This is a genomic window from Listeria immobilis (assembly GCF_014322845.1).
Taxonomy (GTDB): domain Bacteria; phylum Bacillota; class Bacilli; order Lactobacillales; family Listeriaceae; genus Listeria; species Listeria immobilis.
Genome location: NZ_JAASUA010000001.1, coordinates 1 through 54,557 on the forward strand (window position 1 = coordinate 1; position 54,557 = coordinate 54,557).

Annotated in this window: 78 protein-coding genes, 1 tRNA gene and 3 pseudogenes (1 of these 82 running past the window's edge); 75 read left to right on the forward strand and 7 right to left on the reverse strand. The window is 36.2% G+C overall.

Annotation, left to right across the window (positions count from 1 at the left end; genetic code table 11):
- The 14 genes from HCJ45_RS00005 to HCJ45_RS00075 all read left to right on the forward strand — a co-directional run.
- The coding region (locus tag HCJ45_RS00005) for a DUF3958 family protein (protein WP_187123653.1) at positions 1-255 on the forward strand (255 nt) is incomplete at its 5' end.
- Positions 252-1,700 carry a T7SS effector LXG polymorphic toxin gene (locus HCJ45_RS00010; protein WP_187123654.1) on the forward strand — a complete coding sequence of 483 codons (1,449 nt, stop codon included), beginning with the start codon at positions 252-254 and terminating at the stop codon, positions 1,698-1,700. The genes HCJ45_RS00005 and HCJ45_RS00010, both read left to right, overlap by 4 nt.
- A 12-nt stretch (positions 1,701-1,712) precedes the next feature.
- Complete coding sequence (locus HCJ45_RS00015; protein WP_185490018.1) at positions 1,713-2,276, forward strand: hypothetical protein; 564 nt, start codon at positions 1,713-1,715, stop codon at positions 2,274-2,276.
- A complete protein-coding gene (locus tag HCJ45_RS00020; RefSeq protein ID WP_185362952.1) occupies positions 2,277-2,585 on the forward strand; it encodes a DUF4176 domain-containing protein in 309 nt (102 codons plus the stop codon). It begins immediately after the preceding gene.
- 98 nt (positions 2,586-2,683) lie between these two features.
- Entirely contained in the window at positions 2,684-2,848 is a 165-nt protein-coding gene (locus HCJ45_RS00025) for a transposase (protein WP_185362951.1), read from the forward strand.
- Positions 2,823-3,053 (forward strand): hypothetical protein, encoded by a 231-nt coding sequence (locus HCJ45_RS00030; protein WP_187123655.1) that lies wholly within the window; start codon positions 2,823-2,825, stop codon positions 3,051-3,053. The genes HCJ45_RS00025 and HCJ45_RS00030 overlap by 26 nt, the downstream gene beginning before the upstream one ends.
- A gap of 8 nt (positions 3,054-3,061) precedes the next feature.
- A complete protein-coding gene (locus HCJ45_RS00035) occupies positions 3,062-3,256 on the forward strand; it encodes a hypothetical protein (protein WP_222717867.1) in 195 nt (64 codons plus the stop codon).
- Positions 3,257-3,271: 15 nt separating this feature from the next.
- Positions 3,272-3,682, forward strand: a complete 411-nt coding sequence (locus HCJ45_RS00040; RefSeq protein ID WP_187123656.1) for a hypothetical protein — start codon at positions 3,272-3,274, stop codon at positions 3,680-3,682.
- 292 nt (positions 3,683-3,974) lie between these two features.
- On the forward strand, positions 3,975-5,222 hold the full coding sequence (locus HCJ45_RS14895; RefSeq protein ID WP_343068865.1) for an EndoU domain-containing protein: 1,248 nt from the start codon (positions 3,975-3,977) through the stop codon (positions 5,220-5,222).
- Between the two features lie 21 nt (positions 5,223-5,243).
- Positions 5,244-5,633 (forward strand): hypothetical protein, encoded by a 390-nt coding sequence (locus HCJ45_RS00055; protein WP_187123657.1) that lies wholly within the window; start codon positions 5,244-5,246, stop codon positions 5,631-5,633.
- Positions 5,634-5,878: 245 nt separating this feature from the next.
- The gene (locus HCJ45_RS00060) at positions 5,879-6,613 is read left to right on the forward strand and encodes an EndoU domain-containing protein (RefSeq protein ID WP_281384461.1); all 735 of its coding nucleotides are present in this window, start codon (positions 5,879-5,881) and stop codon (positions 6,611-6,613) included.
- A 41-nt stretch (positions 6,614-6,654) separates the two neighbouring features.
- Positions 6,655-6,942 (forward strand): hypothetical protein, encoded by a 288-nt coding sequence (locus HCJ45_RS00065; protein WP_187123947.1) that lies wholly within the window; start codon positions 6,655-6,657, stop codon positions 6,940-6,942.
- 266 nt (positions 6,943-7,208) lie between these two features.
- Complete coding sequence (locus HCJ45_RS00070) at positions 7,209-7,550, forward strand: hypothetical protein (RefSeq protein WP_187123659.1); 342 nt, start codon at positions 7,209-7,211, stop codon at positions 7,548-7,550.
- 20 nt (positions 7,551-7,570) lie between these two features.
- The gene (locus tag HCJ45_RS00075; protein WP_187123660.1) at positions 7,571-7,972 is read left to right on the forward strand and encodes a hypothetical protein; all 402 of its coding nucleotides are present in this window, start codon (positions 7,571-7,573) and stop codon (positions 7,970-7,972) included.
- Positions 7,973-8,131: 159 nt separating this feature from the next.
- Here HCJ45_RS00075 and rnhC read toward each other — a convergent pair whose 3' ends face one another.
- The gene (gene rnhC, locus HCJ45_RS00080) at positions 8,132-9,058 is read right to left on the reverse strand and encodes a ribonuclease HIII (RefSeq protein ID WP_187123948.1); all 927 of its coding nucleotides are present in this window, start codon (positions 9,056-9,058) and stop codon (positions 8,132-8,134) included.
- A gap of 154 nt (positions 9,059-9,212) precedes the next feature.
- On the opposite strand from rnhC, the gene zapA reads away from it, so the two are divergent.
- The 7 genes from zapA (at position 9,213) to HCJ45_RS00115 (ending at position 17,847) form a co-directional block, all read left to right on the forward strand.
- Entirely contained in the window at positions 9,213-9,476 is a 264-nt protein-coding gene (gene zapA, locus HCJ45_RS00085) for a cell division protein ZapA (protein WP_187123661.1), read from the forward strand.
- On the forward strand, positions 9,476-10,018 hold the full coding sequence (locus HCJ45_RS00090; RefSeq protein WP_185349290.1) for a CvpA family protein: 543 nt from the start codon (positions 9,476-9,478) through the stop codon (positions 10,016-10,018). Before zapA ends, HCJ45_RS00090 begins: the two co-directional genes overlap by 1 nt.
- A gap of 90 nt (positions 10,019-10,108) precedes the next feature.
- On the forward strand, positions 10,109-11,821 hold the full coding sequence (gene polX / locus HCJ45_RS00095) for a DNA polymerase/3'-5' exonuclease PolX (RefSeq protein ID WP_187123662.1): 1,713 nt from the start codon (positions 10,109-10,111) through the stop codon (positions 11,819-11,821).
- 22 nt (positions 11,822-11,843) lie between these two features.
- Positions 11,844-14,201, forward strand: a complete 2,358-nt coding sequence (locus HCJ45_RS00100) for an endonuclease MutS2 (RefSeq protein ID WP_187123663.1) — start codon at positions 11,844-11,846, stop codon at positions 14,199-14,201.
- Between the two features lie 78 nt (positions 14,202-14,279).
- Positions 14,280-14,591 (forward strand): thioredoxin, encoded by a 312-nt coding sequence (trxA, locus tag HCJ45_RS00105; protein ID WP_185349296.1) that lies wholly within the window; start codon positions 14,280-14,282, stop codon positions 14,589-14,591.
- A gap of 77 nt (positions 14,592-14,668) precedes the next feature.
- On the forward strand, positions 14,669-16,480 hold the full coding sequence (gene uvrC / locus HCJ45_RS00110; protein ID WP_187123664.1) for an excinuclease ABC subunit UvrC: 1,812 nt from the start codon (positions 14,669-14,671) through the stop codon (positions 16,478-16,480).
- A gap of 152 nt (positions 16,481-16,632) precedes the next feature.
- On the forward strand, positions 16,633-17,847 hold the full coding sequence (locus HCJ45_RS00115) for an aspartate kinase (protein WP_185349300.1): 1,215 nt from the start codon (positions 16,633-16,635) through the stop codon (positions 17,845-17,847).
- A 65-nt stretch (positions 17,848-17,912) separates the two neighbouring features.
- Here HCJ45_RS00115 and HCJ45_RS00120 read toward each other — a convergent pair.
- Positions 17,913-18,408, reverse strand: a pseudogene (locus tag HCJ45_RS00120) (YslB family protein).
- 147 nt (positions 18,409-18,555) lie between these two features.
- On the opposite strand from HCJ45_RS00120, the gene racE reads away from it, so the two are divergent.
- The 5 genes from racE to HCJ45_RS00145 all read left to right on the forward strand — a co-directional run bounded on the left by racE (position 18,556) and on the right by HCJ45_RS00145 (position 21,481).
- Positions 18,556-19,356, forward strand: coding sequence for a glutamate racemase (racE, locus tag HCJ45_RS00125; RefSeq protein WP_187123666.1), 801 nt, complete (start codon positions 18,556-18,558; stop codon positions 19,354-19,356).
- A 12-nt stretch (positions 19,357-19,368) separates the two neighbouring features.
- Positions 19,369-20,115 carry a ribonuclease PH gene (rph, locus tag HCJ45_RS00130; RefSeq protein WP_187123667.1) on the forward strand — a complete coding sequence of 249 codons (747 nt, stop codon included), beginning with the start codon at positions 19,369-19,371 and terminating at the stop codon, positions 20,113-20,115.
- Positions 20,116-20,119: 4 nt separating this feature from the next.
- Positions 20,120-20,731, forward strand: coding sequence for an XTP/dITP diphosphatase (locus tag HCJ45_RS00135; RefSeq protein WP_187123668.1), 612 nt, complete (start codon positions 20,120-20,122; stop codon positions 20,729-20,731).
- A 41-nt stretch (positions 20,732-20,772) separates the two neighbouring features.
- Positions 20,773-21,297, forward strand: coding sequence for a metallophosphoesterase (locus tag HCJ45_RS00140; protein ID WP_185349309.1), 525 nt, complete (start codon positions 20,773-20,775; stop codon positions 21,295-21,297).
- Positions 21,298-21,407: 110 nt separating this feature from the next.
- Positions 21,408-21,481 (forward strand) — tRNA-Arg (locus HCJ45_RS00145).
- Positions 21,482-21,565: 84 nt separating this feature from the next.
- On the opposite strand, the gene HCJ45_RS00150 is transcribed toward HCJ45_RS00145, so the two are convergent.
- The 4 genes from HCJ45_RS00150 to HCJ45_RS00165 form a co-directional block, all read right to left on the reverse strand.
- A complete protein-coding gene (locus HCJ45_RS00150; RefSeq protein WP_187123669.1) occupies positions 21,566-22,696 on the reverse strand; it encodes a tyrosine-type recombinase/integrase in 1,131 nt (376 codons plus the stop codon).
- 63 nt (positions 22,697-22,759) lie between these two features.
- Positions 22,760-23,311: a DUF5067 domain-containing protein gene (locus HCJ45_RS00155; RefSeq protein ID WP_185332701.1), complete on the reverse strand. Its 552-nt coding sequence runs from the start codon at positions 23,309-23,311 to the stop codon at positions 22,760-22,762.
- 54 nt (positions 23,312-23,365) lie between these two features.
- A complete protein-coding gene (locus tag HCJ45_RS00160) occupies positions 23,366-23,533 on the reverse strand; it encodes a hypothetical protein (protein ID WP_014601103.1) in 168 nt (55 codons plus the stop codon).
- 155 nt (positions 23,534-23,688) lie between these two features.
- The gene (locus HCJ45_RS00165) at positions 23,689-24,165 is read right to left on the reverse strand and encodes a helix-turn-helix domain-containing protein (protein WP_187123670.1); all 477 of its coding nucleotides are present in this window, start codon (positions 24,163-24,165) and stop codon (positions 23,689-23,691) included.
- 168 nt (positions 24,166-24,333) lie between these two features.
- Between HCJ45_RS00165 and HCJ45_RS00170 the strand changes: the two genes are divergently transcribed.
- Positions 24,334-24,537, forward strand: a complete 204-nt coding sequence (locus HCJ45_RS00170) for a helix-turn-helix transcriptional regulator (protein ID WP_187123671.1) — start codon at positions 24,334-24,336, stop codon at positions 24,535-24,537.
- A gap of 32 nt (positions 24,538-24,569) precedes the next feature.
- Positions 24,570-24,764, forward strand: coding sequence for a hypothetical protein (locus tag HCJ45_RS00175; protein WP_003733687.1), 195 nt, complete (start codon positions 24,570-24,572; stop codon positions 24,762-24,764).
- On the opposite strand, the gene HCJ45_RS00180 is transcribed toward HCJ45_RS00175, so the two are convergent.
- Positions 24,723-25,082, reverse strand: a complete 360-nt coding sequence (locus HCJ45_RS00180; protein WP_068995217.1) for a DUF2513 domain-containing protein — start codon at positions 25,080-25,082, stop codon at positions 24,723-24,725. The genes HCJ45_RS00175 and HCJ45_RS00180 overlap by 42 nt on opposite strands.
- A 63-nt stretch (positions 25,083-25,145) precedes the next feature.
- Here HCJ45_RS00180 and HCJ45_RS00185 point away from each other — a divergent pair, with 63 nt between their 5' ends.
- From HCJ45_RS00185 to HCJ45_RS00405, 47 genes and pseudogenes are all read left to right on the forward strand, one after another.
- Complete coding sequence (locus HCJ45_RS00185; RefSeq protein ID WP_009924229.1) at positions 25,146-25,919, forward strand: Rha family transcriptional regulator; 774 nt, start codon at positions 25,146-25,148, stop codon at positions 25,917-25,919.
- A gap of 122 nt (positions 25,920-26,041) precedes the next feature.
- Positions 26,042-26,566 carry a hypothetical protein gene (locus tag HCJ45_RS00190; protein ID WP_068995213.1) on the forward strand — a complete coding sequence of 175 codons (525 nt, stop codon included), beginning with the start codon at positions 26,042-26,044 and terminating at the stop codon, positions 26,564-26,566.
- Positions 26,567-26,571: 5 nt separating this feature from the next.
- Complete coding sequence (locus HCJ45_RS00195; RefSeq protein ID WP_003731810.1) at positions 26,572-26,808, forward strand: DUF771 domain-containing protein; 237 nt, start codon at positions 26,572-26,574, stop codon at positions 26,806-26,808.
- A gap of 105 nt (positions 26,809-26,913) precedes the next feature.
- A complete protein-coding gene (locus HCJ45_RS00200) occupies positions 26,914-27,102 on the forward strand; it encodes a gp45 family putative tail fiber system protein (RefSeq protein WP_187123672.1) in 189 nt (62 codons plus the stop codon).
- A gap of 235 nt (positions 27,103-27,337) precedes the next feature.
- A complete protein-coding gene (locus HCJ45_RS00205; protein ID WP_187123673.1) occupies positions 27,338-28,297 on the forward strand; it encodes a YqaJ viral recombinase family nuclease in 960 nt (319 codons plus the stop codon).
- A 2-nt stretch (positions 28,298-28,299) separates the two neighbouring features.
- Positions 28,300-29,115 (forward strand): recombinase RecT, encoded by an 816-nt coding sequence (locus HCJ45_RS00210; protein ID WP_010991173.1) that lies wholly within the window; start codon positions 28,300-28,302, stop codon positions 29,113-29,115.
- A 19-nt stretch (positions 29,116-29,134) separates the two neighbouring features.
- Positions 29,135-30,067, forward strand: a complete 933-nt coding sequence (locus HCJ45_RS00215) for a DnaD domain-containing protein (protein ID WP_187123674.1) — start codon at positions 29,135-29,137, stop codon at positions 30,065-30,067.
- A gap of 94 nt (positions 30,068-30,161) precedes the next feature.
- On the forward strand, positions 30,162-30,443 hold the full coding sequence (locus HCJ45_RS00220) for a hypothetical protein (protein ID WP_041918346.1): 282 nt from the start codon (positions 30,162-30,164) through the stop codon (positions 30,441-30,443).
- A complete protein-coding gene (locus HCJ45_RS00225) occupies positions 30,440-31,252 on the forward strand; it encodes a DNA adenine methylase (protein WP_185600934.1) in 813 nt (270 codons plus the stop codon). The genes HCJ45_RS00220 and HCJ45_RS00225 overlap by 4 nt, the downstream gene beginning before the upstream one ends.
- Positions 31,249-31,812 carry a DUF1642 domain-containing protein gene (locus HCJ45_RS00230; RefSeq protein WP_187123675.1) on the forward strand — a complete coding sequence of 188 codons (564 nt, stop codon included), beginning with the start codon at positions 31,249-31,251 and terminating at the stop codon, positions 31,810-31,812. Before HCJ45_RS00225 ends, HCJ45_RS00230 begins: the two co-directional genes overlap by 4 nt.
- Complete coding sequence (locus HCJ45_RS00235; protein ID WP_185331992.1) at positions 31,805-31,993, forward strand: hypothetical protein; 189 nt, start codon at positions 31,805-31,807, stop codon at positions 31,991-31,993. Before HCJ45_RS00230 ends, HCJ45_RS00235 begins: the two co-directional genes overlap by 8 nt.
- A complete protein-coding gene (locus HCJ45_RS00240; RefSeq protein WP_031668124.1) occupies positions 31,993-32,205 on the forward strand; it encodes a hypothetical protein in 213 nt (70 codons plus the stop codon). Before HCJ45_RS00235 ends, HCJ45_RS00240 begins: the two co-directional genes overlap by 1 nt.
- A gap of 210 nt (positions 32,206-32,415) precedes the next feature.
- The gene (locus HCJ45_RS00245; protein WP_187123676.1) at positions 32,416-32,823 is read left to right on the forward strand and encodes a YopX family protein; all 408 of its coding nucleotides are present in this window, start codon (positions 32,416-32,418) and stop codon (positions 32,821-32,823) included.
- Positions 32,824-32,826: 3 nt separating this feature from the next.
- Positions 32,827-33,015, forward strand: a complete 189-nt coding sequence (locus HCJ45_RS00250) for an SAM--benzoic acid carboxyl methyltransferase (RefSeq protein WP_185352265.1) — start codon at positions 32,827-32,829, stop codon at positions 33,013-33,015.
- Positions 33,012-33,176: pseudogene (locus tag HCJ45_RS15110) on the forward strand (pentapeptide repeat-containing protein); the annotation flags it as partial. The gene HCJ45_RS00250 and the pseudogene HCJ45_RS15110, both read left to right, overlap by 4 nt.
- Before the next feature lie 12 nt (positions 33,177-33,188).
- Positions 33,189-33,617, forward strand: a pseudogene (locus HCJ45_RS00255) (pentapeptide repeat-containing protein); the annotation flags it as partial.
- Positions 33,614-33,829 (forward strand): hypothetical protein, encoded by a 216-nt coding sequence (locus HCJ45_RS00260; protein WP_187123678.1) that lies wholly within the window; start codon positions 33,614-33,616, stop codon positions 33,827-33,829. The pseudogene HCJ45_RS00255 and the gene HCJ45_RS00260, both read left to right, overlap by 4 nt.
- A gap of 202 nt (positions 33,830-34,031) precedes the next feature.
- On the forward strand, positions 34,032-34,220 hold the full coding sequence (locus HCJ45_RS00265) for a hypothetical protein (protein WP_085400849.1): 189 nt from the start codon (positions 34,032-34,034) through the stop codon (positions 34,218-34,220).
- Positions 34,220-34,555, forward strand: a complete 336-nt coding sequence (locus tag HCJ45_RS00270) for a hypothetical protein (protein ID WP_187123679.1) — start codon at positions 34,220-34,222, stop codon at positions 34,553-34,555. The genes HCJ45_RS00265 and HCJ45_RS00270 overlap by 1 nt, the downstream gene beginning before the upstream one ends.
- Positions 34,548-34,748, forward strand: a complete 201-nt coding sequence (locus tag HCJ45_RS00275) for a hypothetical protein (protein ID WP_187123680.1) — start codon at positions 34,548-34,550, stop codon at positions 34,746-34,748. Before HCJ45_RS00270 ends, HCJ45_RS00275 begins: the two co-directional genes overlap by 8 nt.
- Positions 34,745-35,146, forward strand: a complete 402-nt coding sequence (locus tag HCJ45_RS00280; RefSeq protein WP_187123681.1) for a hypothetical protein — start codon at positions 34,745-34,747, stop codon at positions 35,144-35,146. Before HCJ45_RS00275 ends, HCJ45_RS00280 begins: the two co-directional genes overlap by 4 nt.
- Complete coding sequence (gene ssb / locus HCJ45_RS00285) at positions 35,143-35,625, forward strand: single-stranded DNA-binding protein (protein ID WP_187123682.1); 483 nt, start codon at positions 35,143-35,145, stop codon at positions 35,623-35,625. The genes HCJ45_RS00280 and ssb overlap by 4 nt, the downstream gene beginning before the upstream one ends.
- A gap of 18 nt (positions 35,626-35,643) precedes the next feature.
- Complete coding sequence (locus tag HCJ45_RS00290; RefSeq protein ID WP_187123683.1) at positions 35,644-35,826, forward strand: hypothetical protein; 183 nt, start codon at positions 35,644-35,646, stop codon at positions 35,824-35,826.
- Positions 35,771-36,175, forward strand: a complete 405-nt coding sequence (locus HCJ45_RS00295) for a DUF1064 domain-containing protein (RefSeq protein WP_187123684.1) — start codon at positions 35,771-35,773, stop codon at positions 36,173-36,175. Before HCJ45_RS00290 ends, HCJ45_RS00295 begins: the two co-directional genes overlap by 56 nt.
- Positions 36,176-36,178: 3 nt before the next feature.
- Complete coding sequence (locus HCJ45_RS00300; RefSeq protein ID WP_187123685.1) at positions 36,179-36,565, forward strand: DUF2481 family protein; 387 nt, start codon at positions 36,179-36,181, stop codon at positions 36,563-36,565.
- A gap of 18 nt (positions 36,566-36,583) precedes the next feature.
- The gene (locus HCJ45_RS15040) at positions 36,584-36,709 is read left to right on the forward strand and encodes a hypothetical protein (RefSeq protein WP_256086207.1); all 126 of its coding nucleotides are present in this window, start codon (positions 36,584-36,586) and stop codon (positions 36,707-36,709) included.
- A 10-nt stretch (positions 36,710-36,719) separates the two neighbouring features.
- Complete coding sequence (locus tag HCJ45_RS00305; protein ID WP_015967177.1) at positions 36,720-36,884, forward strand: hypothetical protein; 165 nt, start codon at positions 36,720-36,722, stop codon at positions 36,882-36,884.
- 18 nt (positions 36,885-36,902) lie between these two features.
- On the forward strand, positions 36,903-37,337 hold the full coding sequence (locus HCJ45_RS00310; RefSeq protein ID WP_003735131.1) for an ArpU family phage packaging/lysis transcriptional regulator: 435 nt from the start codon (positions 36,903-36,905) through the stop codon (positions 37,335-37,337).
- Between the two features lie 260 nt (positions 37,338-37,597).
- A complete protein-coding gene (locus HCJ45_RS00315; protein ID WP_003722546.1) occupies positions 37,598-38,308 on the forward strand; it encodes a hypothetical protein in 711 nt (236 codons plus the stop codon).
- A gap of 83 nt (positions 38,309-38,391) precedes the next feature.
- Positions 38,392-39,147 (forward strand): terminase small subunit, encoded by a 756-nt coding sequence (locus tag HCJ45_RS00320; RefSeq protein ID WP_187123686.1) that lies wholly within the window; start codon positions 38,392-38,394, stop codon positions 39,145-39,147.
- Positions 39,140-40,450: a PBSX family phage terminase large subunit gene (locus tag HCJ45_RS00325; protein ID WP_176891388.1), complete on the forward strand. Its 1,311-nt coding sequence runs from the start codon at positions 39,140-39,142 to the stop codon at positions 40,448-40,450. Before HCJ45_RS00320 ends, HCJ45_RS00325 begins: the two co-directional genes overlap by 8 nt.
- A 12-nt stretch (positions 40,451-40,462) precedes the next feature.
- Positions 40,463-41,953: a phage portal protein gene (locus HCJ45_RS00330; protein ID WP_031667963.1), complete on the forward strand. Its 1,491-nt coding sequence runs from the start codon at positions 40,463-40,465 to the stop codon at positions 41,951-41,953.
- Positions 41,954-41,958: 5 nt separating this feature from the next.
- Entirely contained in the window at positions 41,959-43,098 is a 1,140-nt protein-coding gene (locus HCJ45_RS00335; RefSeq protein ID WP_031667962.1) for a phage minor capsid protein, read from the forward strand.
- Between the two features lie 78 nt (positions 43,099-43,176).
- Positions 43,177-43,746, forward strand: coding sequence for a phage scaffolding protein (locus HCJ45_RS00340; protein ID WP_031667961.1), 570 nt, complete (start codon positions 43,177-43,179; stop codon positions 43,744-43,746).
- A 23-nt stretch (positions 43,747-43,769) separates the two neighbouring features.
- Entirely contained in the window at positions 43,770-44,675 is a 906-nt protein-coding gene (locus tag HCJ45_RS00345; RefSeq protein WP_069017091.1) for a phage major capsid protein, read from the forward strand.
- A complete protein-coding gene (locus tag HCJ45_RS00350) occupies positions 44,675-44,833 on the forward strand; it encodes a HeH/LEM domain-containing protein (RefSeq protein ID WP_074046915.1) in 159 nt (52 codons plus the stop codon). Before HCJ45_RS00345 ends, HCJ45_RS00350 begins: the two co-directional genes overlap by 1 nt.
- 1 nt (position 44,834) lies before the next feature.
- Positions 44,835-45,230, forward strand: a complete 396-nt coding sequence (locus HCJ45_RS00355; RefSeq protein ID WP_069017089.1) for a head-tail connector protein — start codon at positions 44,835-44,837, stop codon at positions 45,228-45,230.
- A complete protein-coding gene (locus tag HCJ45_RS00360; protein WP_003722537.1) occupies positions 45,230-45,592 on the forward strand; it encodes a VanZ family protein in 363 nt (120 codons plus the stop codon). Before HCJ45_RS00355 ends, HCJ45_RS00360 begins: the two co-directional genes overlap by 1 nt.
- Complete coding sequence (locus HCJ45_RS00365) at positions 45,592-45,930, forward strand: minor capsid protein (protein WP_186457091.1); 339 nt, start codon at positions 45,592-45,594, stop codon at positions 45,928-45,930. Before HCJ45_RS00360 ends, HCJ45_RS00365 begins: the two co-directional genes overlap by 1 nt.
- Positions 45,930-46,337, forward strand: a complete 408-nt coding sequence (locus HCJ45_RS00370; RefSeq protein WP_185419615.1) for a minor capsid protein — start codon at positions 45,930-45,932, stop codon at positions 46,335-46,337. The genes HCJ45_RS00365 and HCJ45_RS00370 overlap by 1 nt, the downstream gene beginning before the upstream one ends.
- A gap of 2 nt (positions 46,338-46,339) precedes the next feature.
- Positions 46,340-46,777, forward strand: coding sequence for a phage tail tube protein (locus HCJ45_RS00375; RefSeq protein WP_003735046.1), 438 nt, complete (start codon positions 46,340-46,342; stop codon positions 46,775-46,777).
- On the forward strand, positions 46,746-47,039 hold the full coding sequence (locus tag HCJ45_RS00380) for an Ig-like domain-containing protein (protein ID WP_187123687.1): 294 nt from the start codon (positions 46,746-46,748) through the stop codon (positions 47,037-47,039). Before HCJ45_RS00375 ends, HCJ45_RS00380 begins: the two co-directional genes overlap by 32 nt.
- Before the next feature lie 50 nt (positions 47,040-47,089).
- Complete coding sequence (locus tag HCJ45_RS00385) at positions 47,090-47,512, forward strand: phage tail assembly chaperone (RefSeq protein WP_187123688.1); 423 nt, start codon at positions 47,090-47,092, stop codon at positions 47,510-47,512.
- A 5-nt stretch (positions 47,513-47,517) separates the two neighbouring features.
- Positions 47,518-48,117, forward strand: a complete 600-nt coding sequence (locus HCJ45_RS00390) for a Gp15 family bacteriophage protein (RefSeq protein WP_185600963.1) — start codon at positions 47,518-47,520, stop codon at positions 48,115-48,117.
- A gap of 15 nt (positions 48,118-48,132) precedes the next feature.
- A complete protein-coding gene (locus HCJ45_RS00395; protein WP_187123689.1) occupies positions 48,133-53,496 on the forward strand; it encodes a tape measure protein in 5,364 nt (1,787 codons plus the stop codon).
- A 1-nt stretch (position 53,497) separates the two neighbouring features.
- Positions 53,498-54,316, forward strand: coding sequence for a phage tail family protein (locus tag HCJ45_RS00400; protein WP_187123690.1), 819 nt, complete (start codon positions 53,498-53,500; stop codon positions 54,314-54,316).
- Positions 54,317-54,324: 8 nt separating this feature from the next.
- Positions 54,325-54,557: the start of a phage tail protein gene (locus HCJ45_RS00405; protein WP_187123691.1), read on the forward strand. It continues 793 nt past the right edge of the window; the window shows 233 of its 1,026 coding nt (coding positions 1-233); it begins with the start codon at positions 54,325-54,327; its stop codon lies off the right edge, out of view.

Genomic DNA, 54,557 nt, shown 5'->3' on the forward strand with positions numbered 1-54,557 from the left:
GCCTATGACATCCATTTGCGACAAGGACTCCGATTTGTGGAAGAAGTTAGCTGGCAGTTTCGGAAAAATGATCGAGCCTTTTTACGTGAACAAACACAAGAACGGGTTTTTTCTCTTTCACAATCGACACAAGCGCATTTTGAAACCATGGAAGAAACCTTACGACAAGAAAAAAGAGACCTAGAAGAACAACTAAATGAAGTCGCCTACGAAAAAAGAAAAGCACTCTTAGATGAACAGGAGGCGAAATCATGAGTATCGATATGTACGTATCAAAATCCAAAGCCCAAGCAACGAGTACAAGCCAAGTTTGCCAACAACACTTGGAAGGATATGAAGCACTCCAACAAGCGATTAGTCAGTTCACCCTTGAGCCTTTTTTAAAAGGAAAAGCATACGACTCGGCCAAAGCTTATTATAGCACCGTGCTTTACCCCCTCGTGCAGGGAGGGATTTTATTATCAGAAGCGACCGAAGCAGCTGTTAAAAAATTCCCAGAACGTTACCAAAGTGAAGTAGACAGTGGGGATCTCAAACAGTCCGAACTAGAAGAACAAATACGACGAGTCAATGAACTCATCCACCAAGCAAATGCCCTTGAGAATCAAGTGAGGCAATCCCCATTATCCGAAACAGATCAGCACATGCAGCTACAATTTAATCAGGCTCTAAAGGAAGCGTATCAAACGAGCAAACAAGAACTAGAAGAAAAGCTTCAAAAATTAATCGCCTTTCACGCAAGTTCGCCCAGTATTTTTTCCGAAATCGCGAGTTTGAAACAGGCGATTGATCAAGGTCTAGCCCAAACAAAAACGGCTTGGAATTCCTCGACAGGAACTTTTGATGTTCCGCCGCAGGAAAAATTAATGTGGGCTGATATGATTACTAAAAAAGTGAAACAAAGTGATGCTCAATTTTTAGAAAAAATAAGCAAAAAAGTACCAAATTTATCTGATGCTGAGCGAACAAAATTATTCACACTAGCTCAAACAAATCCTGATATGAAGCCACCACAAGAAATTATTGACTATTTTATGAAAGATGTGGATGAAATTCCAAAATCTATCATAGACAATTTGCCACAAGATTTATTTAATGCAGGCGTAGAATCAAGTGGAAAGGCAGTTCAGAGCTTTGGCTTTCTTTTGACTGCATTAACAGGGAAAATGGGGCCAGGTGGAGCAGGTAATTTTGTGATGGTTAATCCCAATACATCTTCACTCACAACTAATTTGATTAAAACAGGAAGTACCGTGGCAAAAGTAGGGAAATATGGACTTCCGATTGTTGGTGGAGTTATTGATGGGGTGACACAAATTGCGCAAGGTGAAGATGTAGGCGATGCGGTTATAAAATCTGCGGTACATGTAGGTATTGGTTTTGCTGGTGGAGAAGCAGGTGCAGCAATAGGTGCAGCAATTGGAACGGCAATTCCTATACCGATAGTTGGAACAGTAGTTGGTGGAGTTTTAGGATTTGCGGTAGGCGTTGGAATTACAGCCGTTGGCAACTATGTTTTTGACAAGATTTATGATAAAAAAGATGATATCATCAGAGGAGCAAAAAAAATTGTAGATGACATCGGTGAAAAAACAAAAGAAGTAGGAAAAAGCATAGAAAAAGGTGTTAAGAGTGTTGGAGATAAAATTGGAAATGCAGCTTCCAGTTTTATGAAAGGTTTAGGAAGCGCTTTTGGCTAAGAAAGGATAGAAATGATGAAATCACCGTGGATTCCAGTGTTTTATGATAAAAAAGAAAATAAAAATTATTTTTATAATGTAAATGAAAAAAAATTTGTTGAAGGAAAGTATTCTGCTCAAAATACTATTGTTACATTACTCTCTGGAACAGTTGGAGTTGTTTTGTATGCGCTTCTGGGATCATTTATTATAAAGATGCCAACTAATTATCTAACAGGCTTAAGTATTTTATTAGGTATCATTATCAGTGTGCTATTGATTATTGTGATTGATCATTTTAGTAAAAAAAGTGACTTTGGGACTCCTATCTCAATAGAAAAAGTATCCTTTTGCTTTGAAGAAGGTGAAAAACAATTTAAAAAAAATCTAAGAATAGGATATTGGACGTTTTTATTGGCTATAGGAAGTACCGTGGTATTATACTTTTCCAATGGAGAGGCGATTTTATTTTTTGCTACAGCTCTTTTTTGGATGTTACCTCTTCCCTTGTTTGTTTTACAGAGACCTTTCAAGAGAAAAAAAATGTATGCTCTTTATAAAAAGAATCAATTACCAATAGAGAATGGAGGATTTTAAATGGAAGAATTGTTACCACTTGGTTCTGTAGTACGTTTGAAAAACGGAGAACAGCAACTCTTAATTATCAGTCGTTTCGCGCTGTATAATAATCAAGGAGTGATAGGTTATTTTGAATACAGTGGATGTTTATATCCCAATGGGCAGACGGATCAAACTTCTTATTTTTTTAATCAAGAAGATATTGAGGAAATCTATTTTACAGGTTATCTCAATGAAGCAGAAAAAGATTTTCGTAAAAAAGTAGATGAAGAGTTAAAAAAAATAACTTATCCACGATTTGAACTCATTGTGACAGAGAATGAATAAAAATAGAGACACTTGTTTTGACGGAACTGCCGCTATAATTAGATACAATTAAAAAGAGCAACTCAAATTTAGTAAAATAAATTTGGAGGTGTTTTCTAATGACAAAACATACCTATTATCCAGTCGAACTAAAAATTCAAATTGTAGAAAGGTATCTTAAAGGGGAGAGCGCTGCTTCCCTTCGGAAAGAATTCCAAATTTCTAGTTCAGGGACTCTTTATACAACGAGGACTTTCCTTGTTATTTATCATCCCACCTATTAAAATAGGAAAATATGGGGCCAAAGGGTTTAAATTTGTAACAGAAGGCGTAGAAGACCTAAATAAACTCAATAAAAAAGCAGACAAGGTGAAAGAGGTAGAAAAGAGTACAAAGAAAGCCAGTGGACTTGATGTACCTAAAGGTGTTGGGAATCCTGTAAAGATTGAAGGAAAAGGTGTACTGGTAGAACAAAACCTAATAATCTGAATGAACAAATGGCAATGCATCAAGTACAGTCTAACCCACTGAAGGGAGCTAAAGAATTACCTATTAAAATGACTGACAAAAGATGGCCTAGTGAAGACGATTGGGTAAAAATGCAAAATGTTGTTATTTTGGAAGATGGAACAAAAGTTAATGTGCATTTTGTTTATAAAAAGATTACTGGACAATTTGATGATTTTAAATAAAGGAGAAACTAATAAATGAGTAATTTAATGATAGCAAAGAATTGGGAAGATAATGACTTAGTAGAAATAAATGTAAGTGCAGAAGCAGAGTTTGTGAAAGTTCATCAATTATGTTACGTGCAAGATATAGATTTGAAACAAATTGGAGAAAAGATTGTCGCTTATTCTTTTGATTCAAAAGAGGAGTGTTATGTAGAATTCGGGAAAAAAGCAGGAGATTTTACACCAGCATTTTCTTTGGATTTTCTAAAAGCTGATAATTCTGGACGTGTAGAAATTGAACTTGATATGGAAATTGACGATAATCCTGATAGAAAACACAGATGTAAATTTTATATTTATAGTGAGTTAGGACTAATTGAGCAATTTGGGAGAAATATTATTTTATTATCTGAAAATAAAAAAGAAGAAATGGCATTAAATTAAAAAAGGCACTTTATCAAGAAATCGATAATTAATTTTTGGAGTGAATGAAAGAACAAGTTATTAAATCGGCTTGTTCTTTTATTTAAAGTTAAAAATATTTTTAGCTTTTTGATGGAATAAATGTCCCCTATCGTATCATAATATTATAGGGTTCTTGACAAGTACACTAGCGGTTACAGTAACAACATTACCAAAGTGAAGTAGACATTGGGATCTCAAACAGTCCGAACTGGAAGAACAAATACGCCGAGTCAATGAACTCATCCACCAAGCAAATGACCTTGAGAATCAAGTGAGGCAGTCCTCATTATCCGAAACAGATCAGCACATGCAGCTACAATTTAATCAGGCTCTAAAGGAAGCGTATCAAACGAGCAAACAAGAACTAGAAGAAAAACTTCAAAAATTAATCGCCTTTCACGCAAGTTCGCCCAGTATTTTTTCCGAAATCGCAAGTTTGAAACAGGCGATTGATCAAGGCTTGGCTCAAACAAAGACCGCATGGAATCCAACATCGGGTACCTTTGTAGTGCCAAGCCAGGATAAACTAGCGTGGGCAAATACCATTCGAGCTTTTCAACAGAAAAAAGAGGCACAAGAAGAACCAGACACGACGGGCCGAACCTATACACGAATAGACTTAGGAAACGGGACGTACATATGGGCGTGGTCCAAAGATGGCCGCACACTGACCCAAGACGATATTCAATTCACCGTAAAACATGATAAATGGGCAGGAAAAGATGGTGGATTAGGGAAAATGCTAGCCCAAGCAGAAGCAATGAAAGCCGAAGCAAAAGACTTTGACCCAGTGAAAGCAATAAAAGAAATAGCCGACCTCTTTACACCGATAGGAGACGGTGTTAGAGTTATGACAGGTGAACACCCGATAACCGGAGACAAGCTATCATGGGGCGAACGAGGACTATCCTTGTTATTTATCATTCCACTTGCTAAGATAGGAAAATATGTGGCCAAAGGGTTTAAATTTGTAACAGAAGGCGTAGAAGACCTAAGTAAGCTCCATAAAAAAGCAGACAAGGGGAAAAAGGTAGAAAAAAGTACGAAGAAGGCTAGTGGGGCTAATAATTTTAAATTTGGAAGTAATTCAAGGAATCATTTGAAAAATGTAGAAGCGATTAATACTAAAAAAGGTGTTATTGGTGGTCATAATATGGATGAATTCAATAATGCATTGAAGAATCAAGGGTTTAAACCAGAAGACTTGATTGTTTCAAAAAAACCACACCCAACTATTGATGGTATTTATGAAGTAGAATATAAAATACCTAGAAAAGATATGGCAGGTAATGTTGCGGAGCCGGTATCGTATAAGAATATTGAAAAACCAAAAACAGTTTATGACCCAACAAAAATTAGTGACAATCAAATGTATGAATGGGGGCAGACTGCCCTGAATAATGGGGAAATCCAATCAGATGGTCGGACAATTATTGGCACTTCTCCAAACGGTGTAAAGTTTATAGGTTATTTAAATGATGCAGGAGAAGTAACTAACTTTTTCCCTGTATTAAACTAGAATGATTGGATTGGTGATATTATGGAAAATGAATTTCAAATTTTAAATGATAAAAAAAGTGTAGACCAACTAATGTTAACCTACTTTTCAATAGTAAATGGAAAAGATTTAAAAAAGGCTTTAGCTGCGTTTAAAGAAAAAAAAGGATATGGAATAGAAATAGTTTTTGTTTCTTTTAAAAATGACTTAGACGACTACGATATGGCTCAATTACCTAAATTGCTAGATGATAAACATGTTTTAGTTGAATTAGGCTTTCCAGCTGTCGAAATAGACCAAATAGCGTATTTAGATTTTAAAACTTTTTATAACTATTTAGAAGAAAATGTAAAAATTGAGATAGAAAAAAATTCAGGAGAAGGTGAATTAATAGAACTATTAAAACAAGTTAAGAGCAGTTTGGAAATATAGTTTTTATAAATTAAAAAAGACACTTTACTTCCTCGCTTAGCATCGAGAAAATAGAGCCTGACTAGTAAGCATAAACTCACTAATCAAGTTGCCAAAAGCTAACCAAAGCTAATTTGTATTCATTGTAAGAAAAATTTATTTTTGAGAAAGGAAGCGATTGAGTGCAATCGTTTCTTTTTCTACATCTAGAGCTAATTTATAGCTCCAAGAAAGCCAGTTAGGAAAGAATATCAAAAACACAAGCAATGAAAGCCGAAGCGAAAAACTTTGACCCAGTGAAAGCAATAAAAGAAATAGCTGACCTCTTTACACCAATAGGAGACGGTGCTAGAGTTATGACTGGAGAAGACCCGATAACCGGAGACAAGCTATCATGGGGCGAACGGGGACTGTCCTTGTTATTTATCATTCCACTTGCTAAGATAGGAAAATATGTGGCCAAAGGGTTTAAATTTGTAACAGAAGGCGTAGAAGACCTAAGTAAGCTCCATAAAAAAGCAGACAAGGGGAAAGATGCTGAAAAGAGTACGAAGAAAGCTAGTGGAGCTAAAGTGAAAATTGAAATTTCTAAAGAAAGATTAGAGCATGCTAATCTAGGTGACTTCACTAAAAATCCTAAGACCGGTGCAATTTCAAAAATGAAAGGTGGAGGGCATGGGCAAGATAATATTGACTTTTTGAGAAAAAATGGTATAGAAGTGAATATCGAAAAAACATATTCAAATGGTGTAAGAGTCGGAAATGTTCCAGAACACAAGACAAAATCTAAACAAAAAGGTTCAAATCAATCTTGGTTTCCTAAAAATTGGACAGCTGCTGATATTGAAAATGCTGGACAACAGATAGCAAGACTTCCAGAATTTGCAAAAGTAAATGATGGAGAAGTTCTTTTTGGAGAAGTTAATGGAGTGAGAGTAGGAGTAATAAAAACAAATGGTAAAATTGGTACAATTTTTCCTGATGCTACTAGACAACCATAAAAATTGAAAGGTGGAAAAATATAATGGACTTAAAAGAAAATATGAATATTGTACTTTCTAGAAGAAAAAAATTAAATATGAATGATGATTATGGTATTGAAAAATGTTGGAATAAAATGACGGAACTTTTGTCAAATGATCTGGATACTACAATAAAATATTTAGAAGATTGCAATGCTGATGACTTATATTGGGTAAGTGAGATATTTGAAGATATTTCTGCCAATTTGAAAAGTCAAAAGTTTATTGACTGTTTGAGAAAACTAGATAAGAAATTCCCGGAATTAGAAATGACACATGACATTGATATTGCTGAAAGTTATTTTTAAAGATATCATACTGTAGACAAAGTGAGGAATCATTTTATCTGCAGTTTTTTTATTTTATAATGATAGTAGAGCTTACATAAAATAATGAGATGATAAAAAATTTTTTAAAATCAACTACAAGCAGAAAATCAATTAGTAGCTATTTTTAGCTAATTTAGTCCCAGAGGGCTATTTAGTAAAAGAGGAACGAAGTATAATATGTAAAGCAAAACGGTCATATACATATGGTTTCCCACTTTAAGAAAGCCAGTGGAGCTAATAAGGTCTTGGACAAGAATTTATTAGATAAGTTGGCAGCTAGCAGAGTTAAGTATAATCCTGAAGATGTTGTTATGATAACAAAAACTCCTGATGGGAAATTATTATGGCTTAAAAAAGGCAGCGGCAAGGTAAGACTGAAACATATTGTCGATGGTTATGCTGCTGATTTTGAGACTAAAGGCATAAAAGATATACCTAGTTTTTTGAATGAGATATTGAAAACCAAGCCAATCAAAACAGGTGTTGGTAAAAATGGACCATTCGCAGATTATCTAGTTAATGGAGTTAAATATAGGGTTTTTTATCGGACAAATGGTTTTATAGTTTCATTTTATCCAATAGACTAATAAAAAGGGAGATTGTTTGCATGTATAAATTACTTTTAATAAATGAATCCACTGCAACTAGGAGACTAGTTTTGGAGAATATGAGTACCAAAACAATAGATACTTGTTTTGATGACTCAGCCTTAGTAAGCATTGACAATAACTTTGATTTTATGGAAATCGGAAAAGAATATAATTGTAAAATTAAATTATTTGGTGAAACAACAGCAACAAGAAGTGAAAAAAGTGTTGATTGTACCATTGTGGAAGATAATGTAATGATAGGTAATACATTGTTAGTTAAAATAAGTATAGATGACAATATTTATTATATTTACCAAGAAAAAGTAGTACCATATTTATCAGCAAGAAAATTTATGTTTGAGTTTACTAGAAAAGACTTAATTCAAGTAGATGACATTGTACACAAAGACTTACAATGATAATTTTTATCAGTGATTTTTTAGTTTAGTCATTCTAATACAATAAAGAAATCCAACAATTTTTTATTAATTGTTGGATTTCTTAAACTGCAGACAAAATGATTTCTCGCTTTGTCTACAGTCTAAAATACCACATTAATGACTAACGGGGTATTTTAGTTAACTTTGGGCGATTTTTAATGCTTTCTCGGTATTAGCAAAATGTTTTTTGGTATATTTTGCTAATGTTTCCATATCAAAACGCTGGATAATTTCTGCTGCAACGACATCAACATGTGGTCCAGCTCCTTTTGGTAAAAGGATACCAACTTCGCGTGACATTTCGTCAAAAGCTTGGACAAATTTATAACGTGCGATAATGGATGCAGCAGCAACTGACAGATGTAACCCTTCTGCTTTTGTTGCAAAAAAAACATTTTCACGAATTATGTTTGGTTCTTTTGCTAAATAACGGTAGTATGTAGTTTTTTCGGCAAACTGATCGATTAAAATAGCATCTGGTTTTATCGGTGCAATTTTTTTCAAAACATTTTCGAGTGCTCGGTTATGTAGAAGTGCTTTCATTTGACCTTGATTCATCCCACGACTTTGTAATTCATTGTATTTAGGATTTGGACAAAGTAATACGCTATGTGGAACGACAGGAATAATTTTTTCGGCGATGCGACAAATTTCTGGGTCTTTCATCGCTTTGGAATCTTTAACACCAAGCTCTTTTAAAAGGGGCATCATGGTTTCTTCTACATAAGCTGCACAAACAGTAATCGGACCAAAAAAGTCACCTGTTCCAACTTCATCAGATCCAATAACATTTTTACTAGCAAAATTTAGTGGGAGAACACCTTTAGATACACTAGGCGCTTTTTTGGTAGTTACCGGAAGAGAGGTAACCCATTTTTTGGCTTCTATTTCGCCATTTACTCCTTGAAACATAACTTTTAAGGATTTATAGCCAGTAATAGATACACCAGGTTTTTTAGCTGCAAAAATGGCACCTGGTGGAAGTTTTGGACTTGAAAAAGGGAGATAGGTTTGTTTCATTTTTTCCATGGTTGTTTGGTTAACTACAATGACAGTATTTGCGATAAAGCATCATCCTTTCAAAGTTCTATTGTAACATACTACGACGAAAGACTGAATATCGTCTAGTTGGGGAGTTGCCTCTTTTCTTTCCCGCTTTTTCATGATAAGATTATGACAAGTAGCGTCTTATATGAACTTGGGCGAGGAGGAATTTCACGTGGCAAATGAGAGAAATAAAGTAGTGACAACAATTTATGGCAGAGAATATACGATTGTTGGAGTTGAAACAGCAGATCACTTACGAAAAGTAGCTCGCGAGGTCGATGAAAAAATGCACGAAATCGGCTCCCAAAATCATGCGCTCGATAGTGGCAGACTCGCTGTCTTAACAGCAGTAAATGCAACTCATGATTATTTAAAACTAGAACAAAAATTCAGAGAGTTGGAAGAAGAGCTAGCTCGAATTAAAGGAAGAGGTTAATGATATTAAATGCGATTATTTTAATTATTCTTGTTTCTAGCTTTTTTGCTGGATTTCGAGCAGGTTTAATTAAACAATTTATCTTACTAGTAGGCTATATTTTGGCATTTTTTGTTTCGTACACATATTACGAAGATTTAGCGCCACACCTTACATTTATTCCTTATCCGAATGTGGATAGTGCTAGTGGATTATCAACTATACTTCAAGAACTAAGAACAGAGACGGCGTATTATAATGTTTTAGGCTTTGTGATTATTTTTATTATTGCGATTATTATCGTCCATATGTTAGCATCACTTGCCGGCGGACTTACTAAAATTCCGATTTTGCGTCAAATCAATGGCTTACTTGCGGCTGTTATTGGCGTAATTAATGCATACTTATTTATCTTTGTAGCTTTATTTATAATGGCAATTTATCCATCAACTTGGACTGAAAACGTACTTCACGGATCGAGTATAGCACAGTGGATACTTGAAAACACACCAATTCTATCTTCCCAATTTTATGATTGGATGACAGATATTCTGCCAAAATAAAAAGAAACAATCGATACCAGATGTATATTCTTAGCCAATTTTGGATAGGATTGCGCTGGTATTTTTTAATGAATGAAACGGGGGATATAAATGGCCAGCAATAAAAAAGAAATTATTCGTTTATTAGAAGAAATCGCCACTTATATGGAATTAAAAGGAGAAAATAGTTTTAAAATTGCTGCGTTTCGAAAAGCAGCTCAAGCAATAGAGCTAGATAGCCGAAGTTTGACTGAAATAGATGATTTTACCAAAATTAGTGGTATTGGTAAAACAACTGGAGAAATAATTCAACATTTTTTAACGACAGGAGAGTCACCAGAACTTGAGGAACTAAAAAAAGAAGTGCCAGTCGGATTAGTTCCATTGCTAGATGTTCCAGGACTGGGTGGTAAAAAATTGTCGCGGCTTTATCATGAACTAGGTGTGACCGATAAAACAAGTTTGCTCGAACAATTTGAAAACGGGAAAATAGAAGCATTAAAAGGTTTTGGGAAAAAATCAGCAGAAAAAATGGCGGAAGCAGTACGAGAAATGGGTGAACGACCAGACAGGTATCCTTTAAATGATGTACTACCTATTATCAGGAAAGTAGAGGGATATTTGGCTGATTTGGAAGAAATTGACACATTTGCTCAAGCAGGGAGTCTCCGAAGATTGCGAGAAACGGTCAAGGATTTAGATTACGTCATTGCCACGGAAAAACCAGCAGAAGTTCAAAAAGCATTACTAGCATTTCCTCTTATCACAGATGTGACCGGTGCAGGAGATACAAAGGTTTCAGCTGTTTTAGAAGATAAGATAACTATTTCGGTGGATTTCCGTTTAGTAGAAAACAAAGCTTTTGCTACAACGTTACATCATTTTACCGGCTCAAAAGAACATAATATCAAAATGCGTCAACTTGCCAAACAATCAGACGAAAAAATTAGCGAATACGGTGTTGAACAAGCTAACGGAACGATACGCCACTTTGATTCAGAAAAAGCTTTTTTTAATCATTTTAATATTCCCTTTTTACCACCAGAAGTTCGGCGAGATGGTTCAGAAATTGAACGCGTCACTCAAGACACTAAGTTTCTTGAGTTAGACGATATTCGCGGGGATTTGCATATGCATACAACTTGGTCAGATGGAGCTTATGCGATTCCAGAAATGATAGAGGCTTGTATTGCAAAAGGGTATGAATATATGGTGATTACCGATCATGGGAAATTTTTACGCGTTGCAAACGGACTAGATGAAAAAAGACTGCTGGAACAACAGGCTGAAATTAAAAAAGTAGCTGCTAATTATCCAGAAATTGATGTTTATTCCGGAGTTGAAATTGATATTTTACCAGATGGCTCACTTGATTTTAAAGACGAAACTTTAGAACAACTTGATTTTGTTATTGCTTCAATTCATTCGAGCTTTGGACAATCAGAACAAGACATTATGAAACGTTTAAAAACAGCTTGTGAAAATCCATATGTTAGGCTAATTGCACATCCGACAGGCAGAATTATCGTGAAAAGAAAGCCATACCATGTTAATATGGAAGCATTAATTGAACTAGCTAAAAATACTGGAACAGCATTAGAGCTTAATGCCAATCCACAAAGACTAGATTTGAACCGAGCACATTTGGAATTAGCACATAAAGCTGCTGTTCCAATTGCTATCAACACAGATGCGCATGATACAAAGCATTTAGAGTTTATGTCATTAGGCGTTCGTGCAGCCAAAAAAGCTTGGTTAGACAAGTCAGCAATACTTAATACAAAATCCGCAGCAGAGTTTAAACAATTTTTACAGAATAAATAACTAAGAAAAAGAAGGATGACAAATGGAAAAAAAAGTGGAAGCTATTTTAGAGTTTGATAAAATAAAAAAACAATTAACTGAATTTGCTTCTTCTTCATTAGGAGAGCAAGCTATTTTAGATTTATCTCCAGACACAGATTTTCAAGTAGTTCAAAAAGCACAACTTGAAACAGAAGAAGGAGCAAAAATAATTCGTTTACGAGGTAGCGCACCGATTACTGGTTTAACCGATGTAAACGCCCATTTAAAACGTCTTGAAATAGGCGGCAATTTAAATGGACTTGAAATTTACCAAATTGGCAGTAATCTTCGTGTTAGTCGTCAAATGAAGAATTTTATGGCTGATTTGCTTGAAGTAGGAGTAGAATTGCCGCTTCTTGGAGCACTTGCAGATGAACTTTTAGTATTAAAAGAAGTTGAGGATGATATTGCGATTTCAGTAGATGAAAGTGGTAAAGTCCTTGATACAGCTAGTGAAGCACTTGGTTCTATTCGACGTACACTTCGTCGAACAGAAGACCGAGTTCGTGAAAAATTAGAATCCTACTTACGAAATCGTAATGCAGCAAAAATGTTAAGTGATGCCGTGATTACAATACGAAATGATCGTTACGTTATTCCTGTGAAGCAAGAGTATAAGAGTCATTACGGCGGTATTGTTCATGATCAGTCTGCCTCTGGACAAACTCTTTTTATCGAACCACAAAGTGTAGTAGATTTAAATAATGAGCGAAAATCCCTTCAATCAAAAGAAGCCCAAGAAATTGAACGTATTTTTGCAGAAATTTCTACTTCACTAGCTGTTTGGAATAAAGAAATTCATCATAATACCTTTATTCTTGGCCGTTTTGACTTTATTCTTGCCAAAGCTCGTTTTGGTAAAGCGATGAAAGCTATCACACCACATTTAAGTGATAAAGGTATTGTTCGCCTTTTAGGAGCAAGACACCCACTACTAGAGGCAGATAAAGTTGTTGCCAATGATATTTATTTAGGAGAAGATTTCACGACAATCGTTATTACGGGACCAAATACAGGCGGAAAGACCATCACATTGAAAACATTAGGATTACTCACTTTGATGGCACAATCTGGGTTACAAATTCCGGCACAAGAAGATTCCACCATCGCCATTTTTGAACATGTTTTTGCTGATATTGGTGATGAACAATCAATTGAGCAAAGTTTAAGTACTTTCTCCTCACATATGACTAATATTGTTTCGATTTTAGCAAATGTAAATCAACAATCACTTATTTTATACGACGAGCTTGGCGCCGGAACTGATCCTCAAGAAGGAGCGGCTCTCGCGATTTCAATTTTAGATGCGAGTCATGCTAAAGGAGCTAGTGTAGTTGCGACAACCCACTATCCAGAATTAAAAGCTTATGGCTATAACCGAGTTCACGCAACCAATGCCTCGGTAGAATTTAATGTTGAAACACTAAGTCCAACCTATAAATTACTAATTGGCGTGCCAGGCAGAAGTAATGCTTTTGATATTTCACGTCGTCTAGGCTTAAGCGAAACGATTATTACCGAAGCAAGAAGTCTAGTGGATACGGAAAGCGCTGACTTAAATGATATGATTTCTAGTTTAGAAGAAAAACGAAATTTAGCAGAAGCAGAGTACGAAGAAGCACATGATCTAGCACAAGGAGCCGATGCCTTACTCAAAGACTTACAAAAAGAAATTGCCAGCTATTATCAACAAAAAGATAAATTAATCGAACAAGCGAGTAATAAAGCTGCCCTAATTGTTGAAAAAGCAGAAGCAGAAGCAGAAGAAATTATTCACGAACTCCGCACCATGCAACTAAACGGAGCGGCAGGAATTAAAGAACATGAGCTAATCGACGCCAAAACAAGATTAGGAAAAGTAAAACCGAAAACAATTAATAAAACAATTCCACAACCGCCAAAACAAAAACCTCATGTTTTCCAAGATGGCGATAATGTTCGTGTTTTATCACTCGGCCAAAAAGGTTCGCTCTTAAACAAAATAAATGACACTGAATGGAATGTTCAGATCGGTATTATCAAAATGAAAATTAAAACAAGCGATTTAGAGTTCATTCAACCAGAAAAACCAAAGAAACAACGTATTATCACATCGGTCCAAAGCAGTGATTCCCCAGCTAAAAGCGAGCTTGATTTGCGAGGAGAACGTTATGAAGATGCGCTCCAAAAAGTAGATAAATATTTAGATGAAGCTTTAATGGCTGGTTATCCACAAGTCGCAATTATTCATGGTAAAGGAACAGGTGCCCTTCGAACTGGAGTTACCGAATACTTGAAAAATCATCGTATGGTGAAATCTATTCGTTTTGGTGCAGCAGCAGAGGGTGGCAATGGTGTAACAATTGTAGAGTTTAAGTAAAATACTGAGCAAAAACATAGCTCGAAATAGGTGTAAATGCTATACTGTGATTACAAAAGTCATAAGGAGTGAATAATCATGGTAAAAGAAATTACAGATGCAACATTTGAACAAGAAACTAGTGAAGGCTTAGTATTAACAGATTTCTGGGCAACATGGTGTGGTCCTTGCCGCATGGTGGCTCCAGTTTTAGAAGAGATACAAGAAGAACGTGGCGAAACACTTAAAATCGTCAAAATGGACGTAGATGAAAATCCAGAAACACCGGGAAGCTTTGGTGTACTGAGCATTCCAACCCTTCTTATTAAAAAAGATGGAGTGGTAGTTGATACAATTATTGGTTATCGTCCAAAAGAAGAACTGGATGAAGTCATTAACAAATACATTTAAAATTATGCTAAAATAAAAGAAGCTTCAGACTAACCAAGTCGAAGCTTCTTTTTAAATGCGTAACTGGAGTTGATAAAATGTCTTCTGAACATATCCAAAATAAATTAGCGCTATTACCTGACCAACCAGGTTGTTACTTAATGAAAGATAAACAAGGAACCATCATTTATGTTGGTAAAGCAAAAATTTTAAAAAACCGTGTTCGTTCTTATTTTTCAGGAACACATGATGGCAAAACGCAACGCTTAGTTCAAGAAATAGTGGACTTTGAATACATCGTAACATCTTCCAATGTAGAAGCCTTGTTACTTGAAATTAATTTAATTAAAAAACATGACCCGCGTTTTAATATTCGACTAAAAGATGATAAAACATATCCATTTATTAAAATCACCAATGAAAGACACCCACGTTTAATTATCACCCGCCAAGTAAAGAAAGACAAAGGTAAGTATTTTGGCCCGTATCCTAATGTATATGCGGCGAATGAAGTCAAACGAATTTTAGATCGTCTATACCCACTACGGAAATGCAGCACACTACCTAATAAAGTTTGTTTATATTATCATTTAGGGCAATGTCTTGCTCCATGCGTTTTTGATGTAGAAGCAAGTAAATATAAAGAAATGCAAGATGAAATAGTTGCCTTTTTAAATGGTGGCTATAAAAATGTTAAAAATGATTTAAAACAAAAAATGCAAACAGCTGCTGAAAATATGGAATTTGAAAAAGCTGGTGAATTTCGTGACCAAATCACAGCGATAGAAACTACTATGGAAAAACAAAAAATGACGATGAATGATTTCGTTGACCGAGATGTTTTCGGATATGCTATTGATAAAGGCTGGATGTGTGTCCAAGTTTTCTTCATTCGCCAAGGAAAGTTAATTGAACGCGACGTTTCCCAATTCCCTTTTTATAATGATGCAGAAGAAGATTTCCTTACTTTTATTGGGCAATTTTATCAAAAAGCAAATCACATTCCACCAAAAGAAATCTATTTACCAGATGATGTAGATAGTGAAGCCGTACAAGCTGTTGTACCAGATACAAAAATTATCGTACCACAACGCGGCAACAAAAAAGATTTAGTCAAACTAGCCTATAAAAACGCCAAAATAGCCCTAAACGAAAAATTTATGCTGCTAGAACGAAACGAAGAGCGTACAGTCGGAGCAGTAGAGCGTCTTGGAGAAGCAATGGGAATCCCGACTCCATCTCGTGTGGAAGCCTTTGATAACTCAAATATTCATGGAACAGATCCAGTTTCCGCAATGGTGACATTCCTCGACGGAAAACCAAGCAAGAACGATTATCGTAAATATAAAATTAAAACCGTCGAAGGACCAGATGACTATGCAACAATGCGCGAAGTAATTCGCCGTCGTTACTGGCGGGTTCTTAAAGAAGGACTACCTATGCCTGACTTAATCTTAATTGATGGCGGGAAAGGGCAAATTGATAGCGCCAAAGATGTTTTAATCAATGAACTTGGTCTTGATATCCCGGTAGCTGGTCTTGCAAAAGATGATAAACACAGAACAAGTCAATTACTTTTCGGCGACCCGCTCGTTATTATTCCGTTAGAAAGAAACAGTCAAGAATTCTATCTACTACAACGGATGCAAGATGAAGTTCACCGCTTTGCCATCACATTCCATCGCCAATTACGCAGCAAAACAGGCTTTCAATCCATCCTTGACGGCATTCCAGGCGTTGGACCGGGTCGCAAGAAAAAACTACTCAAACATTTTGGCTCAATGAAAAAATTAAAAGAAGCCTCCATTGACGAGATAAAAGAAGCAGGCGTTCCACTCAATGTTGCAGAAGAAGTCCATAAACATATCACTGCTTTTAATGAAAAAGCCAAAAACACAAAACAAAAATAAATTTGCGGATTAAGAGTCAATGACATGTTAAAGTTATTGACTCTTTTTACATAAATGAATCAAAGTTGATCCAATCCCTCTTCCCTTCACTACATAAATGCGCTAAAATAAGAATATTGATGTAAAAAGATAGAAAGTCAGGAGGAACGATTGTGGGTTTAGTAGTATTAAAATTTGGCGGAACATCTGTTAGCACCGTAGATAAAATTGGAAAAACAGCTGATCAAGCCATCTATGAGAAAAAACAAGGAAATAAAGTCATTGTCGTCGTTTCTGCAATGGGGAAATCAACGGACAAATTAGTAGCAATGGCCGAAGAAATTAGCGAAGCGCCAGATAAACGCGAAATGGATATGTTACTGTCAACTGGAGAACAAATTACAATTTCACTGCTTGCAATGACACTAAAAGAAAAAGGGCATGACGCTATTTCTTATACAGGTTGGCAAGCAGGTATTGAAACCGAAGCAGTTCATAGTAACGCACGAATTGCGGACATTGATAGTGCACGTATTGAATCAGCCCTTGATGCAGGTAAAATTGTAGTTGTTGCAGGTTTTCAAGGTTTAACTGCAGACGGCGAAATTACAACACTAGGTCGTGGTGGTTCTGACACAACAGCCGTAGCAATTGCATCAGCTTTAAAAGCAGAGAAATGCGCTATTTGTACAGATGTAGTAGGTGTTTTTACAACAGATCCCCGCTACGTGAAAAAAGCCCAAAAACTAGAACAAATTACATATGATGAAATGTTAGAATTAGCTAATCTTGGTGCAGGAGTTTTACATCCGCGCTCGGTTGAATATGCAAAAAATTTCCGGATTCCATTAGAAGTAAGGGCAAGCCATGAACAAGTTCCCGGAACAATGATAGAGGAGGATTTAACTATGGAAAATACCAAAGTAGTTCGTGGTATTGCTTTTGAAGATCAACTTACACGTGTAACAATTCATTGGAAACAAAAAGAAGCAATGCGCGTTTCGAAAGTGTTCACAAAATTAGCAGATAATAATATTGATGTGGATATTATAATCCAAGGTATTACAGGATTAGGGCATGGTAATTTGTCCTTTACAATTAAAACGAGTGCACTGCTCTCCACGCTAGCTGTTTTAGAAGAAAGCAAAGAGCTTTTACAAATAGAAAAATTAGAATCTGAACAAGAACTAGCAAAGGTCTCTATAGTTGGCTCTGGAATGGTAAGCAACCCAGGAGTAGCAGCACAAATGTTTGAGGCACTTACCGAAAACAACATTCCCATCAAAATGATTAGCACCTCAGAAATCAAAGTTTCTACTGTAGTTCCAGCAAGAAAAATGGTAGAAGCCGCTCAAGTATTACATGATCAATTTGACTTAGATAAATAAAAAAAGCACTTGAAGTCGCTGATAAACTCCTTAAGCGGAAGTTTTCAGTTACCTCAAGTGTTTTTTTAATAACGTTCATCATTATCAATGGTTTCTTTGCGGTCCCATTTTACAATAATCATTACTTGTTTTTTTCGTTTATCCATTTCGTCATAACTTTCTGTATAAAACTCTTTTTGCGCCTGTAGTTGTTCGGCGATAAAACCTGCTTCTAATTTAAAGGTTGGATTTTCTTGAGAATCAAAGCGAACGGCTATCACATCACCTTCTAAAAGTAACCGTAATTCATCCTTCTTTTCTTTCACTATACTAAGTTTACCCCATGAAGCTTTTTCAAAGAAGTCGATAACTGCTTCTAGTGAATTAAGCGGGAATTTACGTGCTAAATCTTTTCCAGCCCAGTACATTATGTGAGGTGCTTCATCTCCAAGAATTTCAGGGATTAAATAATCTCGTAGTAAATCTAAACCAAAGCTAGGAATAAGGATTCTTTCTGAATGTGTATTTTGTTCATTTTCTGTCATTTTTGATAACCCCACTTTCATACACCATTATAACCAAAATCAACCTAAAATGGAAAGCACAACAAAGAAATTTCTATAAAAAACCTTTTTTCATAAAAAAGACTTGCGAAAAAGCGGAAAAAATAAGAAAATGGAAGGTATAGATAAAAAAATTGGAAACTAATAGAGAAATTGAGGCGAGACTGTGAAACAAGCTATTGGATTTATTGATTCGGGAGTTGGCGGTTTGACAGTAGTGCGAGAAGTACTAAAACAGCTACCCCATGAACAAGTATATTACCTAGGGGATACCGCCCGTTGCCCATATGGACCACGAGATAAAGAAGAAGTTCGCCAATTTACTTGGGAAATGACTAATTTTCTAGTAGAACGTGGCATCAAAATGCTCGTAATTGCATGTAATACCGCAACCGCAGCAGCTTTATATGATATTAGAGCAAAACTAGATATACCTGTAATTGGTGTAATTCAACCAGGATCTAGAGCAGCATTAAAAGCGACAAGGAATAATAAGATTGGTGTATTAGGAACAATTGGAACCGTAGAAAGTATGGCTTATCCAGCTGCACTCAAAGGTTTGAACCAACGAGTAGAAGTAGATTCACTTGCTTGTCCCAAATTTGTATCTGTCGTAGAATCAGGCGAGTACAAAAGCGCGATTGCCAAAAAAGTCGTAGCTGAATCCCTTTTACCACTTAAAAGCACAAAGATTGATACTGTGATTTTAGGCTGTACACATTATCCGTTATTAAAACCAATTATTGAAAATTTTATGGGAGATGGTGTGGCGGTGATTAATTCCGGCGAAGAAACTGCAAGTGAAGTAAGCGCGTTACTTGATTATCACAATTTATTAGATGCATCCGATAAAGAAATTAAGCATCGTTTTTTCACTACGGGCTCAACACAAATTTTTCAAGATATTGCAAAAGATTGGTTAAATATGCCAGAAATGACTGTAGAACATATAAAATTAGGAAAATAAGAGGTGCAAAAAATGAGAGTTGATGGAAGAGAAAGTAATGCACTACGAAAAATAGAAGTAATCCCAAACTATTTAATGCATCCAGAAGGTTCGGTCTTAATCGCATCAGGAAATACAAAAGTTATTTGTTCCGCAAGTGTAGAATCTAAAGTACCACCATTTATGCGCGGAGAGGGTCGTGGCTGGATTTCTGCTGAATACGCTATGTTACCAAGAGCAACCAATACGCGTAATATCCGTGAATCATCCAAAGGGAAAGTGACCGGTAGAACGATGGAAATTCAACGTTTAATCGGTCGTGCTTTGCGTGCCGTTGTTGATTTAGACGCACTTGGTGAAAGGACTATTTGGCTAGATTGTGATGTTATTCAAGCAGACGGAGGTACAAGAACCGCTTCTATCACTGGTGCATTTATCGCTATGGTGATGGCAATCGCTAAATTAGACGCAGAAGTACCATTTAGCAAATTCCCTGTAAAAGATTTTTTAGCAGCAACTAGTGTAGGTGTATTAGAAGAAGGCGGAACAGTACTTGACTTAAATTATGTAGAAGACAGCGCAGCGCAAGTTGATATGAATATTATTATGACCGGAAGCGGTGCATTTGTTGAGCTTCAAGGTACAGGGGAAGAAGCAACATTCTCTGACGCTGAACTTGCAGAGTTAATTGCACTAGGTAAAAAAGGAATTAGTGAATTAATTGAAATCCAAAAAGAAACACTTGGTGAAAATGTCATAGCAAGGATAAAAGGGGAGTAATCACATGAGTAAAATTATTATCGCGACAGCCAATAAAGGAAAAGCGAAAGAATTTGAAAAAATTTTTGCTAAATTTAATATTGAAGTAGCCACTCTTGCCGACTTTCCAGAAATCGGCGAAATCGCAGAAACAGGAACTACTTTTGCTGAGAATGCTGCTCTCAAAGCAGAAACAGTCGCTAGCTTGCTTAATCAAACAGTTATCGCTGATGATTCAGGTTTAATTGTAGATGCGCTTGACGGAGCTCCTGGTGTCTATTCAGCACGTTATGCAGGAGTAGCGCATGATGATGCTAAAAACAATGAAAAACTGCTCACTAATTTACGAGGTGTCTTACCTGAGAAAAGAACCGCCCGCTTCCACTGTACACTTGCAGTAGCAACACCTTCAGAGAAAACTCGTTTTTACACTGGTGAAGTAGAAGGAGTTATTGCGGAACAACTATGTGGAACAAATGGTTTCGGTTATGACCCATTATTTTTCTTACCTGAATTTGGCTGTACAATGGCAGAAATTCCGGCAGAAAAGAAAAACGAAATAAGCCATCGTGCAAATGCAATTAAGATGCTAGAAAAAGATTTAGCGGAAGTAGTAGAAAAAGTCAACAAAAAGTGAGAGAATAAGAAACAGTAGGAGCATTAGGGGGAGGAAATAAAATGAAATTACTAGTAGTTAGCGACAGCCACTCAGAACGTGACTGCTTAATACATTTAAAAGAAAAATACGAAAACACAGTTGATGCGATGATTCATTGTGGGGATTCAGAACTAGAGGCAGATGATCCAGCAATTCAAGGGTTCCATACTGTTCGGGGCAATTGTGATTTTGGCGGGGGATTTCCAAACGATTGGGTTGGAGAAGTAGACGGATATCGAATTTTAACGACCCATGGACACTTATATAATATCAAAATGACACTAATGAATTTAAGATACCGCGCTCGTGAATTAAATGCTGATTTTGTTTTCTTTGGTCACTCTCACGAACTTGGGGTGGATATGCTTGATGACACAATTATCTTAAACCCAGGTAGTATTTCACTACCAAGAGGACGTATTCATATAAAAACGTACGCACTCATTGATACTACACCAAATGGAATTCAAGTTCGTTTTATGGATCGCGATGATAACGAACTAACAGAACTAACACAAATTTTTCCAGTAACAAAACACAACTAGGTCAAAAGTCACTCGAAAAAGAAAAAATCCAATAACTTAAAGAAAACCATTGACAAACAAGCAATTTAAACATAAAATGGTATTTGGCTGTTGAAAAAACAGTGCCATTTGTCCTGATAGCTCAGCTGGATAGAGCAACGGCCTTCTAAGCCGTCGGTCGGGGGTTCGAATCCCTCTCAGGACGTAATTAAAAGCGCTATAAACGTTGGTAATACAATGTTTATAGCGCTTTTTTGTTTTATGAAGTTCAAATAAAGTACAAAAAATTTTAAGTTTCATTAATCTTATTCATTAACTCATTTACTTTGTAAGATTCTTTTTGCTCCATTTCATCAATTACATGCGAGTAAGTTTCTAACGTTGTTACTATAGTGTTATGCCCCAAACGTTTAGATAAATACTTTATATTACAATCATTATACAAAAGCAGTGTAGCATGTGTGTGTCGTAATCCATGCACGCTAATATCTTTATTGATACCTAATTTTGTACAGTAGCGCTTTAATGACTTGTTTATTGCGTTGTTCGAAGGAGGAACATTGTTAGTACTAATAAAAACTAATTTGTGTTTGTTGAATGTTGAGTCCTTTAATTTCTCAGCTGATTGATAGACTTTAATTTTATTTAACATAGAAAGCGTTTTGTCATCAATAGTGATGATTCTATTTGAAGAATAGTTTTTTGTGTTACTAAAAGCATTTGTGTTTTTATAGTCCCACGTCTTATTTATCTTTATAGTTTTTTGGACAAAATCAATACAATCCCATGTCAATCCAATTATTTCGGAAAACCTTGCTCCAGAGGCTATAGCAAATAGAATAACTGATATCGAAGAATGAGTAGGGTTGAAATGATTATTCAATTCTTTTACTAATTTTTTGACTTGTTCTTCAGATAAAGCTTTTAAATCTTTATATGTTGTTTCATCGTCTGGAATAATAACACGGGCAGTAGGATCTCGTAAAATCACGCCTTCATAAACCATTTCTCGAATAAATGACCTAACATAGACATGACGTTTTCTTGTAGTTTCCTTCGCATGCGTTTTCGCAAATTCATTAATAGCTTTTTGATATGTTGTTCTATTAACATCATTTATTTTTAATCCAACAAAATATTTTTCGCAAAATTTTATTGCATAATCATAATGTTTATCATTTTCAATTGATTTTTTTTGCTTTCTAAAAGTTGTATACCATTCTTTAAAAGCCTCAACGAAATTTGCTTCACCAGCGTTTATGTCTACTCCTCGATGTAATTTGTCTTCCATTTCAGAAGCTGCTAATAAAGCCTGCTTTTTTGTCGGAAATCCGCTTTTGCTCTTTACTTTATACTTCCCAGATTCTTTATATGAAACGCGATATTTCCAACCTGTTTCAGTTTTTACAATATTAGCCATGCTAGTACCTTCTTTCGCACATACGTTCTTTTTTCGATAAAAAGAAAAGCCCAGAGGCTCTCTTTATTTGATATCGTATGTTGTTTTACCATATATTTCATCTGTTCCCATATTTAAGTAAATTAATTCTACAGGAGTTTTTTTATCATCAAGATAATAAGCTACTGCACATTGAGCTGTTCCGCCTTTTTTTATATCTTCCATTTGGCTGTTCAAAAATTTATCATCTGGCAGACTAGCAACATCTATCTTATTTACTTGATTAGGATTATTATCTTGATTCGCTTCGATAAAATCTATCCAAGCAAGTGGTGTTATATCACTGCCAGACTTGTTTGTAATATCATACCAGAAAGCTATTACAGGCTTATCACCATATTCATTACCTTTTTCTCCAACAGGTATTACTTTATGACTTGTTATTGTTATTTTTACGTCTTCGTTTTCTAAGATACCATTTTTAAATGTATTTGTTTTCGTTTCTTTTTTTTCATTGCTTTCAATAGATTCATTATGCTTGCTTGCTTTTATATCGTCATTTTGTTTTCCGCAACCAACTAAAAAAATACTAAAAGCTAATAAAAACCCTGTTAATAAAACAATCCCTTTTTTCATATTACAAGCTCCCTTTTGTATGTACCAACCCGCGGCCGCGAACTGGTTACATAGTTATATTTTATTCAAAAGTCTTGCGATGTCTTCCAGTTTTTCGCTTCGACTTAATCTACTGTCAATAACTATGAAAATTTCTTTTTTTAAAGTGAATGAACAAGAAGTGAATTCGTGTTCTAGTATCACTATATCATGTTGTACGTTCAGTTCATCTAAAGTTTTCATGTATTTATACCCCGTTGGTTTTATTGCAACGTTGCACTTACATTATACATAATTTTTATAAGAAATAGCACGTCTTCACAGAAAGTTAATAATCAATAGCAATAACGAGTAAATAAATTACAAGTCAAGAGTCAAGTAAGTAAATAAATTATACTTTAATCTTTTTTCTGTTGCTCATAATATTCAATAAATGACTTAACAGCTTTGACTGCTTCTGCGTCATTCATTACTCGAGATGCAACAGCTTTAAAATCTTCGTTTTCATCAACAAATTTATTTATCTCTTTATCTTCTCTTGAAGCTACTTCTGTGATGTTTATTTCTTTTTCATTTGCATGTTCTTTTCTTTTTTCTTCTATATAAGCAAGTATTTCTTTTATATCTTCTTCTGTTGCGTTTGAATCAATGTGTGCTGCGATTGTGTCAGCGAGATTATTACCGTCTCTTCCTAATAAATAATCAGTAGATACATTAAAAAATTCAGCTATTTTCAGTAATGTTTGATAGTCTGGCTCTCTTGTTCCTTGTTCATAATTAGCTACTTGGCCTCTAGAAAATCCAAGTTCGTCGGCTAATTTGTATTGTGAAAAACCTTTTTTCTTTCGCAACTCAGATAATCTTTTACTAAACATTTCTAACACCTACGCTTTCTATATGTATATTATAAGAAACAATTGGTTTCCAGTCCATTAATTTTTCAATGCAGAAACAAAAAGTTTCTAAAAAGCTTGACAGAAACAATATGTTTCTGATATAGTATGTTTATAGAGAAACAAAACGTTTCTTTTGGGGGTGAAAAAATGAGAAACAGGCTTATTGAGCTAAGGAAATCAAAAACGAGACGGGAGGTATCGAAAGATTTAAAAATAACACCTCAAATGTTAGGGGCAATTGAAAGAGGAGACCGGACTCCATCGTTAAAACTAGCTAACAAAATCGCAAACTATTATGATGTGCCAATTGAAGATATTTTTTTTGATAATAAAGACACTATGTGTGTCTAAAATGAAAGGAAAACAAAACAGGAGGTTAGAAAATGAGGAAAATTGCATTTACAAACTCTTTCCTAACTAAGAGAAATAGAAAAGAGTCAGTACTCACCATTGAATTAAGTATAACTGGAGAAGATTTTAGCGATTTAAGTATTTTGCCGGAACTTTATTCAGAAATTAATTCATTAGTTAATAGATTATCGGAAAAAACTAACGGCGATTTGGGCAAAAGAAAATAAAGTTTGGATTGGATTATTTTTAACTTCTTCTTTTGCTTTAAACCATACAGAGTCATCTTTAACAGAATTTATGAATTGGTCTCCAGATACTGTTAGAAAACGGATAATGTAGTCGTAATTACCGTCCATGTTACCAGTTGGATAATCACCAACTGCAAGACCTTCATACAGAATTAATGATACCGCATTAGCAAGTTCATGAAAAGAGTACTTGTCACCAAGTCTTTCAGTGAAAAAGTCACTATGTAAATCGCCATATTCTTCTTGATCGCGCACTGACAACAAAACATCTCGAATACAATCATAGTTAATTTTCATAATATCACCTCCAATCAAACTAATTATAGCAGATTGGAGAGTAAGCGAAGTGGAGGAAATAAAATGACTAATTTAGTTGTACTACAAAACAATCAACCAGTTACAACTTCATTAAATGTAGCTGAGGTTTTCGAGAAGAAACATAAACATGTTTTAGAAGCTATAGACGATTTGAGAGGGGCAGCCGAAAATTCGGCAGACCTATTTCAAGAAAGTTCTTATGTACACCCGCAAAACAAACAAACGTACCGAATGATTTATATGAACCGTGATGGATTTACTTTACTGGCAATGGGATTCACCGGAAAAAGAGCAATTGAATTTAAGCTTCAATACATCAATGAATTTAACAAAATGGAAAATCACATCAAAGCTCAACTTGATACTTCGCAGTTAAGTCCGGAACTACAAATGTTTAATCAAATGTTCTTAGCAGTAGCGAACGCTGAAAAAGAAGCTAAAGAAGTAAAAGAAGAAGTTAAAAACATGAAGTTGATTTTCAGCGTTAATGCTAACGAATGGAGAGAAAAAGTAACAGTAATTTTGAGAAAAATCGCGGCAAATTTCGGAGGTGCGGAACCTTTTAGAAGCATTATTCAAATGAGCTATGAACGTTTTGAGAGTCGTGCGCATTGTGATTTAAATAGACGATTAGAGAATCGGCAAACAAAAATGGCGGCAAAAGGGATGAGTCCAACAGCTATAAAGAAATTAAATAAATTAGATTGTATTGCTGAAGAACAGCGCTTAATTGAAATTTATCTAACTGTTGTAAAAGAAATGGCTATCCAGTTTGGGATTAGATCAAATGAATTAGAAGCTTTAAAAGTAATTTAAGCGCCGCCTACCACAACGACGCTCGCAGACAACTTACAGTCACCGGGGAGCGACTAACAATAGTATATAACGATAAGTTGTTAATTAGTCGCTAAAAAATATACAAAGGGGATTGAGATATTATGTTTCAAAAATCAACATCGGCAACAAGCGCGATGCAAGTTTTAGCAGAAACTCGCACGCAAAAAGAACTAGCGATAGATAGTTATGTAACGCCAGCCTTAATAAGTAATCAGATGAAAGGAAAGAGAACTGTTTCACTTGAACAAGCAGAACAGTTAATTGATAGCTACAACGAACCAAAAAGCACATATTTATTCGCACATGAATTTTCAAATGGAATGATACCACCTTTGCTGAACGGACTAGACAGTCACCACGCGGCTTTAACTTGTCGCTTTGAACTAGAAGTAACAGAGGCAGTAAATGCATTAAAAAGCGGACTAGAAACGATGACATTCAATCTAAGAAAAGGTGACATGTTACAACGAGAAGCGGCAAAACAAGCTATTTCAGAAATAACAGATGTAATCGCAACAGCCTTAACACTTAACACAAGTATAGCGAAGGCATTCAACATTAATTTACAACAAATTTTAGAAAGTCGAGATAAATTCTATCAAAAAAACGGTTTAGTAAAGGAGTGAAAAATATGGCTTTAGTGTGGGGGTTAGACGAATTTGCAAAAGAGACAGGTTTAGAAAAATCATTTGCTAGAGATTGTATTCTTAATAATCCACGTTTTGTAGATCAATTGGATATTACGAAAGGCGGGTTTGTAGTATATGCGGACGGCAAAGGGAAGCAATGGTACATTGAGCCAGAGCGGATGCAAGAATTTGTAAAGGAAAACTGGATAGAAATTTTCAGAATGAAGGTCAAAAGATGAAGAATCCAATGTTATTCAGCATCTTAGTAATAATAGCAGCGGCGTTATTATTGCTAAACATATATTACGTGATAGCGATATTCATTTTATAAGGAGGCTACAACAATGGCAGAGCGAATTTTTCGTAAGCAAACGATTTTCGGTAATAGTGAGATTTTCATAGATGACAGAACGAAAATGATAGTTAATCCAACTTTTCGGCAAAAAATACCGCTTATTGAAACAGGCTGCGAGAAAATGACGGACTATATCGAAGAGTTAAAACTAAAGGGTTATGAGGAGGTCACACGCTGATGGAAGTATTTGTAGTAATGATTTTCGTGTCGTTTATGTCAGTGATCGCGGGATATTGGCTGAGAGGAAGTGATAAAAAACATGGTTGAGAATCCGATGGTTGTTGATGATCTTTGGGACGATGATTTTAGACATTAAAAAAGCACGCATAGCAGTGCGCGCTTTAAGGATTTGAGATATTACCTTAAGAAAATTATACCTCAGGTTCATTAAAAAATCAATGGAGGTAACATATATGGCTGTAGCAAAAGAAAAGACAATGAACATCTTAGCGAGCGTGAAAGACATGGATAGAACACAATGGTTGCTGACTCGGCGCCTAGGCATTGGCGGTAGCGATGCAGGAATTATCATGGGTTTAAATCAATACAAAACAGCATTTGAGCTGTGGCTAGATAAGACAGACCAAGTTTTACCAGATGAATCAGCGGGAGAAGCCGCATACTGGGGCAATCAAATGGAGGAAGTTGTCGCAAAAGAATTCGAAAAGCGAACTGGAAAGAAAGTAAGACGTAGCAACATGATGTATCAACATCCAGAGCATGATTTTATGTTGGCAAACGTTGATAGGTTTGTGGTTAGTGAAGACGCTATTTTGGAATGTAAAACAGCATCAGCATACTTAGCAAAAGAATGGGAAGCTGACGAAGTACCAGCGACTTATCTAGTGCAAATACAACACTATTTAGCGGTCACAGGTAAAAGTAAAGCCTATGTAGCTGTTCTAATTGGAGGAAATAAATTCATTTGGAAAGAAATTGAACGCGATGACGAGTTAATCAATCAAATAATTGCTTTTGAGTTAGATTTTTGGGAAACGAACGTAAAAGGACATGTAGCGCCGGCACTAGACGGTTCAAGTGCCGCAGAAAAATATTTAAAAGATCGTTTTGCTAAGTCAGAAGCTAAACAAGTTATTTTATCAAAAAAATACAACGAATTTTTGGCTGAAAGAGCAAATTTAGAACACGATATAAAGCTTTTAGAGACACGAAAGAAAGAAATTGATAATAATATCAAGAATGATTTAAAAGAAGCTGAAACAGGCATCGCAGACGAATTTACGATTACTTGGAAGCCTGTTATTACCTCAAGAGTAGACACTAAACGTTTAAAAGAAGAACATCCAGACATTTACAAAAAATTACGTAAAGAAACTAGTTATAGAAAATTTGCAGTGAAGGAGAATAAATAATAATGGCAACTAACGATGAATTAAAAAATCAATTAGCAAATAAACAAAATGGAGGGCAAGTAGCAAGCGCACAATCATTAGACTTAAAAGGTTTGCTAGAAGCACCGACAATGCGTAAGAAATTCGAAAAGGTACTAGATAAAAAAGCGCCTCAATTTTTAACTTCCCTTTTAAATCTTTACAATGGCGACGACTATTTACAAAAAACTGACCCTATGACAGTTGTTACTTCCGCCATGGTTGCTGCAACACTAGATTTACCAATTGACAAAAATTTAGGCTATGCGTGGATTGTTCCTTACAAAGGCAGAGCGCAGTTTCAGCTCGGTTATAAAGGATACATCCAGTTAGCATTACGCACAGGACAATATAAAAGCATTAATGTTATCGAAGTGCGCGAAGGTGAGCTACTGAAATGGAACCGACTTACGGAAGAAATCGAACTAGATTTAGACAACAATACAAGTGAAAAAGTGGTTGGCTACTGTGGCTATTTCCAGTTAATTAATGGCTTTGAAAAAACGGTCTATTGGACTCGTAAAGAAATTGAAGCACATAAACAGAAATTTAGTAAATCAGATTTTGGATGGAAAAAAGATTATGATGCGATGGCTAAAAAGACCGTTCTTAGAAACATGTTAAGTAAATGGGGGATTTTATCCATCGATATGCAAACAGCGGTTACAGAGGACGAAGCAGAGCCGAGAGAACGAAAAGACGTTACAGAAGATGAATCAATACCAGATATCATAGATGCGCCCATAACGCCGTCTGACACGTTAGAAGCTGGTTCGGAGGTTCAAGGGTCAATGATCTAAATGAAAGGAGAAAAGGAGCATGTCTAGTGGTTGGATAAAAATTTATCGTTCTCTACAAGAACATTGGATTTGGGAGAATGAAAAATATTTAAAATGGTGGTTGGATTTGCTCCTTTTAGCCAATCACCAAGATAGGGATATTTTGATAAACGGAGAGTTAATAACGATAAAAAGAGGACAAAAACATACATCTGAATTATGGCTTTCAAATCGATGGAATGCGGACAGAAAACAGGTTCGAAAGTTCTTAGAACTATTGAAAAAAAATGACATGATAACGATAACTAAAAGTAGACAAAAAGGGACAACGTATGAAATCAGTAATTACAACGACTTTCAAGGCATTTCTGAGGAAATAAGAACAACTAAAGGGACAACGATTGACACAACGGAAGATACAACGAAAGAACATCAAATGGTACAACGAAAGGGACATAAACAAGAATTAAAGAACTTAAGAATTAAAGAATTAAAGAAAGATATTAACAACAACAGCGATTTAAATTTCAAAGATTTTTGGGAACAAAATGGATTCGGAATGATGCTTCCAGTTGAAATGGAAAAACTGCTTGCTTGGGTAGATGATTTTGCAGGTAATCGAGAAATTGTCATGAAGGCTTTAGAAGTTACATCAGAGCAAGGAGCTAATAAACGAAATTACGCCTATGTTAATAAAATTCTCAAGAACTGGGAAAGCAGAGGATTTAAAACAATAGTTGATGTTGATGCAGCGGAAAAACAACGACAGATAGAGCTAGAGCAAAAATATAACAAGCCTGCTTTCAACAAATACAACAAACCAGTTAAAGAAGAAATATTGCCAGATTGGTTCGACAAAGAGCAGAAACAAACAAAAAAAGAAACTTCAACAACAGAATCAAGCGAAGACTTAGAAAAGAAAGTTGCTGAAATTAAAGCGAAATTAGCGGCTAGGAGCGAGGCGAAGGCGTGAAACGATTTTGTTTTATGCTACGCCTACGTATCAAAAGAGGACGACTGATAAGGGGTTAAGAGTAATTAGAGTGGTTTAGAAAGGATGAAATTTCTTGGGAAAATATTACTGGCACGTGTCAAGATTTGGTGGAAAGCCGACAGAAATTCGACACTATAACCACATTACAAAAATGTATAAATTTATTTTGCGAAATCCGGCAATGTTCAAAGATAAAACTTTAACGATTTATGATGACGCAAAAGCAGTTACAAACATGACGTTTAACGAAATTAAGTATAGAGCTAGTTTGAATTTATGTGAAACGGTAGAAAGAAAGTATGTGTTGTCACTTACTCAAAGGCTTAAGGAGGAACAGAAGGAGGCTAAAAAGTGAAACGAATACTTAATTATCCCGGCAGTAAATGGGGTTTGGCAGATTTAATAATTGAAAATATGCCGGAGCATAAAAGTTATTTAGAACCATTCTGCGGATCATGTGCGGTCTTTATGAACAAGCAAAAAGCTACTTTAGAGACGATAAACGATTTAGACGGTCGACTAGTTAATCTTTTTAAAACAATGCGTGATAATCCAGAAGAACTGCAGTATTTAATCATGCACACGCTGTATTCTCGTGAAGAGTATATGCTTTCGCATGAAATATCAAGTGATTCATTAGAAGACGCTAGACGCATGGCTGTGAGGCTCTGGTTTGCCGTCGGAGGCAAGACTAATGCAAATGTTGGATTTAGAAAAAACGTGTCTTGGAATGGTCCTTACAATGCATATGAGTGGAATGACATGTATAACCGCATCGGAATAGCTGCAGCAAGACTGAAAGACGCTCAAATCGAAAATGTAGATGCAATTAAACTGATTGAACAGCATAACGATAAAGATACACTGATATATTGTGACCCGCCATATGTTGCAACTTCTTTAGCAAGTCCACATTATCAGCATGACTTTAGTTTAGAGCAACACAAAGAGTTACTAAAAGTGCTTAAAAATCATGAGGGCAAAGTAATGTTAAGCGGCTATGAATCAGAACTATATAAACAAGAGTTATCAGACTGGCCAGCTCTTAAAACAATGACAAAAGTAGGCATTACATCAGAAAAGAAATCAGATAGGCAAGAAATTATTTGGTGCAATTTTGAGCCGCCTATGCAATTAAATCTTTTTAAGGAGGAACAAGCATGAATTTCAAAGTAGGAGACAGAGTAGAATTTATTTACAGAAATAAGAAAAGCGTAGGAGAAATAAATGGCGTCTATCCTGGAACACAAGAGGTGTCTATTAAGCAAAGCGATTCTCCGGTAGATTTGTTATTTTCAGATAAAGCTGTAGTAAAAGTTGAAGAACAAGAACGTATAGTTGTGCCGCAGTTTGTTGCTGATTGGATAAGTCGTCATAAACAAGAAGGATACAATTTGATCTGGTCGATAAGCTATGAAAATAATGATATGCCTGATGAAATGTATGAATGGTTAACTTCAACAGCTGATAATCAAGAACTATTTGCACGCGCGTGGATGGACGGCTACGAAGTCGAGAAAGAACCGCTTTATTATGTACAACTTATTACTAATTCTTTGGGGTATCTCAATGTACGAAATGATGGTCGTCGGTCTTTAAGTGATAGTGTTCAAAATGACATTTTTAAAACACAATTTACGGAAGCTGAAATAAAAGCGATGGACGAACGTTATTGGCAGTTTTCTGTTCTTGTTAGGGATTCGGAGGGCGAGGACAATGAGTAAAAACTTGTATGCAATCAAGCGAGATGGCTTTTACAAACATTTTCCACAAGGTCAGTATGATGCTTATCTGTCGAAAGACTGTTTATTTGTAAAAAGAGAAACAGCAGAAAATAAATGCGCTTTAAATAGTTCTGACGAAATAGTAGAAGTCAGTTTAGTAGAAGTGGAGGGTGAGGCGTGATGACAGATTTACCGCATTTTGTACAGAACGAATTAACAGGCTTTACACGAATTCACAATGACAACGCGCGTGTAATCGCAAGCTTATATTATGCGATGCAGGAAAGAAAGCAAGGGGTACCGTTTTCAAAAGCAACTATAAATTGGTGTAGTCACGAGGATAATTTGTACAGTGCAGTGAAGTTTTTGATGGAAGGAGAGGGTGAGGCGTGATGTACGCAATACGACATAAGCGTACTAAAAAGTTCGTATACGGAACTGATAAACGCTATTCAAAATTTAGACAGCGCACTTCAAACGAACAAGCGTTATTGTTTGAATCTTACTTCACGGCGCAAGTGGCGTTTAATGATAGGCGTGTATCGAATAAGCTTTACGAAATTGTGCCAGTTGAATTAATTGTAAAAGGAGAGGAGCACGAAAATGAGAGAGATTGAATTTAGAGGAAAAGCGATTCACCCAAACAGTCTTGAGCAAATTGTTGGCAGTTGGGCATATGGAGGAATATTTGAAAATAAAATTATTACTAGAAATTTAGATATGAATAGCCATTATCATGGGTTTATTTCGGAAATTGAAATTGACTTAAAAACCATCGGTCAATACACAGGTTTAAAAGACAAAAACGGCAAGAAGATTTTCGAAGGGGATATAGTTAATTTTAAGTTTTTTGACAGAATGGTTGGTGATATTGCTGGTGTAATTAATTTTATCGATTGCGTGTGGGCAGTAAGTGATTTCAAGAATAAACGACTATATCAATTGATAGATGTTGATAACATCGAAATTATAGGCAACATACATGAAAATCCGGAATTGTTGGAGGCATGAATAATGGGTGATGATGATTATTGTCCGCAGTGTTTCGAGTGCGATGGAGAATGCGTTAACGGCGAAAACGGAACGCTCGTATGTGAATACTGCGGGCATGTATATACAGATGAGGAATGGGACGAAAAGAACGATAAAGAAATTGCGGAATACGTGGCTTTTCTAAAAAGTTTATCGGAGGTGGTGGAATGAAACAAGAAGAGTTGAACATCATATTAGAGAATCATGGGAAATGGCTGCGTGATGAAGGTGGCGAGAGAGCAGATTTAAGTAATGCAGACTTAAAAAACACAAATTTAAGATTTGCAAATTTAAGACTTGCATATTTAAGTAATGCAAATTTAAGAGGTGTAAATTTAAAAAATGTAGATTTAAGCTATGCAAATTTAAGAGGTGCAAATTTAGACAATGCAGATTTAAGCTATGCAGATTTGAGCGGTACAAATTTAGACAATGCAGATTTAAGAGGTGTAAATTTAGCTAATGCAAATTTAAGATATACAGATTTAAGACATGCAGATTTAAGATATGCAAATTTAAGACATGCAAATTTAAATTGGGTAAACTGGCAACATGTAGAAGGCTTAACAGTTATCTGCGTACAAGTATATACGACACGTAAAAACAATCAAATAGCATATATCAAAGAATTAGATATATGGATAACAGGTTGTTTCCAAGGAACATTAGATGAGCTTAAAGCGTCTGTTGAACAAACGCATAAGCATAACGAAAAACTTAAAAAGAGATATTACAGAGTGATTGATTTTATTTTGAACGAGGTGACGGAATGAACGAACAAGAAGCAAAGAAGATTATCCTGAAATGGTTGAAAGAAAACAGTAAATTTTTAACACCTTTCAGACTATTCTTTGACTTAGAAAACATAAATAGCAAAGCTCCTCGGCAAGTTGTAGAGGCTTACCTTGCAATCGAAAATAGAAAAGTAGAGTACGAACTACTAGCCGAATTTGCCGCGTGGGGATTAAAAGAGGTGGCGAAATGACTAAGACAGATGAGTGGTTCGAGTTTGAGGAATGTAGGTCACGCACAAAGAATAATACTGTTGCAGATCAGTTAAATGAATTATCAGCAACACACGAAATTATAGAGGTACACTACGCTTCTTTTAGTTCGTCAGACTGGAATGTGTTAGCTGGCGGAACAACAGTGGTGCTAGTACGAGCGTGCAAGAGAGAGGTGGCGGAATGAAAAAATACGAATTAATCATGACGAGAGAAGAAGTTTATCATCTCCATCGTGTCTTAAAGCAAGATATAATACTCAGCACCTGGGGGGTAAGCACTAAGGACCCGGAAGATGAAGAAGCTTTTTTAGCTCATATAGAATTGAGTAAGGATTTGGCAAGAAAAGTTACGCGATCGGAGGTCAAATAATGCCAGGACTAATAGCAAAACAACCTAACAACTTGTATTGTCGTATATCAACTGTAGTAGAAGCTCCAACGCATCACGACATGACGATAGAGGAATTAGAATATTATTTAATTAATGAAAGGTCATTAGATATAAATCTTGTAACGTTAGAACAATGGCTAGCCGTTTATGAAGTCGATTTCAATGTAGCTATTAAACAACTCGGTTCAGGTTCAGGGAATTTAACTTTTGAAGAAGCTAAAGAATGGCTGAAAGAGGTTGGTTATCAACATGCAGACGAATTTATGAAAAAAATTGCATATAGGTGGGACGAGTGGGAGGAAGAAGATGACTAAAACACACGAATTAAAAATAGCACCAAAAGAGGAATGTTATACGGAAATGAACCTTGATAGAACAGCAATAGAGGAGTTAGGAAAACATTTTGCAAAAGGGTTCAAAGTTGGTTTTGAAAATATAGTTATAGGTAACACGCAAAAGTCAATCGATCAAATGGTGAATGCGTTGAAGAAGGAGGAAAACGAATGACTAGCACAATAAAAATATCTGAAAAAGATAAAGTGTTCCAGATTGCGACGGAAGCTGGGTGGGTTGAACGGACTGGAATGCAAGTGACGATTGACGGAATAGACTTTGCAATTTATCCGGAAAGGACATTAACCCAAGTATTCTTGCACGTTAATGAAATATCTAGTGGAGCTTCATTGTTAAATTATCCAATCAATCTCATAGATTTCCTAGATGTAACCACTCGCAATACAGCAATTGAATTTTATAAAGATAAAGTGATTCCTTTAATCCAGAAAAAAATCGAAGCAAATGGATTAGACAAATTTAGAAAAGAAGTTGAAAAAACAAAAAAATATATGGTTGAAACCCACGGAGAACGACCAAAAATTAAAGATTTTGAGGAGGAAGGCAAATGATGAACCGTGTAGTACTTGTAGGACGATTAACAAAAGACCCAGATTTACGTTACACTCCGGCTGGCGTGGCAGTTGCGACTTTTACTTTAGCTGTAAATCGTACGTTCACTAACCAACAGGGAGAGCGAGAAGCTGACTTTATTAATTGTGTTGTTTGGCGTAAACCAGCAGAAAACGTTGCTAATTTCTTGAAGAAAGGAAGTATGGCAGGCGTTGATGGACGCATACAGACTCGAAATTATGAAGATAATGACGGTAAACGAGTTTTCGTTACTGAAGTAGTTGCTGAATCAGTTCAATTCTTAGACCCTAAAAATAACAACGCAGAAGGCGCTACATCGAATAGTTACCAAAACCAAGCTAATTATTCAAATAACAATAAAACAAGCTCATATAGAGCGGATACGAGCCAGAAGAGTGATTCATTTGCAAATGAAGGTAAGCCGATTGATATTAATCCGGATGATTTACCATTTTGATTGGGAAGGTGAATAAAAATGACAGCAGAAACAGCAATAAAAAAGTTGAGAAATAGATCAATGAGCATCAGATTTATGGCTAATGCAATTGCAGAAGTTACAAACTACCAAATTAGCGAAATTGAACAAATGGGGGACGAAGAGATTGAAGCGAAGTATACCGCGTACGTCATTAACGAGGCGAACGAGTACGCGAAGTAAATATAATGCGAAGAAAGTTGTTATTGACGATATAAAGTTCGATAGCAAAGCAGAAGCAGCTTATTATCAGCAATTGAAACTATTAAAAATGACTGGTGAAGTAGTGAGTTTCGATTTACAGCCAGAGTTTGTGCTACAAGAAAGCTTTCGGAAAAATGGAAAACTGTATCGAGCGATTAAATATAAAGCTGATTTTCTCGTTCTTTACAAAGATGGTCACGAGGAATTAATCGACGTCAAAGGCATGTTAACAAAAGAGTTTCGAATCAAGCAAAAACTTTTCGAACTGCGTTATATGCAATCAATTAAGTGTTTGAAATTAAAAGGCAGACAATTCGTGGAGGTGTGATAAATGGCAGTAATGGGGATGACGGAGAATAAAGCAAGACAGCGGGAGATAATTAGTCACTTAGTAAGTGGAAATTTATCATTGAGTAAAAGAAAGGAATTACAAAAAGAGCTAAATAGGTTAATGAAAGAAAACACAGAAGAAAAGCAAAAAACATATTGGTCTAAAACGTTTGATAGGGTTGTTCGTAACAAGAAATGGGAAGAGATTACACTAAATGAATTTATCGAGTTAAGGCATGCAGGACTCAGTGGTTATGCAATTGCTGATCACTTTGGAATTTCAAGAGCAGTAGTCTTTAATTACACACGAAATAACAGAACAGAATACTATCGTCTCTTTGATATGAGGGAGTATCAGAAAAATAAAGAAATGTGGAGTGACAAGTAAAACAAAAGGAGCAGTTAAATGATTGATAAAGTAGCGAAATTTATAGGAGCTGTGACTATATATGCTCTGTGGGTCCTAGTACTGATTTTTGTACTAGGATTAGTGGTTAAAGGGATTTTATGGATTTGGGGAAATATGTTTTAGGAGGATGAAAATGCAAATTGAAAAATTAAATGTAGTTACCAGAGAAGCGATTTGTAACGGCGAAAACATAGAAATCGCTAAATACAATATTGAATTAGAAGCAATTAGTGAAGAATCTTTTATTGATACAGCTGAAAAGGTTGAGAAAATAAGGGAGTTTATCGAAAATTTATAAAGTGATGGGGGCGACTTTATGGGACAACTATTCAATCTACCACAAGTTGAAGATATTAACTACATTCAGACAGTCAGAGCAGTAAGAAAGTTCTTTAAAGACTATTTAATGCTGCGTGTAATGGCTGGAAGTCGTAAATTGCCAACAATGACGACAACATACAAATTAACGCCACCGAATTTCAGTAATGAATTTCATTCAAAAGTAGAAGATGCTGCAATTCATAATGTCGATAACGTTCATGCAGCACAAGAAGCGGTTAAAAAATACGATGCTATTTTGAATCAACTTGAGCACATTCATAGAAAGATACTGTTTGAGAAGTTTATTCATAACTTACAAGATATAACTATTATGCTTGATATTCCTTACGAGGAGAGACAGTACAAACGTGAAAAAAGAAAGGCTGTTATTGAGTTGGCGACTACTTTAGGAATTGAAGTGTTGAATTGAAAATGGCACTTTTCTGGCACTTTTTGAGCAAAAAAAGGTGATAAAATGTTATTAGTGAGAAGTGAAGATGATTACAAAAATAAATCATATATTGAGTCTGCGCTCCACTTCTCATATCCTATCTGCACTGGATGTAAAACACGCATGCGGCGCTGACTGGTGCGTTAACCAGTTTTTTAAATATATAGCCCTTTCCATCTGTTGAAAATTGAGCAGCTGGTTTTTATTTGGTATAGTGAAAAATAAAAGGGTGGATTATGATGTCTGTAACTAAGGAAAAATGGAAGGTGTTTTTTATTAATTTTGGAATTAAATTATTGTTTTTGATAATCATTTTTGCTCCGATTTCAGTTTTAATACTATTTAATTATAATTGGCAAATTGTGACATTAGGGCTAGTAGCATCTGCGTTATTTAGTTTTATTTGCGGTATTAATAAATTTCAAACTTTTAAAATTGGGAAAGATGGAGTGGAAGTGAAAAAAGCGGTAGAAGAAGCGAAAGATATTTTAGGAGAATTAAACGAAAGCGTGAGAGATTATTTGTATTTAAACTTGCTGAGCACTAATAAAATCGGTATAAATGAAGATATAGAAGCTAGTATAGATGAGTTGGAAATATACGAAGCCATAATAAAAAAACACAGTATATCAGATTCTAAAGTGAAGACCCAGTTGGAAAAATACAGAATAAGCATTTTATCTAAATCAATTGAAAAAATTGTTGCCAAGATGAATGATATTGAATTGTCTGTAGTAAGTACGAGCAGACCAGATATGTCATTGATAGAGTATTGTCTTAATAACAATGAAATCTTTGAGCCGCATGAGCTAAAACAAGTAATCTTTAATTTCTTAAATCACTATGAAGGTAATGAATTAGCACAGCAGAGTTTTGCTATAAAATATTTTGAAAATCTAAATGAGTATGCAGAATCTTACTATAAGTACTATGACAAGATTATAAAATAGAATATTGAAAGAGATAATAGTTATCTGAGGACCTGTGATGGTCCTTTTTATTTTATCAAAATAAGGGAGTGTGGTGATATGTAGTGACTAATTGGGAATTAGCTTATAAAGATTATAAAGAAGGCATGAAATATAAAGATATTGCCGAAAAATACAACGTGTCTATAAATACAGTGAAATCTTGGAAGTCTCGGAAGTGGAGCAACCCGGAAGATAAAAAAGGTGCAACTAAGAAAAAGGTTGCACACAAAAAAGAAACTAAGTTAATAATTGAAAACGATACGCTAACAGAACAACAAAAAATGTTCTGTTTATTTTATTTACAACACTTTAATGCAACGAAGGCATATCAACAGGCATATAAGTGTGATTATAACTCCGCTAGATCTAATAGCATTAGACTGCTAGCAAAAGATAACATTAAGCAAGAATTGAACAGATTAAAAGCAGAGTTGCAACAAGAGCTATTTGTTAATGTGCAAGACTTGATGAAAGAATATGTAAAGCAAGCTTTCGCCGATATAACAGATTTTGTTGAATTCGGTAATGATGAAGTAGCAGTGACTGATATAAACGAACAAGGCGTAATGGAAGCAGTCTTGGATCCAGTAACTGGCGAACCTGTTACTTATAAAGCGTCATTCGTTGCTTTAAAGGATAATTCAGAAGTTGATGGCTCGCTAATTCAAGAAGTGAAAAAAGGGAAAGATGGCGTATCTTTGAAGCTCTATGATAAACAAAAAGCTATGTTAGAGCTCATGAAGTACTTGAAAGATAACGGAGAAGACGACAACGACCAAATTACCATCATTGACCCGTGGGGTGAACGCGATGGCTAAAAAAGAAATAGACATCCGTAAAGAAGTAAACCCGCATTTTGCTGAAGTTTGGAAAGCGGCAAAGCCTTTTAATGTCCTAAAAGGTGGTCGTAACTCGTTTAAATCATCCGTTATAGCTTTGTTACTGGTTTCTTTGTTAATACCGTATCTATCACGAGGCGAGAAAGCGAATGTGGTTGTAATTCGAAAAGTTGGAAATACAATCCGTGATTCTGTATTTAATAAAATCCAATGGGCCTTGAAAAAGTTCTTTTTGATAAATAAATTCGATACTACTGTCAGCCCCTTTAAAATAACCCATAAAAAGACGGGTTCAACTTTTTATTTCTACGGACAAGATGACTTTCAGAAACTAAAGTCTAATGACATTAACGACATTATAGCTGTTTGGTATGAGGAAGCCGCCGAGTTTAAAGACGCGGAAGAGTTCGACCAAACTAACACAACGTTTATGAGGCAAAAACAGAAAAGAGCTGCTTTTGTTCGGTTCTTTTGGTCATATAATCCTCCTCGCAACCCTTACTCATGGATAAACGAATGGGCAGACCAGCAACGAAGTAATTCGACCTATTTAGTTCATGAATCAAGTTATTTGAATGACGAGTTAGGTTTTGTTAATGACCAAATGCTAGATGTAATCAATCGGATAAAAGAAAATGATTATGACTATTACCGCTATTTATATTTAGGAGAAGCGGTGGGATTAGGCACAAACGTTTATAACATGAATTTATTCCAAAAACTTAAAACTATCCCGCCGGACGATAGAATTATAATGATTGACTTTGCTATCGACACTGGACATCAAGTATCAGCTACCACATGTCTAGCGCTAGGTTTTACAGCAAAGAAAAATGTTATCTTACTAGACACGTACTATTACAGTCCCGCGAATCAAGTTGTTAAAAAAGCGCCTTCGGATTATTCAAAAGAGTTACGCGAGTTCATGACTAAAATAGTCGCGAAGTATAATGCGCCTGTCGATATGCAAACGGTAGATAGTGCGGAGGGCGGGCTTCGAAATCAGTACTACAAAGATTACGGTGTTAGCTTACACCCCGTCGCAAAAGGTAAAAAAGTGGATATGGTCGACTTTGTGCAAGATTTATTAGCACAAGGTCGTTTTTATTATCTTGATATTCCAGAAAATCAAATATTCATCGAAGAACACCGCAAATATCAATGGGATGTCAAAACTGTTAACACAGATAAGCCTGAGGTCATCAAAGAAGACGATCATACGTGCGACGCTTTTCAGTACTATGTTAAAGATAATTTACGCAAATTGGGGCTCAAATATTAGGAGGTGAAAACCTTGATAAACCAAATAATCGCGGGAGTGAAAGGAGTGATGCGGAGAATGGGGCTATTGAAAGCACTGAAAGATGTAACGGAACATAAAAAAGTAAATGCTAATGATGAAGATTATAAGTATATTGACATATGGAAACGATTGTACCAAGGCCATTATGCTGAATGGCATAATCTCAATTACGAACACAATGGCAATCCAGTCAACAGACGCCAATTATCTATGAATTTGCCGAAGGTCACAGCTAAGTATATGTCAAAGCTTCTTTTTAACGAGAAAGTGAAAATCAATATCGATGATGAAGCAGCAGAAGAGTTCGTGCTTAACGTACTCAAAACAAACGGTTTTACGAAGAATATGGAGCGTTACATCGAATACGGAGAAGCGATGGGCGGCTTCGTGATAAAGGTTTATCACGACGGCAATAAAAACGTCAAAGTTTCATTTGCAACAGCTGATTGTATGTATCCTTTGTCAAATGATAGCGAGAATGTAGACGAATGTGTTATTGCTAATAGTTTCCACAAAAACAATAAATATTATACGTTGCTTGAGTGGAATGAGTGGCAAGGCGATGTATACACGGTCACAACAGAGCTATATCAGTCAGATGACCCGAACGAGCTTGGGACAAAAGTAAGTTTAACATTGCTGTTTGACGATATTGAGCCGGTTGTTCCGCTACCTGACTTTACACGTCCGACTTTCATTTATATTAAACCTAATATAGCGAATAACAAGAATCTAACGAGCCCGCTCGGCATTTCTGTTTATGCTAACGCATTGGATACATTGAAAACACTTGATTTGATGTTCGATTCATACTATCAAGAATTCAAATTAGGCAAAAAGAAAGTGTTGGTGCCTTCAAGTTTCGTTAAAACAGCTGTCAACTTGGACGGCTCGACTTCACAGTATTTTGATTCAACCGATGAAGCGTTTTTCCTTTATCAAGGTGATCAAGATGACAACGGTAAAGCGATAAAAGATATATCTGTAGAGATTCGGTCAACTGAGTTTATCGAGTCTATAAACGCAATGTTGAGAATATACGCCATGCAAGTTGGATTAAGCGCAGGCACATTCACTTTCGATGAAAACGGCTTAAAAACAGCTACAGAGGTTGTAAGCGAGAAGTCAGAAACCTATCAGACTAAGAACAGCCATTCACAGCTAATTGAACAAGGCATAAAAGAAATGATTGTGAGCATTCTTGAGGTCGGGAAATTTATCGAAACTTATTCTGGCGAAGTAATTGAGTTAGACACTATTACAGTCGATTTTGACGATTCTATAGCACAAGATGAAGATACAACTATCAATCGTTATACGAATGCTAAAAATCAAGGTATGATACCGCTGAAAATTGCTTTACAGCGTGCTTGGAATATTACTGAAGCTGAAGCGGATGAATGGGCTGAAATGTTAGCAAAGGAAAAACAAGCGGAAATACCTAACAATGATATGACCGGAATATTTGGAGAAGAGGAGTGATTTAGATGGCGCTAACTCCTAGACAATTAGACTTATTTGTGCAACCGGTCGTTGATGTATACACAACGCTCGAAAATGAATTGTTCACTCTTATTGTTCGACGATTGAAAACAAAGAAAAATATCAGCGCAGATAATGTGCTTGCTTGGCAAATAGAAAAACTTAATCAAGTTCATGCACTAGATCAGCAAATGATTGAACGAATTTCCAAAGCTTCCGGCATTTCTGCTAAGAAGCTTTTTTCTGTTGTTAAAGATGCGGGATATAGCGATTTAAAACAAGTAGATAACTATTTGAGTAAATTAGCTGAAGCAGGTGCTGTGTTACCACTTGTGGCTGACGGACAAACGATAGTCGATAAAGTAATGAGAAGTTATTTTAAGTTAGCACAAAGTAACTATAATCGCGTCAATCAAACGATGTTATCGCAAGCAAGACAAATCTATTCAGATATCATTCACGAAACGACACAGAGCGTTATAGCTGGTTTAAAAACACATAGACAAGCATTAGCTGAGGCAGTAACTAAATTCGCTGAAAACGGTGTTCCTGCGCTTGTAGACAAGGCAAATAAAAGGTGGACACCTGAAGCATATGTCCGGACTGTAACCAGAACAACAGTTAACAGTGTTTATAACAGCATTGAAGACGAGCGAATGAATGAATTTGGCGTGGATTTAGTGCGTATTTCACAGCACATAGGAGCACGACCAACGTGTTCACTTGTTCAAGGCAAAGTAATCTGTTTGTTATCTGTTGAAGAAACAAAAACGAAGTACGGCAATAAATACATGTCTATTTATTCGCCGGAACTCAGATATGGATACGGCGATGGTGTTTTCGGCTGTAATTGCCGTCATCATCGTTTTGCTTTTATTGAAGGCATTAACATTGCGCCGGACGAGAGCGAGCTAGTAGACGAAGAAGAAAACAAACGCGTTTATATGTTGAGTCAGCAACAACGATTGATGGAACGCGACATAAGAGCAGCTAAACGCAAGCTGTCAGCTGCCGAAGAATTAGGCGATGAACTAGCAGTTAAAAAAGCAAAACAGGCTGTTAGAACGAAGCAAAGTAAGCTAAGAGCATTTGTAAAAACACATAATTTAACAAGGCAATACAACAGAGAAAAAGTATATGCATAACATTCGACCTGAACGAAAGTCGTTAAAAGTCGGCTCTCGTGATCGTATCACGTAAAAACAACGTAGGAGGAATAAGAAATGGAAAGAGACTTTTTGAAGGAATTAGGCTTGGAAAAGGAAACTATCGACTCTATTATGGCAGAACACGGTAAGTCGATTCAGAACGAAAAGGACAAGGTAACATCAGCGGAAGCAGAAAGAGACGGGCTTAAAAGCCAGCTTGCGCAACGGGACGATGATATCGAAGCTTTGAAAACTGATTCCGGAACAAGCAAATCTTTAAAAACTCAATTAGAAACACTGCAAGACAATTACGAAACTTTGAAAAAAGATTCGGAAGCTAAATTAGTAGAAACTCGCAAAGGTGCAGCACTTGATTTAGCTTTAGCAAATGCGAAAGCAAGAAATCCGAAGGCTGTAAAAGCTTTACTGGATAACGACAAACTAGAACTAACAGACGAAGGTTTGAAAGGCCTTGACGAACAGCTAGGGGCATTGCAAGAAAGCGATGCTTATTTGTTTGCTCAAGAAAGCGAAAATGTAGCACTCAAATGGGGCGTAAGCGGAAACCAAACAGGTGGAACAGGGGAACAAGGCGCATTAAAGCTGCCTAACCAGGTATTAAATGAGCACAGAATCACAAAATAATTATTAAACGGAGGTAATAAATTATGGGTTTTAATCCAGATACAACGACAATGCAAAGTGCAAAAACAGGTTCTATTCCGATTAACATTTCGGAACAAATCATTACAGGCGTGAAAAATGGTTCAGCGGCTATGAAATTAGCTAAAGCAGTGCCAATGACGAAACCAGAAGAAGAATTTACATTTATGTCGGGTGTTGGTGCTTTTTGGGTAGATGAAGCGGAACGCATTCAAACTAGTAAACCAACATTCACAAAAGCGAAAATGAGATCTAAAAAAATGGGTGTTATTATCCCAACGACTAAAGAAAATTTAAACTATAGTGTAACTAACTTCTTTAGCCTTATGCAAGCTGAAATTGTTGAAGCTTTTTACAAGAAATTTGATCAAGCGGTCTTTACAGGTGTAGAAAGCCCATACAATTGGAACATTTTAAAATCAGCTACTGATGCAAGTAATTTGGTAGAAGAAACTGCTAATAAGTATGATGATTTAAACGAGGCTATCGGATTGATTGAAGCTGAGGACTTGGAACCGAACGGAATTGCAACGATTCGTAAGCAACGCGTTAAATATCGCAGCACTAAAGATGGTAATGGTATGCCAATTTTTAATACTGCTACTTCAAATGGTGTTGATGATGTCCTTGGTTTGCCAGTCGCATACACGCCTAAATATACTTTTGGTGACAAAGATATCTCCGAATTGGTTGGGGACTGGAACCAAGCGTATTACGGAATACTCAGAGGCGTTGAATACGAAATCTTGACCGAGGCAACACTTACAACAGTGGCAGATGAAACTGGGAAACCGCTAAACTTAGCTGAACGTGACATGGCGGCAATCAAAGCAACTTTTGAAGTTGGATTCATGGTTGTCAAAGATGAAGCATTCTCTGTAGTTCAACCAAAAGCAAAAGCGGGAAACTAATGGCGGCGCGGTCGGGTGAAACTGATAGCGCGCCGATTAAAGACTTTTCAGCTATGACAGTAGCAGAATTGAAAGAAGAGCTTGCGAATAGAAATATCGAATTTGCAAGTAATGCGAAAAAAGCGGAGTTAGTGGCTCTATTGGAAGGTAGTGAGTGATATGCCTTACACTACATTAGAATTTTATACTAATGAATACGCTGGGGAGCATTTGGAACAGGAAGAATTTGCCAAACTGTTAAAGCATGCCGAAAGAAAAATTGATTCATTGACATTTTACCGAATACGCAAAAGCGGGATTGAATCGTTCAGTGAATTTATTCAGCATCAAATACAGTTAGCTACTTGTAATCAAATCGAGTATTTCAAAGAGGCGGGCGGAACAAGTGAGTTAGCTGTTTCCAAGCCGGATAACGTGAGCATTGGAAGAACTTCTATTAGTGATAGTAATTTTGCATCAACTGCTACATCTTTGAACAGCGGATTAGTAGGCAGTGATGTAAGGTCCTATTTAGCGCACACAGGTTTGCTTTATAGCGGGGTAGGTGTTCGTTAATGAAAGTATTAAAACCGATAACAAACGCTCCTCCGTTACCTCTCGATTGGTTAATTCATAACATTAGTTATGAAGCGTACAAAGAAGAAGATAGACATAATCAAGTCGTTTATGAAAAAGGCATTGAGATTGAACATGTTCGTGTTGATTTCTCAAAATCAAATCAAATCGCGGGATTATCCGATAGTGATAGATATGACGCGGTTATCTTTATTGATGCAGTGAACAGCATGAACGTGCCAGCTGATTTTATAAGTAGATCGAGAATTTTTTTCTCTGGAAAAGCTTATAAGATTGTCAAAGTTATACCTTGTTATGCGACCTCTGAAAATGTGCACCATTGGGAGATAGAGGTGGTTTGATGCCGATTAAAATTAATATTGACCTTTCAAAAGCCAAAAAGAATGTAAAAAAAGCAAAGGAAGGTGCGCAATTCGCTTTAATAAATCAAGCCGCTGCCGATATTTCTTTGTATGTCCCATTTTTGGAGGGTGATTTATCAAATCAATACGTTATTATGAACGACAAAGAAATAATGTGGACATCTATTTATGCACGGAGACTCTACAACGGAATAAACTTCAATTTCACACTCACACATCATCCGTTAGCTGGCCCGAAATGGGACCAACGTGCAAAAGTAGATAAGCTAGAAAATTGGATAGAAGTAGCACAAAAAGCGGTTGAGGAGGGATTATAATGTCATTAGATTTTTTAGATATTGTTATGGATGCTATCGAAAACAACGTCGATTTAAAAGATATGAAATTAAGAACAGCGATATTAAAACCCGAGTCAATCGCTTTGCTACTGACTCCAAATAACGACAAACAAGGTTATCAAGACGGCTCATACGAGCGGTCTTTTTCTTTTAACCTAAACGGTTCTAGCAAGCAAGAAATGAAAGTTTTAGGTGTTTTGAATGCAATTACTGCTTATTTTGATAATACAGAAATAGAGAGTATTCAGAGTTTAAATAACAGCTTTGTGCTAGAAGACAAAGAAACAACTAGTGTGCCGAACCTCGTTTCTGCTAGTGACGATGGGACGTTTATTTATAGCGCTAGTTTCAAAATCAAATTATATATTGAAAGCGAGGAAAAATAAAAATGGCTAGAATTAAAAATGCGAAAACGAAATACTTTGTAGCTGAAATTGTTGATGGTGCGGGCGAGCCAGTGTGGAAACGCCTGTCAAAATGGATTACAAACGTGTCTGATGATGGGTCGGACAACACGGAAGAACAAGGCGACTACGACGGTGATGGCAACGAAAAAACTGTTGTCTTAGGTTACTCAGAAGCTTACACATTCGAAGGGACACACGACCGTGAAGATGCTGCGCAAAACTTAATTGTCGCTAAACGTAGAACGCCAGAAAATCGCGGGATTATGTTTAAAATCGAAATTCCGGATACTGAAACAGCTATCGGCAAAGCAACTGTATCAGAAATTAAAGGCTCCGCGGGTGGCGGCGACGCTACAGAATTCCCAGCGTTTTCCTGTCGTATTGCCTATGATGAAACACCCACAATTACAAAACCCTAAGGAGAGCCCGTCCAGCGTCGAAGTGGACAAGGCGACTATTACGTTAAAAGTTGGTGAAACATCCACTATTACTGCTTCAGTATTACCTGCCGGAGCAAGTCAAGAAGTAACTTTTACTTCTTCAAATCCACCAAAGGCAAAAGTAAATGCTAGCGGGGTGGTCGAAGGGGTAGCAGAAGGAACAGCAAACATAACTGTCGCATCTAAAGAAAACCCTGCTATCAATAAAGTAGTACAAGTAACAGTAGAAGCAGCAGATTAATAAATGAAGCCCTTACTCTGTAGGGGCTTTTAAATTGGAGGAAATCATACATGACAAAAAATAATGTAATCAATATTCAATTAGAAGAATCGTATCAAGAGTTTCAGCTTGGCACGGAACTGTTTAAAGTCGGGTTAGGCGATGAAATGCGTCGCAAATGGATTGAAGCAGATGAGAAGTACAAGAAGAAACTGGAAAAATTAAATAAATACAACATTGATAATACAGACGAAATGAGTTCAGAAGAATATTTTACATTAGAAGAAGATGTAAAAGAGGCTTTAACTGAAGCATATGCAATTTTATTGGATGACGAAAAAGCATTCGATAAATGTTATGCGCAATGCAAAGATATTTTAAAAATGTACCAAGTATACAATCAAGTTGCAGAAATCATTGTCGGTTCAGTAGAAAAACAACAAAATGAAATTCAAAAGAAATATAAAGCAAAAATGACTAAAAAAGCGAAGTGATTTAAATGCTTTCTCTTGCCGATGGAATAAACGATATTTACGTTTATGAAAATGAAGATTATCAACTTGATTTGACTTTTGATAATGTTCTTCGTGTGCTTGAATTAAATGGAGATACGCGGCTTGAGGATTACTTTAGAGTGAATTTAGCCATTGAAGTTTTATTCGAGAACGAAACTCCTTGGTCGCAACTTGATGAAGATAATCCGTATCAAAGCATACAAGAAAAAAGTTTAGTCCTACTAGACATTTTCGAAAATTATATTGTAAAAGACGATGCTAAAGGGATTCAATATGATATTGATGGTAATAAGATGCCAGTAGCAACGAGTGAAGGCGAGGAAGAGCAAGCTTATTATTCATTAACACAAGATAGTGATTATATTTATGCTTCGTTTTTACAAGATTACAATATTGATTTAATAGACGTACGAGGAAAGCTTCACTGGTATAAATTTCGCGCATTATTCGATAGTTTGCGAGACGATACAGCAATTAAGTCTATTATGAATATTCGACAAACAGAATTGCCAACTGGAAAAGGTTCAGAAAAAGAACGAGAAGCGCTTATAAAATTGAAAAATCATTATAAATTACAAGATTAGATTAGAGGTGAGAACATGAGCGATGGATCAGTAGTAATTGAAATCAGTTTAGACGATAAAAAAGCAGATAAACAACTTAATGCGTTTGAAAAAGATTTGGCAAAAGCAGGAACTAACGCGGGGGCGGCATTAGATAAAGCATACAGAGAAGCAGTATCAGATATTGCTAGTCAATCAAAACGTTTAAAAGACACGTTTGTAAATGCGTTTAAAAGTATGGGAAGTGCTAGCTCAAATGCTTTAAAAGCTAGTTTGAACTTTATGCGTGAGTTGCCTTCAAATGTACAAGCCGCACTATCTAAACTTGCATCAACAGTAAAAACTGGGTTTGTAAACGCTGCTAAAGCATCTATTACAGCGGTTAAAAATCTTGGAACGAGTATCAAAAACACAGCAGTTAATATCAAAAACGGCTTCTTTTCAATTGCTAAGACAGTACAAAGTAGTATTGTGTCAGCTGTTAAAATATCAATTAATGTCATTAAATCCATCCCTAGCGCAATCAAAAGTGCTGGAAGTAGTATTAAATCGGCATTAGTAAGCAGTTTACAAGCAGCTAAAATGGCTGCTATTTCTTTTGCTCAAACTTCTGTAAATGTAATTAAAAGTATACCTGGAGCAGCAAAAACAGCAGCTGTTGCAGTGAAAAACAGTTTCGTAGTAGCTTACAAAGCGGTGGTAGTTGCTGCTTATATGAGTGTAAAAGGAACTATTAGCGCTGTGAAAGCTATTCCTAACGCAACAAAATCAGCGGCATTAGCAATAAGTAGCGCAATGAAAACAGCGTTTAGCGCCGTGGCAAGCGCGGCAAAAACGACAGGAACAACAGTGAAATCAGCATTAAAAGCAGGATTTAGCGCTGTGAAGTCCGGAGCCAAAGCGACTGGCCAAGCTGGTATTTCAGCATTAAAAGGTCTAGGGAATATTGCAAAAAGCACTGGTTCGTTAATTAAAAGTGGATTAGTAAGTGGATTTAACACAGCTAAAGCGGCGGCGAAAGGTGCAGGCGCTGGAATGCGTGAAGCACTTAAAAATTCAGTTGAAAAGCCCGCCGAACAAGCTCGCTTTAGTATTCTCAGATTAGCAGCAGCGTTCGGATTAATTGCAGCAACAAAAAACGTTGTGGGTAGCGCTATTGGTCGTGTCGATACGATTGATACAGCGACTAAATCACTAACAGTCCTTACTGGCTCTGCAAAAGATGCTCAACTTGTTATGAAAGACCTTACAGCGGCTATTGATGGCACACCAATTGCGCTTGATGCTGTTGCATTAGGCGCTAAAAAAATGGTAGCGGCTGGTATGAAAGCGACGGATGTAAAACCTGTATTCACTGCTATTGCTGATGCGGCGTACGGGGTCGGAAATGGTTCAGAATCAATCGACCAGATGACAGATGCTATCTCAGCATTACAAGCGTCTGGTGTTGCTTATTCTGATGATATTAACCGTTTAGTTGACGCAGGTGTACCGGCATGGCAAATTTTAGCTAACTCGACAGGTAAAAGCGTTGGAGAAATGAAAAAATATGTTTCTGAAGGATCGCTGGAATCGACTAAAGCTATTTCAATGCTAACAAAAGGTATTGAAGAAGGAACAACTGGCATGGCTGGTAACACGGCTAAAATGTCAGGTCTAGCAAAAACTGCAGGTAACACTATTAGCGGTTCATTTGCAAATATGAAAACTGCAGCTGTTAAGAGTCTTGCAAATATCGTAGAAAACCTAAAAGGTCCGATAATTCAGGCGTTAGACGTTGCTAAAAACGCATTCAAACAGTTTGCGGCAGTAACAGCAAGCCCTGAATTCCAGAAAAAACTTTCTGATTTAGTTCAGAAAATAAAAGAGTTTATACCAGTATTAATCGAGTGGGCACCACTATTGGCAAAAGTTGCCGCAGGATTTGTAGCTTTTAATATTATTAGTAGCGTATTTTCAAAAGTAGCTAAACTAGCAGGAGCGATAAAAAGTTTGACGTCTAGCGGGTCATTACTTTCAGTTGTAGCTAATACAATTAAAGGGTCATTCGTTAAATTAGTAGGAACACTCGGCTCAACAACTGCTGCTTTTGGCGTTGTTGTTGCGGCGATTGGCGCAGTGATAGCTGTTATCTATGGAATGTATACCGCTTTTAAGGAAAACACGGCGGGGATAAAAAGCTTTCTATCTGGCATGTGGGAAGCGGTGAAAAACTCATTCGGCAAGATAATAGATGTTTTCAAACAAATAGTATCAGCCCTAAAACCCGTCGGAAGCGGGTTTAAAGGCATATTGAAATATATCGGTGTGGGGGCGTGGGTTGTACTTGGTTTCGCTTTAGCGGCTGTAGTTGATGTTATTCAAGTGCTAGCACGAATAGTGTTAGTAGCTATTAAAGCGTTACAGGGACTTTACTATGCTATTAAAGCAGCATTTCAAGTGCTACAAGGTGATTTAAAAGGTGCTAAGAAAAGCTTAGAACAGTCCAAAGATGCCTTTGTCGATGCTGGCTCAGCTATTAAAGATGCTTTTAATAAAGATAATTATGCATTAACTGGTACTGTTGAAGCCTTCAAACAAATGGGTGGAGAAGCCGAAAAAACAGCGAAGAAAACAGAAACATCAGGTAAAAAGATAAAAGACACATTAAAACTAGTTGAATCTACTGCTAAGCAAACAGAAACAACGGTTTCGAAGTCAAATCAAGCAATAGATACGATGCTGTCTGGCGGAATAGATCAATACGGCAATAAACTTAGTGAGAAAACTAAGTCGTTCTTGAATTCTGCTAAAGAGCTATACAGTCAGTATCAAGAATCAACTAAAAAGTCACAAGATGCTTATACTGCTGCTATGGAAAAAGCCCAAACTTTAGAAGGAGATAAGCGTAAAAAAGCTATAGAAGATGCGAATAAAACATTAGTAGATGAAACGACGAAAAATAATAATACGTTGCTAACGCTACAAAGTGATTATTCGAAAATGTTAAAAACAAATCGCTGGACGGATGGTCAAGAATTAACTGCTCAACAGAAGAAATTTTTACAACAACAAACAGCTGATATACAAACGGAGTTAGCGAAACAAAATCAGTTGTATGTTGAAGCAAACTTGCTACGATTAGAACAAGGAAAAAGTTTAACTGAAAAAGAAAGAAATACAAGTTTAGAAGTTCAAAAAAGTTTGTATGAAGAAAAGAAAAAAGCGGTTGAAGCTGGTGAAAAATCTTTAGATGATTTGAAAAAGAAGAAAGCTGAAGCTTCTACACAAACAGAAAAAGCAAACTATCAAATTCAAATCGACGAACAAACAAAGAAAAATCAAACATTGTCTACTAACCTTAAAAATTGGGCATCTGAAATGAACTCAATTATTGCGAATGGCGGAACTTTAAACGCACAAACATTCGCAAACGGTTTGTCTCAGCTTGGAAATATTAGTGATGAACAGTTATCCGCTTTATGGCAAAACTTTGTTTCTACAAGCACATCAATTGATAATACGTTAGCAGGACTAGCTGGCATAATGGGACAGCGTGGCGGACAAGGAGTACAAGCTTTTGTCACAGCGCTTCAAAACGGCGATTATACTACAGCAGCTTTAAATATTAACAATGATGTTTTAAGTACTATTTCTAGTTTGCCTAATGGCATGTTTTTGAATGGTCAAAGTGGAAAAACATTATTTATAAATGCTATAAAATCAGGTGACTATCAAGGTGCAGGCAAATATTTAGTTGACGGCGTGAAGATGGGCGCTGCTCCTATTGAGCAAGAATTAAAAACAAAAGGTCAAAATAGCGGACAAAATTTTGCAGATGGCGTAAAAGGAAAAGGTGGTGCAGCTAAATCAGCAGGAGCAGCAGTTAAGAATAATGCAAAATCTGGCGCAACTGACTTAAACGCATTTTTAAAAGTAGGCGTTGGTTCTGGTAAAAATTTCAACGCTGGTATCGAAAGCGGGAAGCCGGGGTCTTTAAATGCAGGAACATTTCTAGCTACTAATGCAAAATCTGGCGCAGCTTCCGTTGATTCTAGCGGCATCGGTTCTGATTTTGCTTCCGGATATAAAAATGGTATTTTAGGCGGCATCGGGGCTGTTGTGAGCGCAGCAGCTTCACTAGCTCAAAAAGCTATAGCAGCTGTACAGAAAAAACAAAATTCTCATTCCCCTTCGAAAGAAACTAGAAAATTAGGCGGAGATTTTGGTACAGGTTATTCGTTAGGTATCTCGAGCAAAACAAAAGCAGTAACAAAAGCGGCAAGCAATCTTGTAGCTGGCGCACTTGGAACTGAATCACAAATCAAGAAGTTATCTAGCACACTGAAAGACAAAATATCCTCAGCGATTGATGCGGGATTACATTCAAAGAATAAGAGTGCCGGGCAACTTAAACAAGCTAAAGCACTGAATAGCATAGAAGGTTATATAGGACAACAAACGAACAAGTTAGCAGCGACAGCCAAGAAACGTGATAAAGTAGTCGCTCAATTAAAAGCCGCTAATACTAAAATGGCGGACTTGACGAAACAAAGTAAAGAGTATGCTGCTTCAATCACTGAAAAAATGAAAAGTTATGGATCAATTAGCAATGTAGACCCAGAAAATCCGCAATCAATACAAGCAGAAATGCAGAAACGCTTAAAAGAAATTAAAGCATTTCAAGCAAATGTTGAAAAATTGCGTAAAAAAGGTGTTAGCAAAGACATTATAAACGACATCCTGGAGGCAGGTGTTGAAAATGGTTCGTCTTATGCACAAGCTCTTGCCAAGTCTGATGCTAAGACTATCAAAGCGATTAATAGCACGCAGAATCAAATCAATTCCGCGTCTAAAGCGATGGGAAATACAGCTGCTAATGCAATGTACAGCGCTGGTATAAACGCAGCGAAAGGTCTTATAAACGGACTAAACAGTCAGAAAAAACAACTAGAAAAAACAGCTAAGAGCATTGCTAACACAATCACTAATTCAGTGAAAAAAGCGCTTAAAATTCATTCGCCTTCTCGCGTTGCGGTTGAGTTGGGTAAGTTCTTTACCGGAGGACTTGGAAATGGTGTTTTAGCTGGTGCTAAAGGTGCAGTTCAATCAACAAATAAAATGGTTGATAAAGTAGTAAACGCCGCTTCTAATATGACCGTTCCGGTTATTAATCTGCCGAAGATTTCAGCTGAAAAAGCGCTGGGCCTAAAAAGCGTTGATTTAAATAGAACTATTACAGTTAAGACGATTATTGACAACAAGACAAAAGAGTCAAGCAACGCTGATTTAATCAAAGCCATTCAGCAATCTGGCGATAGACCTATTACTTTTAATGTCGATGGAAAAGATATTGCAGATAATACAAACAATCACTTAGGAAGTTCTACATCACTAGCATTTTACGGAAAGGGGTTATAATATGGCTACATCACTCGCATTAGTAATCGAAGGTAAAACATATATTCTTAATGAATTATTCGATTTAGAAGTAGGAGAGGTGAGCAGAGAACCGCCGCAAATAGTTAATAATTATACTGAATTCGCTGGCTCAGACGGTGCTAGAACGACAGACAGTAACTTTAACATGTTTCCTATCTCGATTTTATGCCATTTTAGAACAGAATCAGCAGACTTATATCACGTTAAACTAGATGAATTAATGGAACTTATTTATCATAGAAAAGAATACTTTTTAGTTCATTCTAAAACGCCTGGTAAAAAATATAGAGTACATCCGAGTGGCGTTGGTATTGACCGTAAAGCACCGGGATACGCAGATTTGACACTTGAATTCGATGTGTTTCGAGGTTATTCAGAATCACTAAGTTCTACGCTTAGCGATTCTGAAATTGATTGCGATAAATGGCAGTTCGGGCAAGGTCTAGCAATGGCGGATTATAGATATACTCACACTAAAAGTCGTTTCATCATCTATAATGGCGGTAGTTTTGACATAGACCCACGCGAACATTATTTAGCAATTACTTTGCGTGGTCAGAATGAAGGAGAATTAACAATTAATAATATCACGACAGGCGATAGATTTATCTATTATCCAGCGTTAAGTACAACAGACACATTAATTATTGATTGTGCTACACCTAAAATAAACGGAAATCCTTGCGGTCGCAAAACGAATCACGGTTTAATAAGTTTGAAAAAAGGAGAGAATCTTATCGAGATTAGCAATACTAGTCATTTAGATACGAAGTGGGATTTCTCTTTTTTGTATAAGTAGGTGAATATATGAATAGCGATATTATAGTTGCTGATTTTTGGAAGAATAACGAAGAAATATTAACAGATTTCGATAAAGATAGTTTTTGCGAAAGTTGGACAGAAAACGAGATGTGGAGTATTGATTTTAAGGTAGTGCAAACTCCCAAGAACACTCACTGCTATTCTTTTTTAGATTATGAAAGTTCTGTTTTTTTTGGAGGGCAAGAATTTGTCGTTAAACAATTAAGTCATGATGCTGT

Excerpts from the sequence above, each read along its gene's own strand:
- HCJ45_RS00010 (WP_187123654.1), top strand. The coding sequence starts at position 252 with ATGAGTATCGATATGTACGTATCAAAATCCAAAGCCCAAGCAACGAGT.
- HCJ45_RS00015 (WP_185490018.1), top strand. The coding sequence starts at position 1,713 with ATGATGAAATCACCGTGGATTCCAGTGTTTTATGATAAAAAAGAAAAT.
- HCJ45_RS00020 (WP_185362952.1), top strand. The coding sequence starts at position 2,277 with ATGGAAGAATTGTTACCACTTGGTTCTGTAGTACGTTTGAAAAACGGA.
- HCJ45_RS00025 (WP_185362951.1), top strand. The coding sequence starts at position 2,684 with ATGACAAAACATACCTATTATCCAGTCGAACTAAAAATTCAAATTGTA.
- HCJ45_RS00035 (WP_222717867.1), top strand. The coding sequence starts at position 3,062 with ATGGCAATGCATCAAGTACAGTCTAACCCACTGAAGGGAGCTAAAGAA.
- HCJ45_RS00040 (WP_187123656.1), top strand. The coding sequence starts at position 3,272 with ATGAGTAATTTAATGATAGCAAAGAATTGGGAAGATAATGACTTAGTA.
- HCJ45_RS00055 (WP_187123657.1), top strand. The coding sequence starts at position 5,244 with ATGGAAAATGAATTTCAAATTTTAAATGATAAAAAAAGTGTAGACCAA.
- HCJ45_RS00060 (WP_281384461.1), top strand. The coding sequence starts at position 5,879 with ATGAAAGCCGAAGCGAAAAACTTTGACCCAGTGAAAGCAATAAAAGAA.
- HCJ45_RS00065 (WP_187123947.1), top strand. The coding sequence starts at position 6,655 with ATGAATATTGTACTTTCTAGAAGAAAAAAATTAAATATGAATGATGAT.
- HCJ45_RS00075 (WP_187123660.1), top strand. The coding sequence starts at position 7,571 with ATGTATAAATTACTTTTAATAAATGAATCCACTGCAACTAGGAGACTA.
- HCJ45_RS00090 (WP_185349290.1), top strand. The coding sequence starts at position 9,476 with ATGATATTAAATGCGATTATTTTAATTATTCTTGTTTCTAGCTTTTTT.
- polX (WP_187123662.1), top strand. The coding sequence starts at position 10,109 with ATGGCCAGCAATAAAAAAGAAATTATTCGTTTATTAGAAGAAATCGCC.
- HCJ45_RS00100 (WP_187123663.1), top strand. The coding sequence starts at position 11,844 with ATGGAAAAAAAAGTGGAAGCTATTTTAGAGTTTGATAAAATAAAAAAA.
- trxA (WP_185349296.1), top strand. The coding sequence starts at position 14,280 with ATGGTAAAAGAAATTACAGATGCAACATTTGAACAAGAAACTAGTGAA.
- uvrC (WP_187123664.1), top strand. The coding sequence starts at position 14,669 with ATGTCTTCTGAACATATCCAAAATAAATTAGCGCTATTACCTGACCAA.
- rph (WP_187123667.1), top strand. The coding sequence starts at position 19,369 with ATGAGAGTTGATGGAAGAGAAAGTAATGCACTACGAAAAATAGAAGTA.
- HCJ45_RS00135 (WP_187123668.1), top strand. The coding sequence starts at position 20,120 with ATGAGTAAAATTATTATCGCGACAGCCAATAAAGGAAAAGCGAAAGAA.
- HCJ45_RS00140 (WP_185349309.1), top strand. The coding sequence starts at position 20,773 with ATGAAATTACTAGTAGTTAGCGACAGCCACTCAGAACGTGACTGCTTA.
- HCJ45_RS00150 (WP_187123669.1), bottom strand. The coding sequence starts at position 22,696 with ATGGCTAATATTGTAAAAACTGAAACAGGTTGGAAATATCGCGTTTCA.
- HCJ45_RS00155 (WP_185332701.1), bottom strand. The coding sequence starts at position 23,311 with ATGAAAAAAGGGATTGTTTTATTAACAGGGTTTTTATTAGCTTTTAGT.
- HCJ45_RS00160 (WP_014601103.1), bottom strand. The coding sequence starts at position 23,533 with ATGAAAACTTTAGATGAACTGAACGTACAACATGATATAGTGATACTA.
- HCJ45_RS00165 (WP_187123670.1), bottom strand. The coding sequence starts at position 24,165 with ATGTTTAGTAAAAGATTATCTGAGTTGCGAAAGAAAAAAGGTTTTTCA.
- HCJ45_RS00170 (WP_187123671.1), top strand. The coding sequence starts at position 24,334 with ATGAGAAACAGGCTTATTGAGCTAAGGAAATCAAAAACGAGACGGGAG.
- HCJ45_RS00175 (WP_003733687.1), top strand. The coding sequence starts at position 24,570 with ATGAGGAAAATTGCATTTACAAACTCTTTCCTAACTAAGAGAAATAGA.
- HCJ45_RS00180 (WP_068995217.1), bottom strand. The coding sequence starts at position 25,082 with ATGAAAATTAACTATGATTGTATTCGAGATGTTTTGTTGTCAGTGCGC.
- HCJ45_RS00185 (WP_009924229.1), top strand. The coding sequence starts at position 25,146 with ATGACTAATTTAGTTGTACTACAAAACAATCAACCAGTTACAACTTCA.
- HCJ45_RS00190 (WP_068995213.1), top strand. The coding sequence starts at position 26,042 with ATGTTTCAAAAATCAACATCGGCAACAAGCGCGATGCAAGTTTTAGCA.
- HCJ45_RS00195 (WP_003731810.1), top strand. The coding sequence starts at position 26,572 with ATGGCTTTAGTGTGGGGGTTAGACGAATTTGCAAAAGAGACAGGTTTA.
- HCJ45_RS00200 (WP_187123672.1), top strand. The coding sequence starts at position 26,914 with ATGGCAGAGCGAATTTTTCGTAAGCAAACGATTTTCGGTAATAGTGAG.
- HCJ45_RS00205 (WP_187123673.1), top strand. The coding sequence starts at position 27,338 with ATGGCTGTAGCAAAAGAAAAGACAATGAACATCTTAGCGAGCGTGAAA.
- HCJ45_RS00210 (WP_010991173.1), top strand. The coding sequence starts at position 28,300 with ATGGCAACTAACGATGAATTAAAAAATCAATTAGCAAATAAACAAAAT.
- HCJ45_RS00215 (WP_187123674.1), top strand. The coding sequence starts at position 29,135 with ATGTCTAGTGGTTGGATAAAAATTTATCGTTCTCTACAAGAACATTGG.
- HCJ45_RS00230 (WP_187123675.1), top strand. The coding sequence starts at position 31,249 with ATGAATTTCAAAGTAGGAGACAGAGTAGAATTTATTTACAGAAATAAG.
- HCJ45_RS00235 (WP_185331992.1), top strand. The coding sequence starts at position 31,805 with ATGAGTAAAAACTTGTATGCAATCAAGCGAGATGGCTTTTACAAACAT.
- HCJ45_RS00240 (WP_031668124.1), top strand. The coding sequence starts at position 31,993 with ATGACAGATTTACCGCATTTTGTACAGAACGAATTAACAGGCTTTACA.
- HCJ45_RS00245 (WP_187123676.1), top strand. The coding sequence starts at position 32,416 with ATGAGAGAGATTGAATTTAGAGGAAAAGCGATTCACCCAAACAGTCTT.
- HCJ45_RS00250 (WP_185352265.1), top strand. The coding sequence starts at position 32,827 with ATGGGTGATGATGATTATTGTCCGCAGTGTTTCGAGTGCGATGGAGAA.
- HCJ45_RS00260 (WP_187123678.1), top strand. The coding sequence starts at position 33,614 with ATGAACGAACAAGAAGCAAAGAAGATTATCCTGAAATGGTTGAAAGAA.
- HCJ45_RS00265 (WP_085400849.1), top strand. The coding sequence starts at position 34,032 with ATGAAAAAATACGAATTAATCATGACGAGAGAAGAAGTTTATCATCTC.
- HCJ45_RS00270 (WP_187123679.1), top strand. The coding sequence starts at position 34,220 with ATGCCAGGACTAATAGCAAAACAACCTAACAACTTGTATTGTCGTATA.
- HCJ45_RS00275 (WP_187123680.1), top strand. The coding sequence starts at position 34,548 with ATGACTAAAACACACGAATTAAAAATAGCACCAAAAGAGGAATGTTAT.
- HCJ45_RS00280 (WP_187123681.1), top strand. The coding sequence starts at position 34,745 with ATGACTAGCACAATAAAAATATCTGAAAAAGATAAAGTGTTCCAGATT.
- ssb (WP_187123682.1), top strand. The coding sequence starts at position 35,143 with ATGATGAACCGTGTAGTACTTGTAGGACGATTAACAAAAGACCCAGAT.
- HCJ45_RS00290 (WP_187123683.1), top strand. The coding sequence starts at position 35,644 with ATGACAGCAGAAACAGCAATAAAAAAGTTGAGAAATAGATCAATGAGC.
- HCJ45_RS00300 (WP_187123685.1), top strand. The coding sequence starts at position 36,179 with ATGGCAGTAATGGGGATGACGGAGAATAAAGCAAGACAGCGGGAGATA.
- HCJ45_RS15040 (WP_256086207.1), top strand. The coding sequence starts at position 36,584 with ATGATTGATAAAGTAGCGAAATTTATAGGAGCTGTGACTATATATGCT.
- HCJ45_RS00305 (WP_015967177.1), top strand. The coding sequence starts at position 36,720 with ATGCAAATTGAAAAATTAAATGTAGTTACCAGAGAAGCGATTTGTAAC.
- HCJ45_RS00310 (WP_003735131.1), top strand. The coding sequence starts at position 36,903 with ATGGGACAACTATTCAATCTACCACAAGTTGAAGATATTAACTACATT.
- HCJ45_RS00315 (WP_003722546.1), top strand. The coding sequence starts at position 37,598 with ATGTCTGTAACTAAGGAAAAATGGAAGGTGTTTTTTATTAATTTTGGA.
- HCJ45_RS00325 (WP_176891388.1), top strand. The coding sequence starts at position 39,140 with ATGGCTAAAAAAGAAATAGACATCCGTAAAGAAGTAAACCCGCATTTT.
- HCJ45_RS00335 (WP_031667962.1), top strand. The coding sequence starts at position 41,959 with ATGGCGCTAACTCCTAGACAATTAGACTTATTTGTGCAACCGGTCGTT.
- HCJ45_RS00340 (WP_031667961.1), top strand. The coding sequence starts at position 43,177 with ATGGAAAGAGACTTTTTGAAGGAATTAGGCTTGGAAAAGGAAACTATC.
- HCJ45_RS00345 (WP_069017091.1), top strand. The coding sequence starts at position 43,770 with ATGGGTTTTAATCCAGATACAACGACAATGCAAAGTGCAAAAACAGGT.
- HCJ45_RS00350 (WP_074046915.1), top strand. The coding sequence starts at position 44,675 with ATGGCGGCGCGGTCGGGTGAAACTGATAGCGCGCCGATTAAAGACTTT.
- HCJ45_RS00355 (WP_069017089.1), top strand. The coding sequence starts at position 44,835 with ATGCCTTACACTACATTAGAATTTTATACTAATGAATACGCTGGGGAG.
- HCJ45_RS00360 (WP_003722537.1), top strand. The coding sequence starts at position 45,230 with ATGAAAGTATTAAAACCGATAACAAACGCTCCTCCGTTACCTCTCGAT.
- HCJ45_RS00365 (WP_186457091.1), top strand. The coding sequence starts at position 45,592 with ATGCCGATTAAAATTAATATTGACCTTTCAAAAGCCAAAAAGAATGTA.
- HCJ45_RS00370 (WP_185419615.1), top strand. The coding sequence starts at position 45,930 with ATGTCATTAGATTTTTTAGATATTGTTATGGATGCTATCGAAAACAAC.
- HCJ45_RS00375 (WP_003735046.1), top strand. The coding sequence starts at position 46,340 with ATGGCTAGAATTAAAAATGCGAAAACGAAATACTTTGTAGCTGAAATT.
- HCJ45_RS00380 (WP_187123687.1), top strand. The coding sequence starts at position 46,746 with ATGATGAAACACCCACAATTACAAAACCCTAAGGAGAGCCCGTCCAGC.
- HCJ45_RS00385 (WP_187123688.1), top strand. The coding sequence starts at position 47,090 with ATGACAAAAAATAATGTAATCAATATTCAATTAGAAGAATCGTATCAA.
- HCJ45_RS00390 (WP_185600963.1), top strand. The coding sequence starts at position 47,518 with ATGCTTTCTCTTGCCGATGGAATAAACGATATTTACGTTTATGAAAAT.
- HCJ45_RS00395 (WP_187123689.1), top strand. The coding sequence starts at position 48,133 with ATGAGCGATGGATCAGTAGTAATTGAAATCAGTTTAGACGATAAAAAA.
- HCJ45_RS00400 (WP_187123690.1), top strand. The coding sequence starts at position 53,498 with ATGGCTACATCACTCGCATTAGTAATCGAAGGTAAAACATATATTCTT.